We start from the raw sequence: 57,671 nt of genomic DNA on the forward strand, positions 1-57,671 counted from the left end.
TGCAAGTATGCAGCGTAAGTAGGAGACTTCGATGCCATGTCGTCAGGTGTGGTTGAGTCGTTCATGAGACACTACTTTCTTGTGACTGTGTCTCTAACACAGCTATTGTTTGGGTTGTGGACATTGGTAGATGGGCAGTTCGGCTGGGGCGGTACGCGTTTGAAAAGGTATCAAACGCGCCCAAAGGTTGGTTCAAGTGGGACAGAGATCCACTGTAGAGTGTAAGGGCATAAGCCAGCCTGACTGTATTTCGAATAGTAAGAAATTCAGAGGCGAAAGCCGGGCCTAACGAACCTCAATGTCCTCGTCGATGGGGGCTTGAGATGACAGAAAAACTACCTCGGGGATAACTGGGTGGTCGCAGGCAAGAGCCCATATCGACCCTGCGGCTTGCTACTTCGATGTCGGTTCTTTCCATCCTGGGTGTGCAGCAGCACCCAAGGGTGGGGCTGTTCGCCCATTAAAGGGGAACGTGAGCTGGGTTTAGACCGTCGTGAGACAGGTTGGTTGCTATCTAATAGAAGTGTTTTGTTGCTTGAGCGGAAGGTGGTTCCAGTACGAGAGGAACGAGCCGTCGGTGTCTCTGGTCTACCAGTTGTCTGATAAGGCATTGCTGGGCAGCTACGCACTATGATAATAAAGGCTGAAAGCATCTAAGCCTGAGGTATTCCGTGAAAATAAGCAGCTTTTTTAGGGTATGAGTAGAAGACTTGTTTGATGGGGCTGGGATGTAAGCTTCGAGATTTTTTCGAGTTGTTAAGTCCGCGGTTTCCAACACCCGATTTTTTCACAAATTTCATATTGAATATAATTTCAAGCATTGGCAATTATTTTGTTATGGGATGACTGTATTGTGTTGTTCTGTTGTGCATGGATTGATAGTTTGGCGTGAGATTATTGTGTTATTGGCTTTTTCTTTATTCTAGTTAGGTGTATTCAGTATTTGGATAATACTAGTTTTTACTGGATGTATATACGATGATAACATTTATATACTATGATGAATATACATTATAGTATACACTGGTACGGCGACCAAAGCGATAGGGTCACATCTGATCTCGTCTCGATCTCAGTAATAAAGTCTATCTACGTTCTGTTTTGTACTATAGGTGGTAAGCTTATGGGAATTTCGGAAAGTTGCCGGCCTTTAATATTTACTTTACTTGTTTTATTTTGTGTTTTTATTTGGAATTTATTATGTAGTTTTTCTGATTTTTGTAATGAGTTCATGCTTCTAATTTTTAATTTTCACTATTTTAAAATACTAGTTTTAATATAAATATTTATATTAACATTTTATGTTAATTGCCTGGTACGAGGGTTGCTCGGGGAGGAATGTTGGTAATCTACCTGTGATCTGGAGAGTTAGTAAACAGGCAAAATTTATATTAACTATGTTACTAGTATAATATTCTTTATCTATTAAAAATCTCATTTTATTTCTTTTAATCATCTTTTATAATAATACATTTGCAGAGCATGGAGGATACTGGATTACATTAGACCCTGAAATATCACTATTGTATGTTTTGATAGTGAAAGCATTCTATGGAGACCGAACTAGGGAGATTATGTGGAAGGCTAAATATAGAGTGGAAGACAAATCTGATGTAAGTGCAGTAGAAAATACTATAACTGTCAGTCTCCGAGGGGGACGTTCAGGAAAATATGAGCAATGCAATCAATTATATTACATCTAAAGGATTTAAACTCGAAAGAATACCCTATGCAGATCATGTACCTGAGTTAAGAACTTTAAAGAATACAGATCCTAAGATTGTAGCTCATATTAATGAAGGATTAAAGAAAGTATGCATATGGAAGATTTCAGTAGATGAATCAGTTAAGGCTGATACTTTCAATGACAAAACACAATCTTTTAATGTGAATGCATCTATTGATGATGAATCTCTCAATATAATATTGTCAGGAAATTTGGATACATTAAGTGCACCAGAGCTTCTTGCATATTTTGAGAACATTAAGAAGGAAAATATTATTAACAGTGTAATCATTGATTGTTCAAAACTGGAATATGTGTCATCAGCAGGTATTCGTGTCCTTCTTATCATGCATAATAACTGCAAGGATGGGCTTGTAATGAAGTCATGTAATGAAACTGTTATCCGAGACTTATCAAATACGAATATTAAAATACAGTAAGCACTAAAAAAATTTTTCTAATAAAAAAAAGGTGGGGCATATGTCCAAATTTAAAGAAAGGAGTTGAATAGGATTTATACTAGAACTTTTCTAGAATGTCCTTGTATACACTTTTTAATGGTTCTTCTGATTTTTCATATATTTTTTGCAGAATTAATTCAGGAGTACTGTTTGCCAGATAATTAATTTTTGGTGTCCTATCCACGATTAGGTTGTAATTTTCATCTAATCCTTTTGCTTCTATTCCATCCGTTCTAATTTTCACATTATCTGTTCTTTTCAGTATTTCAGGAGCCATATGTGTTACTATTACTGCATAGGAGTTATCATCCTGTATGTGTTCTATGAATCCTATTATTATTTTTATTGCGGCTTCCAGTTCTGTTATTGATTCTAGTTCATCTATTAATACCAGTTTTTTTTCTTTTCCTATTGTTACTGGTATGAATGATGTTAGGAATGTTTCAAATGCTCCTGCGTTAAGGGAATGTTTTTTTGTGAAGTAGTGTACTTCGTTTATTTCAGGTATTGTTGCCTCTGATGAGCATACGCCTAGTCCCATATGTGTCATTATAGTGTGTTGTCCCAGAGTTTCAAGTAGTGTTGTTTTTCCTCCACTGTTTGCTCCTGTTAAGAGTATGATATTGTTTTCCTGGTCTAGGTTATAGTTTATTTTCTGCATTGGCGTGTTTGTTGTTTTTTCTTCTTGTTTAAGGTTTAAGTGCAGGCTTTCTTTTAATTGGTATGTGTCTTCTATTTCTGGTATGGTCAGGTCATAGTATTTGCTGAAGCTTGCTAGTGTAAATTGGTAATCATATTCTATTAGTTCCTGTGTTTCTTTTTTTATTTCTTCTGCATATTTTTCTAGTATGCTGCATGCATTAAGTTCTTGTTCATATTTTTTCAGGTTTATGTTTGCTTTAATGTTTTCCTGTACTCTTTTTACTTCGTTTTCATCAATTTCTATAGGATATTTTATTATGAATGGATCAAATAGTAGTCCTGTTTTTTCGGATAATTCTTCTCTTGCTTCTTCTAGTACTTCATCGAATATTGTCATTAGTTTTGGTGGCAGGTCTTCATTGTTTAGTATGAGTAGTATTTCATCTCCTTCCAGTTCTACTTGTTGAATTTTTGTCTTTAGTTTTTCGTTTATGTCATCTTTTATTTCGTCTATGATTTCATTTATTGCTATTTCGTTATGTTTTTCTATTTGTATTGAGTCTAGTGCTTCTAGTGCTTCGGTTATGTTACTTCCCAGTCCTATGTATTCTCTTAGGTGGTGTACATTTTCTAGTGTTGTTCTGTTTTGTTTATAGTATTCTAGTATTATGTTTGGTTGTATTTCATAGTCTGGGCTTTGGTTGCTTATTGCCACTATATTGTTTGCTTCTCCAGGGTCTATGTTGTATTGGTTGTATAGGTATATTATGAATTCAAATTCTTCTAGGTTCACATGATCTTCTATTGCAAATACGTTACAGTATCTGTCGAATCCTTTTTTTATCAGGGTCAGGTAATCCTCATAGTCTTCGCATACTATTGCGTATTCGTCATTAAATTTTGGTCTTATATTGTCTGTGAGGGGGATTATTTTTTTGTATAGGTTTCTTATGTATGCATAGTCTAGTTCTCGTGTTTGGTCTAGTGTTTCCTGTATCATTTCCTGTGTTTCTCTGATTTTTGAATAGTCTGTTGTTGGGTTCAGGAGCAGTATTCTTGTTCTTGCATAGTCGGTGTTTGCAAATTCAAGTATTTTTGTTATTATGTCATCATAGATTTTTTGTGATTGTTCTGTTTTCAGGTATTCGGTATTCTTTTTTCCAAGTATTTTTCTTATTATTTCTAGTGCTAATTTTTGACTTAATCCGGGTATGTTCATTAGTTTTTCTAGTTCATAGTTTTCTATGGATTTTTTAAAGTTATCATAGCTTCCATATTGTTTAATTATTTTTTTCACTAGTTTTTCGCCTACTCCTTTTATTTCTTCTATCTCATAAATGGTTCACACCTCCCATATTCCAATTTTTTTTCTTTATTATATTTTTATTTGTTTTTAGTTTGTATTCAATTTTTATAGGATTAATTATAAACTTATTAATAATTAATATATTTGCGGGATTTTTTTGGTTATGGATTTTCTAGTTTATGTTTTGTTATTATTATTTGGTGGTTGTTTGGGCGGTCTGATGGCTGGATTGCTCGGTGTTGGTGGGGGTGTTATTTTAACTCCTATTCAGTATTTTTTATTGTTGTCTTATGGTGTTGAGTCTAATGTGGCTATGACTGTTTCTTTTGCCACTAGTCTTGCCGTTATTTTTGTCACTATGATTAGAAGTACTCGTAAACATCATCTTAATGGTATGGTTGTCACTGATTTTCTTCCTTATATCATGTTTCTGGGCTTCCTGGGTGCTGTTTTGGGTGCTTTTGTTTCCGTTAATGTGGATGTTTCTGTTCTTAAGGTTTTGTTCGGTTTTTTATGTATCTTCACAGTTTTTAACATGATTTTCGTAAAGTATCCGGATAATGATGATCATATCAGTAAAAGTGTTTTTATGCATTCATTGCTTGGTTTGGTTGGTGGTTTGCTCTGTGGATTGCTTGGTGTTGGTGGGGGTATTATTATGATTCCTATTCTTACTCTTGTATTGAAGTATCCTACGCATAAGGCTATTGGAACTTCTTCTGCATCTATTATTGCCACTAGTCTTGGTGGTATGATTGCTTATATTGTTTTAGGTTGGAATGTTGGTGGTTTGCCGGAGTTTTCATTGGGTTATGTTAATTTGTTGCAGTTTTTCTTCTTAACTGTTACTAGTACTGTTGTTGCAGGCTTTGCTGCTAATATTTCAAAAAAAGTTGATGCTAAGAAATTAAAATATATGCATATTTTAATTGTCTTGTATATTGGTTTGAAGATGATTGGATTAGTTTAGTTTTTTATCTTTGTTTATATAATCCTTTTTCTATGTTTGCTTGGAAGAATTTCGTGTTTTCTTCTAAGTTTAGTTTTTTGCTTGTTTTGTTTGTTTTTATTATTTCCTGGAAGTGTTTTATTATTTTTTCAGTGTCTGTTATGTTGAAGAATCTTAAGTCTAGTGTGTAATTGTTGATGCTTGTTTTTCGTAGTTGTTCTATTTTATCGTCTAAATTTAGTATTCTGTAATCGTATATGTGGCTGTTGTTGTTGCAGTCTTTTTTTATTTTGAATTTATTGTTTCGTTTGTCTGTCAGGTAGTATGTGTTTGTCAGTTCTTCGTCTATTAGGTCTTCATAGTTGTCCTTGGTTATCATTAGTTGTACGTGTCCGAATATTATGTATTCTAGGTCACAGTATTTGTTGTTTAGTTTTCTTATATCGTTTAATGATATTTCGTTTGATATTACTAGTTTTTTGAATCCTGGTGTTTTTGATAGTTTTCTGATTGAGTAGTTGTTGTAGATGTTAAGGTTATTTCCGTATTTTGTCGTGTTTATGTTTTCTGCTATGCCTATGTTGTCTGTTTGTATTTTTATGTCTATGTTGTTGTATTTTAGTTTGACTATTGTTTCGCTTATGTGTGGTAGGTCTTTGTCTTGTAGTAGTTGTGGTAGGATCCATACTAGTTCTTTTTCTGGTAGTATTTGGTGTATTTTTATTAGTTCGTCTCCTATTTGTTCTGTGTATTCTTTCATGTTTTTGTGGTTGTAGTTTCCATCATAGTATATTGTGTTTATATGGTTGTATTTTTTGAGGAGTTCTGCTTGTCTGTAGTTGTTTATGTAGATGTTCCAGTTTTCTTCTTTTTGTTGTGTTTTTTGTGTTGTGTAGTGTTGTGTTTTGAATTTTTGTATTTGTTTTTTTGTTTCTTCTTTGTCTTTCTTTTCTGGTATGTATGTGTTCATTATTTCATGGTCTATTTTTTTTATTATTTCTCTTCTTATGTTGTTTAGGGTTGATATTGGCATGAATATGTTTTCTGGTAGGTTGTTGTATTTTATTTTGTTTATTTTGTATGTTGTGTTTCCTGTTTTTCTTAGTTGTGTGTTGATTTTTTCTTGTGTTAGTGGTTTGTTTTTTGCTTTTTGTATTTTTTCTTTGCTCGTGTATTTTACATTTTTTTCTAGCATATCACAACGGGCATTTACTTCCATTTGTGACTCATTATTCATACTTATTTCCAGATCAACACTTGTTTTATGAATGTTTCTTTCATTTATTATTGATTTGGTTTTATCTCTAAGATATTTTGAATATGTGATATAGACCATTGAATCTTTTTCTATATGAATACCCTTTTTAACGGCAATAACAATCTTATTCTTGTTCTGAGAAAAAATCCTACTAACATACATCCCACAACTTTCACCATCTAATTCAAACTTTAAACCATCACCATTAACAATCCTAGTCGGAAAACTCTTATTAGTAAACTTAATAGTCACCTCCCTACCAGTACTCTTAATAACCCGGCCAATAGGATAACCAGTATTACCCGAACGAGACCTGCCAATAACCTCACGAGGACTTTTACCAGAAACATACCCCTCAGTCAAACCCCTATTAAAAGCCAAATTCAACAACAAATAATCTTCACTATCACAACAACCATTAACAGCATTATGATAAGCAAAAGTAGTGCAGGAAACATACTCCCTAGACTTCATCCTACCCTCAATCTTAAGACAATTCGCACCAGCATCCACCAAATCACCCACATTATTATACGTACACAAATCCTTCGTACTTAACAGATAATCATCACTAGCAAGCAAAGTATTATAATAATCCCTAAAGGAATACCTCATCCTACAAGGCTGAGCACAAAGACCCCTATTACCACTCCTACCACCATAAAAAGAAGACATCAAACACTGACCAGAATAACAATAACATAAAGCACCATGAGCAAAAACCTCCAAGTTAATATCATGACCAAACCTCTTCAATCTATCAGAAATACTTCTAATATTATCTAGAGAAACCTCCCTGGACAAATTAACACTATCAAAACCATTCTCACACAACCATTTAACAAACGAATAATCATAAACAGTCATCTGAGTAGAAGCATGAACACTCATACTCGGAATCAAATCCATGATAACACTAGCCAAACCAATATCCTCAACAATAACTCCATCAACACCAATCAAATACAAATAATAAACATAATCCACAACATCAGGAATCTCATCCTCTAAAATAGAAACATTAACAGTCACAAAAACCTTAACATTATACTTATGACAAAAATTCGTAGCATCCCTCAATTCATCATAACTAAAATTATCAGCATAATCCCTAGCACCATAATTCTTACCGGACAAATAAACAAAATCAGCACCACTAAAAACAGCAGCATCCAAAACATCCATAGAACCAACCGGTGAAAGAATCTTACAAGTATCATAAGTCAAAAAAATACACGCCCCAAAAAAACTTTATTATATAAACTTATGAATAACATAATTATTAATTAATTACTTTTCAATGGATGATAAAAAATGTACATAGTATTAGAAGGAATAGACGGAGCAGGAAAATCAACACAAACAAACCTACTAGAACAATGGTTAACACAAGAAGGATACAAAATCAAAAAAATAGTAGAACCAACAACCTCACCGATAGGAAAACTAATCAGAAACGAATTACAAAACCCCGAATCAACAAACGACATAAACCAACAAAGACTAACATTACTATTCGCAGCAGACAGACTAACACTAAAAAAAGAGATACTAGAATCAAAAGAGGACAAAAACAAAATACTAATAAGTGACAGATCATTCTATTCAAGCATATGCTACCAAAACAATTCATCAATAAACAAGCAATGGATATACCAGGTAAACCTACATACACCACGACCAGACCTGACAATACTACTCGACTTAAAAGAAGAAGAAGCAATAAAACGATGTGACAAAGAAGAAGTATTTGAAAACATAGACTTCCTGGAAAAAACCAGACAAAACTATCTTGACCTATTAAACACTGAAGAAAACATAAAAATAGTAGACGCCAGCCTACCATTAGAAAAAGTACAGGAAAACATACAAAAAATAGTAAAAGAAAAAATTATGAGTACAAAAAAAATATAAGAAATTAAATATCTAATCTTTCACTCATAATATCCACAAGGTAATTAACAGCATTATTAATTTCCTCATAAGTACCATGCAACTGTGGACCATCATCAGACTGTTGCAATTTAACATCAAACTTTTCAACAGTTTCCTTAAGCTCACTAACAGTAGGTCCAGGAGGCAAAGTAACATCAACAACATGCTTAATGGCACGTCTCAAATCCTCAAGTTCACCCTCAAATAAGATAATTCCCCTATCACTCTGAAGCATATTCAAATGGTACTCATCAATCATAGCATCCACTTGTCTAGGCTGTAAACCTGATAACACACGCATAGTATGCTTAGCCATATAATCACCTAATTATTCTCCATATACTCCCGTGCAGGAGCAAATCTATCAATTAAATATTTGCTAACAGTATTCTTTAAGTCCATAGGATGTAATTCTTCTTTAGAGAAAACATCTATCAATTCCTCTTCTGTTAATTCAAGGTTTCCACCAAATTTCTCAGGCCTTTCAATCAACATTTTTTCATGTTCATCAAAGATATAATAATGAGCCATCTCAATTACAGGATTATCCTCCACCACACCAGTAGGACAGAAACTCTTATTAACCTTATCCTTAATATCCTTAGGACTATCATCAATAGCAATAAAATTACCTTTACTGCTACTCATTTTATCAGAACCATCAGTACCATGAATTAAAGGAATATGGATACAAACAGGCGTATTAAGATCCATTTTTGGAAGAATTTCCCTTGCAAGCATATGAATTTTTCTCTGCTCCATTCCACCAACAGCAACATCCGCATTTAAATCATGAATATCCAGTGCCTGCATAATCGGATATAATGCTTCGGCAACATTATGAGTTTCATCCCTAGAAACCTGCGCCATACTCCTCTGAGCTCTCTTAATACTTATAAGAGTAGCTGCATGAAATACTCTTTCCATAAAGTCCATGTTCATACGTTCAGAACCAAGAACAAATTCAGTATCATCTTCACTTAATCCTAATGCCTTGAAACATTTAATATTATACTCTGCAACCTTATTCAATTCATCTAACGTTCCCTTACCATTAAGATAAGCATGCAAGTTTGCTATAAATATTTTAATTTTAAAACCAGCATTCTGTAAGTCTTTCATTTTCTTAATAGTTAATGCATGACCTAAATGAACTTTTCCTGATGGTTCAAAACCAACATATGCAACTTTCTCATCCTTTTTCAATAATTCTTTTAATTCATCAATTTCAATTATTTCAGCAGTATCCCTGGAAATATTTTCTATTGCCTTATCTATATCCATTATTATTATTCCTCCATTTTTCTATTTTTAATATTATAATATGATGTATATCTTATTTTCTATCTTAATAACGTTAATCTCTTGACCAATAACCAGATTATCAAAACTGGATTTTTTTTCTAAATCAACAGGCATATAATTATCAGGATCTAAAACTTGAACTTCTGTGGGAGTTATATTAGTAACCGTTGTAGGCATTATATCCTCCGTACTTCCCAATTTCTTAATTTTATCATATTCCTTCCAACTAATAGGCTCTGATTCATAAGTCTCAAGATTTAAACCAACAAACTTGTGACTGCCAATCTTCTCAATCTTAAGAATCTTATCATTATACTTGATAAAATCGTTTTTATGAAATGATGGTAATCTCACAGAAATCCATGACCTATACAAATCCCTGCTTTTAGACTTGTCATGGCCCACAATCTTTCTGCTCTCTGTAATAATGCCACCAAATTGTTTCTGCATATTCTCCGCAATTTTATGTGCAGCATTATGAGAACCAACCTGGTAATCCACGCCTTCCTTCAGAACAATACGTTCAGTAACATAAGCTAACTTATTGGTTTTACATAGGCGTTGAATTTCATTTGATATAAACTCATCTGCCTGCACTATCTCATCATCTTCCAGCTTTCTATCATCAGCCCTTAATTGTATGACTGCCTCATAGTAACCAGAATAAAATTTGCTGCAATCTGGACAAACACCTTTTTCTACTTTAACTTCAATAGGATAATCCTTCTCTAAAAAGTCATCAAGTACACGTGCACATGCATGAATCATGCAGTCATAAACAGTACCCCTGTTTGTAAGTATTTCAGTGTTTACTTCTACATTATCTAGTTTTTCATTAATTGTAATATCTTTTTGAATAGCATCATTAATTATTTCATCATCATAATAACCGGTCTGTATCCATTTGTCATGTTTTAATGTTGCACCACAATGAGAACATGCTGTAAAAGTAGCATATTCTGGCACATCTATTAATTCAAATTCTTTAAGATAACAACTTCTACATAAACCATCATATAATTTTTCTTCACTATTGCATAATAAACAAAACATTCTATCATCCTAATATTATTTGGTTCTGTAATAATTAATGTTCTAAAAAAAGTTATTCTTGGGAGCTTAAAAAAGAAAAATATAATAGTTTGATACTATAATGATTTGAGAGGTGATCTTGCCCCACAAGCACTACATTTTAGCATATCAATACGATCTTCACGTATGATAACAGTATCTGGTCTATTACATTCATGACAAATAACAAAGTTATCAACATATTCTTTTATACGATCATTAATTACGTAATGTGTAAACTTACCCTGAAGTATTGCACGATTTCCTTCAACATTTCCAGAAGTACCTAATTCTCTTAATAAGTATTTGAGTACGTGTTGAGGGTCCCTGTTCAATGTACTTGACACATCACCAAAGTTTTTAATAATTGTACGATTTCCTTGAATAACTGAATATCCTTTAGGTAATTTAAACCTTTTTGATTCAAAGAGTTTATCAGGTAACTGTTCATATGCTTTATCAAGTAAAGCTTCATATTCTTCAAATTCTGCATCAGCTTTTACCAATATTATACCTCCGTTTCATCTTTTTTTTATCAATTTGATTAAAATAATATCTAAATAATATATTTTGAAATTTTTTCATTATAATATACTATTTATTTATCTTATTATTTACTATTTTCTAAGCAACTTTATAATGATCAGTTGTAGGTGAATATATAACACCCTTACTATTTAACATATTAATCATTTCATCAGCTTTATTCTCAGAAATATTATACTTATCAGCTAAATTACCATAAATAACGTTCTTAGGAGCACTACCACCATATTCCTCGGAAATTTCCTTAATTTCATCAATTAAAATATTAATTTTATCTCTTTCAGATTTGGAAGTTCTTCCCTCAACCTTATCAATATCAACTTTACCAGTATCTGGGTCATAACCCACCTGTTTCATACAATCTTCCTGTAATTTAATAGCTCTTTCAGCATCTTCCTTGCTAACTTCATTACTAAGCCTTATTTTTGCACTTGCCTCTGATAAACGAACAAGAGCTTCAAGTTGACGGGCAGTAATAGGAACAGGAGATTCTTCATCAATAGCACCACTACGCATTGTAACATAAAAATCCTGTAAAACCTTAGCAGCTTCTTGTGATAAGACTGGCTGAACATTCTTACGAGCATAAGCAATATATTTACGCATCAATTCAGGCTCAATTTCATAATTAATATTCCGGTCCTGATGAATCTTTAAAATATGCCCTGCAAGACTATGATCCCTTTCAGCATTAGGTTTATCTTCAATAATAAATATCAAATCAAAACGTGAAAGAATTGGTGAAGGCAAATCAATCTGTTCTGCAATAGATTTATACCGGTCAAACCTACCAAACTTAGGGTTAGCAGCAGCAAGCACACTACAACGACTATTAAGAGTAGCCATAATACCTGCCTTAGCAATAGAAATTGTCTGCTGTTCTAAAGCTTCGTGAATAGCAGAACGGTCTTCCTCACGCATCTTATCCAATTCGTCTACACACACATTACCCTTATCACCAAGTACCAGAGCACCAGCCTCTAAACTCCATCCGCCCAAATCATCACGAACAGCTGCAGCAGTAAGCCCTACACCACTAGTACCTTTACCACTGGTATAAATACCACGGGGAGCTAACTTAGAAACATATTTAAGAATCTGTGATTTTCCAATCCCCGGATCTCCAACAATCAAAATATGCATATCACCCCTCATATGAGTTTTATCCTCCAAAATCTTAGCACTACCACCAAAGAGTTGGAAAGCAATAGCTTCCTTAACCTCATAATATCCCTGAATAGATGGAGCGGTAGAATCAATAATCTTCTGATAAATATCCGGTGAATTAGCAAGTTTCAATATTTCGGCTTCATCCTCTTCACTAATCTCAAGTTCCTCAAATTCCTGTTCTAAGGGTTCAAAGTAATTACCATAAATGTAATTATTAAACCGTTTAGTTCTTTCATCACGAACCGTTTTAAGTATTCCAGTTACCCTAATTTTATCACCAGGAGTTAATGTATCAACAAGATCATCTTCTAAAACAATGTTAATTTGTCTTGGCTGATCTCCCCCAGATAAGTTTTCTAAAGGTTCCTGTAATTTAACAGTTTGCGTATCCATATAACGTGATTCATCCTGTATCAATTTAAATGATCTTCCACCACATTCATTACAAACTGCAGGCTCATGTATGATATTAGATTTTTGTTCAACTTCATGTATTCTCATACAACTTCTACATTCAAAAACAGCAGTCATTATACGTGGATGAATTTCATCAGTTTTTCTTACAATACCATCCACAGCAATAAATTTGCCTATGTACTCACTACGCAAATTTCTTAATGGCACATGATTACGAATATTAGAAAATCTAACATTCAATTGCGCATTTTTTCTCTGTGGGTCAATATTTGAAATAGATTTAGTTGCAGCTTCTAGTGTTTCATCAGGTTTTTCTAAAAGTAAATCAGCTAAATCCGGATCAAATACTTCCAAACTATTATAATCTATAATCACTGATTTTTCTTCTGGATAAACATCTAAAACTGCAAAAATTTCATCTTTACAAAGTTCACTGAAGAATTCTTCCAATTTTACTGTTGTTGATGCAGAAGACCTATTATTATTTTCATCTGCTGTTATCGTAGTCATATGATATAACTATAATTTTTATAATTTTTAAATTTAGTTGTTTTCCAAAAAATGCTAATTTTTATAAATATGAAAAATTAAAGATTTACTTATAATAAATTATTGTATTTCTTATAATAAACAATAATATCTATCAGAGGGTTTAAATGAAAAAATCAAGGTTAAAATTATTTAAAACTACTTCATTAACTATATCCTTACTAGGAATAATACTTATTCTTTTAACAGTAGGAGTAATAGGATATGTTGCTGTTGCAGGCTTAACAGATAGTGTTTCATCAACAGTTAACAGTGGTTCAGCATATGATCAACTAGACCAAGTTAAAGCACAATATAATGATATCAACAAAAAATACACAGATTTAGACAAAAAATTAGGTACAAGTCCTGATCCAAGTGTTAAAACAACATTCAACACAGGAAAAGTAATATTAAATGAGGTAGGAGAATCATTATCATCAATTCAAAACGATATAAGTAATGGTAAATCCGAATCCGACATACAAACAAAATTAAATCAAACAAAAAGTAAAATAGGAGAAGCTAATGATATTTATAATCAAATAGCTAAATAAACACTATTTTTCAACTATTTCTTTTTCATCTTTTAGAAGCCTTAAAACCCCTTGCAATAACATACATCTCAGAACTTCTCTTTCTAGAAGAATTTGGCTTAGTAGTTTTAACAGTTCTGAACTTCTTTTTCAACTCTTTCATCAAATCCTGATAAGCTTCCCCCTGAAAAGCTTTCATAATAAGATTACCATCACGTTTAAGAATATTACCCGAAATATTAAGAACAGCTAAAGCTAAATCATAAGACTTAAAATTATCAATATCCTTTATACCAGTTAATTTAGGAGAAGCATCAGACAATATAACATCAGCCTTACCATCAATCAATTCAACGATAGTATTCTGAATTTCCTCAGTCGTAAAATCACCTTTAACACCAGTATAAGCTTCATGATCAATAGGCTTAATATATTCCAAGTCAACACTAATAATCTGACCCGTACCTTCTTCACCAATAACTTCAGCAACAACCTGACTCCAACCTCCAGGAGCAGCTCCTAAATCAACAACATTATAATCAGGTTTTAACAAGCCATACTTCTTATCCAACTGTTTTAATTTATAAGATGCTCTTGAACGATAATTCTGTTTCTTTGCAAGTTTATAATAATGCTCCTTATCATGTTTTGCTTTCCATCTGCTCATAATACTCCCCCCCACATTAATGACTAAATTGTGAAAAATCCAACGCTTTACATGTTGGTCTTCCAATTTTAACAACCTCTGCATTAACTTCACTACCATTTACCTCAAGTAACATTACACTAGGCTCACTAAGCCTTGGCTGAGTAGCACTGCCCGGATTTAATAACAGCACATCAGCCTCCTGTTTTATCAAAGGCCTATGAGTATGACCACTAACAAGAATATCAACACCTAACTCTTTAGCAAGATAATATAATTGCTGACAATCCCCTTTAGGATAAACAACACCATGTGTTAAACCAATCTTAACATCATCAACCTCAATTACCTCATGAGTATTAAAACCTATATACGGGTCACAGTTACCATGAACAGCCCTAACAGGGGCAATCTTTTCTAACTCTTCAATAACACTCATAACTTCAATGTCACCACAATGAAAAATCATGTCAACATTCTTAAAAACTTCAAAAACCTTCTCAGGTAATGACTGAGTTCTAACAGGTATATGAGTATCAGAAATAATACCAATTAACATCATCAATTCTCCCATAAAATATTATATTCAAAAATTTTTCAAACCTAATAAATTTTATATATTTTCAAATCTATAATTTTTTTCATTAAATCTAATTTAGATTAATATTAAATACTTAATATGAAAATATCTTTTTAATAGAAAATTCATTTTAATTAAATAATGAAGAAATAATCATAAAAATATGATCACATTACTAACTTATTTTATCAAAAAAAATCAGGGGGAGAGTGAATTATGAGTGAATTAATAATATGTGAAAAGCCTAAAGTAGCAGAAAAAGTAGCACAAGCACTATCTGATTCACCAGTCAAAAACTCATATAAAAGAGTACCATACTATGAAATAGAGAAAGAAAACGGAGAAAAAACAACAGTACTCTCAGCAGTAGGTCATCTATTTTCATTACAAGCAAAAAACAAGAAAAACAAAAGATTATACGATGTAGAATGGGTACCACTATACGAAACAGACAAATCAAAAAAATATGTAAAAAATTATATAGACACAATAAAAAAGTTCTCAAAAGATGCAGATAGATTCATACACGCATGCGATTACGATACAGAAGGAACACTAATAGGATACAATGCATTAAAATACATATGTGGATCAAACTCAATAGAAAAATGCTTCAGAATGAAATTCTCAGCATTAACAAAAAAAGACTTAATAAAATCATACTCCGAAGCATACCCCTTAACTGAAGACCAAAGTTGGGTAGATAGTGGAGAAGCAAGACACATCCTAGACTACCTATTCGGGGTAAATATCTCAAAATCCATGACAGATTCAGTATTAAACGTAACAAACAGGTACGTGCAATTATCAGCAGGAAGAGTACAAACACCAACACTAGCAATATTAGCAGAACGAGAAAAAGAAATTAAAAAATTCGTACCAGAACCATACTGGCTAATAAAAGCAAAAATAGAAAAAGGAATCATAGCCGACCATAAAAAAGGAAAAATCTTTGACAAAAAAGAAGTCGATAAAATACTTGAAAACTGCAAAGGAAAAGATGCTTTAATAACCAAAATCACAAACAGAAAAACAAAAAAAGACTTACCATATCCATTTGAACTAGGAACACTACAATCAGAGGCATACGCACAATTTGGATTCACTCCACGAAAAACACAACAAATAGCTCAAAACTTATACGTAGAAGGATACACATCATACCCTAGAACATCATCACAAAAATTACCAGAATCACTTGGTTTATCCGACATCCTAAAAGATTTATCTAAAAATCCAAAATATAAAACATTAATCAACAAACTAAAAGCACCACTAAAACCAAATGAAGGAAAAAAAACAGACGAAGCACACCCTGCAATACACCCAACAGGAACATTACCAAAAGACATATCAGAAGATTACCAGAAAATATACGACCTAATCACCTACAGATTCATCAGTTTATTCGGAGAACCAGCAGAATTAGAATCAATAAAAGTCGACCTGGAAATAGGAGAAGAACCATTCGCATTCTCAAGACAAAGAATTTCAAAAGAAGGATGGCTGGCATTAGACCCATACCAATATAAAAAAGTAAAAAATGAAGAATTTCCTGATGTAAAAGAAGGAGAAACAACAAAAGCAAAAGTAAAAAGTGAAGAAAAAGAAACCAAACCTCCTGCAAGATATAATCAAGCATCAATAATAAGAGAACTGGAAAAAAGAGGATTAGGCACAAAATCAACACGAGCAAACATCGTATCAATATTATACACAAGAAAATATGTGGAAGGAAACAAAATAACAGTCAATGAACTTGGAGAACACATGATAGACACTCTAACAAAATACTCTGAAAGAATCACCAGTGAACAAATGACAAGAGAATTTGAAGATGACCTCTCCAAAATTAAAGATAAAGAAATAACAGAAACAACAGTTATTGATGACGCAAAAAATGAACTGGATGGTATTCTTAATTCAATAGATGATAATCAGGAAAATATTGGAAAAGAATTATTTGAAGCATATGAACAAAGTAGAATAGTAGGTAAATGTGACTGTGGAGGAAACCTTATAATCATATCCTCTCCAAAAGGTGGAAAATTTGTGGGATGTACTAAATATCCTGATTGTAAAAAAACATACTCATTACCATCTGGAGCCAATGTATTAAAAACCACTTGCGAAAAATGTGGATTACCATTAATATCCTATGGAAAACCAAGACAGAGAGCATGTCTTGACTTCGAATGTGCTAATGGTGGACAAAAATCCAGTAACGAAATAGTTGGAAAATGTCCGGATTGTGGAGAAGACCTAATAAAACGTATGGGAAGATTTGGTGAATTCATAGGATGCACAGGTTTTCCTAAATGCAGATTTACTTCATCAATAGCAGATTACGAAAAATCACAAAAAGAAGAAAGCAAATAATTACTGTTTATTCTTCTTTAATTATACTATTTTTTAGACATTATTTTATTCAATTCCTTTAAAATGAGTAATGTGCCCTGTTTACTCAAATGCTTATCTTCACTCTGGTTTTGAGAACTATAAATACAAGCAGGACAACCATCTTCACAATCACAATCCCTAACTAATTCATAACTCATCTTAATAATTTCATCAAATAATTTAAATGCCTTATTAGTTAATCCAACACCACCTTCAAATCCATCATAAATGAAAATAGTTGCATTCATAGTATCCTCATGCAAATTTTTAGACACTCCACCTAAATCATAACTGTCACACATCACATGGAATGGAGCTACAGATATTAAAACATTCTCCACACCTTGTAAGCAGCCCCGGAAAACATCTTTAAATTTAGCATCACTAACTAATTTTTCTTCTAATAACTCTTTGATATAAAAGGGTATAGTGAACCATAAACCTTTTGTTTTAAAATTCAATGGTGGAAGATTTAATTTTTTAGATGCACTAATCTTACTAAACTTGATTAAATTATAACGATCATACTTTTCGGTAACAGTTAGTTTACCATAACATAATGTGAGATCACCAATTTTTTCTTCTTTTTCTTTCTTTAAATCTTTCACATCCACCTCTTTAAGTGCCTGAGTATAATAGTTTAAGTCCTGTTTTTTAACATAAACTCGTTTTTCCTGAATATCCATTTCTCTAACAATGTATGTTTCACCATTATGTATTAAAACAGCATTTTCATGAGCTTCTCTGAATGCTTGTTTTTCACTCATCTCCTCGAGGAAGTTATGTCCATTGAATACCTTGTATGGTTCACTCATCACATCACTAAGGTTTACCTCAAAATTCGGACTTTTATCCTGTTTAAGTAAATTAATGTCATTGTAATGCCATTTACCATCACGATATTTGATAATTTCATCATTTTCTAGTTCATCAATTTCATCTATAACAATTCCTTCATCATCAAATCCAAAACTTTCAATCTCTTCTAATTTTAATGGTAATTCATATGCTGCACATTTAAGATGTCCTCTGAGTATTTGTTGATTATTCAAGTCAATTATTGCATGTTCATGTGATTTTTTGAAGAAAATATCTGGATGTTTCATAAAGTACTGGTCTAGAGGATTTTGAAATGCAAGCATTGTAATTATGGATTGTTGGTTTTTTCTCCCTGCCCTACCTGCTTGTTGCCATGTTGAAATAAGAGTTCCAGGGTATCCGGATATTATCACACTATCTAATGAACCAATATTAATACCTAATTCTAATGCATTTGTAGTCACTATTCCTTTAAGACTTCCTTCTTTAAGATCATCTTCTATCTTCTTTCTTTCATCCACAGTATATCCTGCTCTGTATGCTGTAATTTTATTGGATAATTCCGGATGTTTTACAGATAGTTCCTTTTTGGATCTTAAAGCTATTACTTCGGCCATTTTTCTTGAAATTTCGAAGCATATTGTTTGAAAATCATTTTCTACAAATGTATTGAATAATTTTAATGTATCATTGTGGATTGATGGACTTTTTGATTCAATGGCATATGGATTGAAGAATATGAAATGTTTCTTTCCAGAAGGTGAACCATTATCATCTATAATTTTTGATTTTAATCCCGTTAGTTTTTCACCAAATTCTTTAGGATTTGCTAATGTAGCAGTAGAAATGATAAACTGGGGTTCACTACCATAATACTTACATATCCTTTTTAACCGTCTTATTAAAAAGGCCATGTTAGAACCAAACACGCCCCGGTATTGGTGTGCTTCATCTATAATAATATATTTTATGTTTTCAAAGAAGCGTTCCCACTGGTTATGCCATGGTAGAATGTAATGTAATTCATAAGGGTTTGTAATAACTAGTCTGGATCTACGTTTAATCTCCGGTCTTTTAGACTTGGGCGTATCACCATCATATTTCTCAGGATAAATTCCTAAATCACATTCCTTGTCAATACTAAGTAAACTTTTTAATTGATCGTTAGCTAAAGCTTTGGTAGGATAAATATATAATGCAGTATCATCTTTATTAATAGTTAAATCTTCGATAACAGGTAAAGTAAAAGATAATGTTTTTCCGCTAGCAGTTGGTGTTGTGATAATAACATTATTTCCTGCTCTAACTTCCTTTAATGTTTTATATTGATGTGTATATAATCTTATTTCATGTTTTTTAAGGTAGTCCTCTAAAGGTTTGGGTAGTTCTACTTTTTCTTGGGTATATCTAGCTCTTCTTGCAGGTATCTCTTCTATATGTTCAATACGATCTCTGAACCATTTCTTGTTCTGAAAATAATTTAATATCTCTTCTGCCATTTTTATACTACCTTAAATTTTATGATTTATTTTGTATTATTATTTTAGTATTTTCTCTGTTAAGTAGATTTTATCTACAAGTTTAATCTTAATTATATAATGAAATTCATCATTTTTTTTATCATTTTTAATAGAATTTTTTTAATAATAATTTTAAATATATCTTTAAACTTAAATCTAAATAAGGATATTTAATAAAAAAAATTTTATAATCAAATAATATTTTATTTATATTTCATTATATATTCTCGATTGAAAGTTTATAATTTGATAAATACAATCATATATACTATTAGAGGATATTATCCTATTCATATCTAATAATTGGAGGTCAAAGGAGATTCACACATGGACAATAAAAATTTAATCACTAAACTAGCACCAATAATCATAGCATTATTATTAGTGTGTACTGTTTTTGTTATACGTGCAGAAACAATAGAACTGGGCGCTATAAAAGATCCAGAACTTAAAGAATTATATAAAGATGAAAATGGAATGCCATATTTCACAGAGTTAGATTCATATTATAATTATCGTTTAACCGAGAATTATTTAAAAACAGGACATTTGGGTGACACTCAAGTAAATGGAACGGATTGGGATTCGCTTTCTACGTCACCACATGGTAGGCAAGCAAATTATCAACCAGTAATAATCATGTTAGCTGCATGGGTTTATAATTTTGTAAACATCTTCACAAAAATATCATTAACTCAAGTAGCATTCTGGTTAGGACCACTGGTAGGTTCATTAGCAGTATTACCAGCATTTTACATGGTAAGACGAGCAACTGGCAGTATCTGGGGAGCAATCATAGCAGGTGTAATAGCTGGTGCAGCACCAGCATACTTCTCACACACATATGGTGGTTTCTTCGATACAGATATGTTCAACGTACTGCTGCCATTAATGATAACACTATTCTTAACAGAAAGTATATATGCTAAAAAACCATTAATCAAATCAGTATTTGCTGTTTTATCAGCATTATCATTAGCATTGTTCTCATTAACATGGAGTGGGTACGCATATATGATATTATTAACCTTTGGTTCATTAATATTATATTTCCCAGCATCATATATCATGGACAAACTTGATGGAAAAGATTTATCCAATAAAAAAGAATGGATAATGAATAATCCTGCTTTCATAACTTTAATAGTATTCGCAATAGTTGCTATAATAACATTAGCTATAACAGTAGGTTCAACAATATTTGATACAATATTAGGTGTTGTTGGAATGTCTACAAGTTTACAAAGTGCAACAGCAGGTTCAGCATATCCAAACGTATATGTATCTGTAGGTGAGATGCAAATACCTCAAGTAATTGATGTAATAAACAATACTGGTGGATTATTCCCAATAATCTATGCAATAATTGGTTTTGTACTAATGTTCATGGCATTAAGGAAAAAACCAAAAACAGAAAAGCCTGATGAAAAACAAGAAACACCAGAAGATAACAAAAAACTCAGAACAAGACGTTACATACCAAAAACAAAAAAAGCAGAAGAAATTGCACACAGTCATGAACACAGATTCATCCCAGGTAAATTTGAATGGACACAAACAGAAAAATACAACAATCTATTCCTATTTGTCATGCTAATATTATGGACATTAGGTATAGCAGTAATGTTAACACAAGGTACAAGGTTTATCGAACAGTTCGAAGTACCAATAGCATTAATGTCTGGATTATCAGTTGGATTGCTCTTAAAATACATAGATCTAAAAATTGAACAAAAAACATATGTTAAAGCAATAGCAATAGTGCTTGTACTATTAGCAGTTATCAGCCCATTATATGCTGATCATTTAACTTCATCACAATCAGCAGGAAGTACAAATGATGATATGTACAATACACTAACATGGATTAAATCAAACACACCTGAAAATTCAGTATTAGCATCCTGGTGGGACTTCGGGCACTTGTTTACAGCAGTAGCTCATAGACAAGTGGTATTCGATGGAGGTTCACAGAACAACATGAGAGCCTACTGGATAGGTCGTTCATTATCAACATCTAATGAAGATTTATCAGCAGGTATCCTAAGAATGTTAGCAAACAGTGGTGAAGACGCATCTAACACACTAGATGTATACACTGGTAACACAAGTAAAACAGTAAAAATATTAAATGAAATATTACCAATGGACAGAAACCAGGCAAGCACTACATTAACAGGTACATATGGATTAAATCAGCAACAAGCAAACTCAGTACTTGACCAAACACACCCAGCTAACACAAAACCAGTATATCTAATATTAAGTTCAGATATGCTTTCAAAAGCAGCTTGGTGGGCATACTTCGGTAACTGGAACTTTGAAAACCAAACATCCACACACTACTCATATTATGCTGCTCAAAGCACAGTGGAGAAAGTTGATGGAAAAGACTTTACATTAGGTACAGAAAACGGTGTTGTTGGAGTTTCAGGAACAAGTAACGAAACAAACGGTTCAACAATGAACTTCGCATATCTTGATCAAACAAAACTAAATAAAACAATAGATATGTTCACAACAGAAGATAAGAAACGTTTAGCAAATGAACTTAGTGAAGGAACAGGTAATGAATTACTAAAACCACACAAATTAATAATGGTCGAAAATAATCAATTAACAGAAAAAATTGTTAACAACAATAGTGACATGTCAATCATGGTATTCCATCAGTCTGATGGTTCCTATTTCACAGTGTTATTTGATTCATTCCTAGAAAATTCAGTATTTACTAAGTTATACTTAGAAAGTGGATATAATTCAACTAGATTTAACTTCTCACACTCAGAACCAGGAATTAGTGTATGGGGAGTTTATGAATATCCAAATTCTACAGCAACTAATGCTAATAATGTAGCAACTAACACATCATCTTAACCTCCAAACTTTTTTTATTATTTTTTAATTATTTTTTAATCAGAGTATCTTAACTATTTTATATTATAAAAAATAAATAAACTACTAGAATAATGTCAAAAACATAATGGAGATACTTAATTGAAAACACTTTCAGATTTAAAGCAATCAACATTAATCTCTACAAATTCCTCATTAGATGAATTATTAGGTGGAGGTATTGAAAAAGGAGCGATAACTCAATTTTATGGTCCTCCAGGTTGTGGTAAGACAAACATTGCTTTAAAAATATTATACGAATCTACAAAGAAGGGTTCTAAAGCTATTTTTATGGATACTGAAGGTGGATTATCATTAGAAAGAATTCGTCAAATAGCAGCGTCAGACTTTGATTTAATAGCGCCCAATATCTACTTATTAGAACCTAAAACCTTTAATGAGCAACAACTAGACATTCAAAATATTGAAGATTTACTTAAAGAAGATAAAAATATTGATATTCTAATAATAGATTCTATAGTTGCATTATACCGGGTTGAAGATGGAGATCCATCAGAAATTAATAAAAGATTGGGAAGAATAATGGCTAAATTATTAACTCTTAGCAGAGAATTTGACATAGCTATAGTAATAACTAATCAAATATACTCACCATTTGATTCTGATGATCTTATAGTAGAACCTATAGGTGGAACAGTACTAAAATATTGGAGTAAAATAATTATAGAAATCGAAAGAAACATGGGTTCTCTAACAAGAACTGCTACATTACAAAGACATAAAAACAAATCTCCAGGTCAAACAATAACATTTGAGATTACAGACAGGGGCATTTCATAAACAATATAAGGAGTAAGTATTATGGTATTTAAAAAGAAAGAAAAAAAGGTACCTTCAGGATTTAATTCAATAAATGAATTCTTTGATTACTTATATAAAAAAGAAGATTTAATATGGATGGGACAAAACACCAACCATTTACAAAAAGACAAACATATCGAAAACGCATTAATAGAAGCAGCAAGAAAAAGAAATTACTGTAAATATCCTCCACCAGAAGGATTTCCAGAACTTAAAAAATTAATTCTTAAAGATTTGGACTTAAACCCAGAACAATATGACATACAAATAACTGCAAGTGCAACCGAAGCATTATATTTAGCAATAAGCACAACATTACATCATACAACAAATACAATAGCATCAGATCCAGGATATCTTATCATAAATAATTTCTGTAATAGGTTTGGACATCATGTAAAAGAAATTCCAATTTATAACCCGGAAAATGGATATAAACTAACACCAAAATTAATCCGCGAAAATATAGATATGCAAACAAAAATGATTGTATTAATAGATCCTATGAATCCTATGGGATTTACTTATACAGAAGAAGAAATTAAAGAGATAGCAGAAATCGCTAAGGAAAATGATATCTACGTATTACACGACATAACATACAAAGATTTTGCCCGAGAACACCATTTAGTAGCACATTATGCACCTGAACACACAATCACAATTTACAGCTTTTCAAAAATATTTGGAATGGCAGGTCTAAGAATAGGTTCAGTAATCAGTTCACCCGAATTAATTAGAAAAATGAGGGCCAGTGTAATAAATGACTTAGGAACAAATTCATTAGCACAAGAAGCAGGAATAGCAGGATTACAAAGTAAAAATTCATGGATCAAAGAAGTTAAAGGAATTTCATTTAAAAATCAAGATTTAATTAAAGAAGCTGTTGATGAAACACCGGGCGTATTCCTACCAATATATCCTGTAGATGCAAACATGATGACAATTGATATTTCAGGAACAGGCCTAACACCAGAAGAAGTATCAGACTATCTGTTAAGAGAAAAAAACATATTTGTTCGTGAAGGAAACTATACAAGTAAATTGTTTGGAGATAAATATATAAGAGTAAGTTTCTCAATACCAACAGAAGAAATCATGAAATTTAGGGAAGAATTTCCTAAAGCAATAAAAGTATTAAAAGATAGAAAAGAAAACTAAAATTATCTTTTATTATTTTTCTTCTAAATCTTCTGGATTAACAATTTCAACATCAAGAACTTCTTTTTTCTTTTCATCTTTATTATCTGTTGAAAGTTCTGATTTAGAAATGTTTAATAGCATGTAATCTCCAATTTGTGCAATATTTTCTGGTGAAATCTCATACATAACTTTTCTTAAACTAAGTTCACCGGAATTAATAAAAATATTGTTAATATTATTGGATTTTAAATCTAAGTCAATATCATGGATTTTTCCTATTTCATTAGCCTTACTGTCTAAAACTTTTTTACCTATAATCTTGGTAATTTTCATTTATAATCACCTTCAAGTATAATTATAATAATATTATATAATTATAACAATACATTATTTATCATTATCATTTTACTAATAGGAGTGTTTGAATAACATGGAAGAAGCATGTAGATTAATTATTAAAAAAGCAATTGATAACAACATATCTACAAAAAAAGAATTAGAAAAGTTAAAAATTCAAACATGTAGAGAATTAAATTTACCAGGTTTCATGAGTAATTCTAAAATATTACAACATGCTAAACCTAACGAGATTGAACTATTAAGACCAATCCTTATGAAAAAACCATCACGTACAATATCAGGGGTTGCAATTGTAGCGGTTATGTGCAGTCCACACAAATGTCCTCATGGAAGATGCAAATACTGTCCTGAAAGTAGTATTGCACCACCTAGTTACACGGGTGAAGAACCAGCAGCCCTTCGTGCACGAATGTTTGAATTTCATCCATATATTCAAACTTTTAACAGATTATACCAGTTAAACAATATAGGACATCCTATTGATAAGGTAGAATTAATTATTATGGGAGGAACCTTTGCTTCCAGAACATTAGATTATCAGGAATGGTTTGTAACACAATGTTTAAAAGCAATGAATGACTTTGAAAAGGTTAGTTCACAAATACCTAAAAATCAGAAAGAAATAAATATTATTCCCCCAACAGATTTCACATATCTATCTGATGCTCAAAAAATAAATGAACATAGTAAAGTAAGATGTGTAGGATTAACATTTGAAACAAGACCAGATTATTCTAAACGAGAAGAAATTAATAGAATGTTGAATTATGGAGTAACACGAGTAGAATTAGGAGTTCAAACATTATACAATTACAGGTATAAATGTGTAGACAGGGGACATACTATTCAAGATGTTGTTGAAGCTAACCAATTACTCAGAGATTCTGGAATAAAAGTAGCAATGCATATGATGCCAGGCTTATTATCAACATTTGACAGTGACTTGAACATGTTCAAAAGATTATTTACCGAACCATCTTTTTCACCAGACATGTTAAAAATATATCCTTGCCTAGTGACAGAAGGATCTGAATTTTATGAAATGTGGAAAAGAGGAGAATATGAACCTTATACTTCAGAACAAGCTGTTGATTTAATAGTTGAAATTAAAAAAATATTACCAAAATGGGTAAGAACTATGCGTATTCAGCGGGATATACCAGCAACTTTAATCGATGCAGGAGTAAAAAAATCTAATTTAGGGGAACTTGTTTATAATCGATTAGAAGAGGAAGGTGTTCAATGTCAATGTATAAGATGTAGGGAAGTAGGTCATAAAAAGGCACATGGTGTGGAACCTGATTATTCTAATATTGAATTATTAAGAACAGATTATGATGTTACAAATGGTAAAGAAATATTCTTATCATTTGAAGACCCGGAGAATGATGTGTTAATTGGTTTTATAAGATTACGAATTCCTTCTAAGAACATATTCCGTTCAGAAATTACAAATAGCAGTGCATTAATTAGGGAATTACATGTGTATGGACAAATGCAGGAAATTGGTAAAAAGGATGATATGTTATGGCAACATAAAGGTTATGGTTCAGAATTATTGAAAGAGGCTGAAAAAATAGCTAAAGAAGAATTTAATAAGGATAAAATATTAGTTATTAGCGGAATAGGAGTAAGAGATTATTATAGGAAATTTGGTTATCATAAGGATGGTCCTTATATGTCTAAATTTATTTAAGTCTTATTTTTCTCCCTTTTTTTCCAATACCAAAAAATTATTAATGATATATGATATACATAAATATAGTATATAAATTTTTTAAATTGTTTAAGGTTGTATTATTTTGGAAATAGAGACTTCAGCAAGATTACATTTATCTTTAATAGATCTTAATGGTTTAGAAGGTCGACTAGATGGTGGTATAGGTGTTACTCTTCAAGAACCTACATTAAATATTGAATGTAAGGAATCTACTGAAGATACAACAATAATTTTTGATAAAAAATTATCTGATTATCACTTTGACACATATGAAACAAAAATAATTGACGCAACTAATAAAATGAATAAATATCTGAATATAGATAACAACTATGAATTTAACATTAAAAAACTTTATCCTATTCATCAAGGATTAGGTTTAGGAACACAAATATCCCTATCTGTTGCTAAATTAATCTCTGAATTAAATGAACATACTTTAAGCACCATAGAATTAGCAAAGATCATTCAAAGAGGAGGAACTAGTGGTATCGGAGTATACTCTTTTGATATGGGTGGGCTAATAATCGATGGGGGACATAAAAAATCCTTAAAAAAAGATTATTTACCTTCCTCAGCATCTAAAGTTTCACCACCACCATTAATAGCACATTATGATTTTCCTGAAGAATGGAATATAATTCTTGTAACTCCACAATCAACTAAAGGTGCTTCTGGAAAAAAAGAGATAGATATATTTCAAACATATTCACCTATTGATATTCAAAATGTACAGCAAATAAGTTATTTAACCTTAATGAAGTTAATGCCAGCAATAGTTGAAAAAGATTTACAAAATTTTGGGGATGCAATAAATAAAATTCAAAGATTAGGTTTTAAAAAAATAGAGCGAGACCTTCAAGATTCTACTATACATGAGATTATGGAACACATGGAATTATTAAACATACCCTCAGTTGGAATGAGTTCATTTGGTCCAACTTGTTTTGGAATTACTGATGAAAATCCAAAATTACTTCAAAAAGAGTTGAAAGAATTAACAGATAATACTGCTGAAATAAGAGTAACAAAAGGAAAAAATCATGGTTCAATACTAAAGAAATAGGGGGATAAAACATGGAAATAATGAAAGGAAAAGCATGGAAATTTAGGGATAGTATAGATACTGATGTTATCATAGCAGGAAGATATCTGAGGACATTTAATCCAGAAGATTTGGCAGCACATGTTATGGAAGCAGAAGACCCAGAATTTTCACAAAAAGTTAATAAAGGGGATATCATAGTTGCAGGATGGAATTTTGGATGCGGTTCATCAAGAGAACAGGCACCAGTAGCAATAAAAACTGCAGGAGTTTCTGTAATAATAGCCAAATCATTCGCAAGGATATTCTATAGAAATGCTATTAACATTGGGTTACCAGTAATCACAGCAGATATTGAAGCTGATGAAGGAGATATTCTTGAAGTTAATGTAGAAAAAGGTATTATAACTAACATTTCTAAGGATATTACTGTTAATATCAAACCTTTTGATCCAGCAATGCTTAATATTTTAGAAAATGGTGGATTGGTTGAACAATACTTAAAAAATAAGAAGGAGGAATAAATTTATGGTATGTCCAAGTTGTGGATTTGATGAATATGAAATATTAAAATCCAAAGGAAAAAAAAATAAAGAATTATTAGTAAAGTGTGATGAATGTGGTCATGTATATCATGAAACTCTTCCCGAAGAAGCTCAAGAAATTCAAGTTAGAGTTGTTATAAGCGAATTTGAAACATCATGGAAAACTAGTATACCCTTATATTCTGATGAATATCTTGAAACTGGAACTTTATTATATATTGATGATAAGGATGTTGAAGTTACTTCTATTGAAAATAATGAAGGAAACAGAGTATATGAATGTCCTGTTGTGGAAATTAAAACAATATGGGCTAAATCATTAGATACTTTGTCAAGGATTGGATTATCTATAGATAATTCCGGTAATGTAATTTCATACAAAATTGAAGTTGAAAGAGAATTTGCTATTGCCATAGGTGATGTTGGTGAAGTAAACGGTTTAAAATTCAGGGTTTACGGAATCAAAACTTTAGAACGTAACATGAAGAAAGGATTTGCTTATGCAAGAGTTATTAAAAGAGTCTATGGTAAATTATTATCTCCTAAAGATAAATCCAAAGTTAAACTAGACTTATCTCAGTATGTTGTAAAAGTCACTTCTAAAGAAAAAAATTATAATTAATTTGTGGTATCATGAAAATATATTTAGAAACACATGGATGCACATTTAATCAAGCTGACGGGGAAATTATGGCAAGTATCCTGGAAGAACGTCACGAAATTGTGGACTCTATAGAAGAAGCGGATATAATTATTTTAAATACTTGTTATGTAAAATTACCTACAGAGCAGAAGATGATTACTAAGATTGATAAGATTAAAACCCAATATCCTGATAAAAAATTGATAGTGGGAGGATGTATGGTAGAGGTTGATCCCATACGTTTAAATAAGTTTGCAGGTGATGCTTGTTGGATAGGTCCTCATAAATTAGATAAAATCAATGAAGTTGTTGACAAAGCTATTAATGGGGAAGTAGTTCATGAATATGGTAAAACTTCCATTATCAAGGCAGGAACAAAAAATAAAAGTTTTGATTCACTGACTCATATACTTCAAATATGTGAGGGATGTAATGGTGCTTGTACTTTTTGTTGTACTAAAATAGCTCGTGGATTTTTAATAAGTTACCCTATAGACATTATTGTAGATGAAGCAAGGGAAGCAATAAAACGTGGTTGTAAGGAGTTACAAGTTACTGCTCAAGATTCTGCATGTTATGGTCAGGATTCTGGAGAATCTTTTGCTGATTTATTAAATGCCATAGCATCAATAGATGGTGATTTTCGTATTAGGGTTGGAATGATGCATCCAAAAAGTCTAAAAGGACAATTGGATGAAGTAATATCTGCATTTAAAAACAATGAAAAAATATATAATTTTGTTCACATACCTGTTCAGACAGGCAGTCCTAAAGTTTTACAAGAAATGAATCGTTTACATAGTTTGGATGAATATAAGCATATGATTAATAAGTTCAGAGAAGAAATTCCAGATTTGTCCTTAGCTACTGATATTATTATAGGTTATCCTACTGAAACTGATGAAGATTTTCAGCAAACTTTGGATTTATTGTATGAAATAAAGCCGGATATTATTCATATTTCTAAGTATATGCATAGGCCTGGTGCAAAATCAAGTTCATTGAAAGAAATAGATCATAAAATTATGAAGGAACGTTCTCATAAAATTAATCAAGTTAAAACAGATGTTATGTTAGAAAATAACAAGAGGTATGAAGGTACTGAACAAATAGTTTTAATTACTGGAGAAGGTTCTTCTGGTGGATTTGTTGGTTATACTAATTCATATAAGAATGTTATTGTTGAAAATGTTGATATAGGTTCTTTTGTTAATGTTAAGATAATTGAAGGTAAAAGAACTTATTTGCAAGCAGAAAAGATTTAAAATTTAATTAGAATAAAGTATTTATTTTAGAAAAATTAATAAAGAATTGATAATTATGAGTTATATAGTATGTCGAAATTGTAAGAATTTTGTTGAAGTTGATGAAAATATACCTTTGAACTTTGATAAATGTGAAAAATGTGGACATATATTGGAATTTGTACCGAATAATACTGAATTAAATATGGTCTTAAATAATATTCATATTCCAAAAGTTTCATATAATAAGATATGTTTGTCTTGTAATTCTATGAATCCTAGAGAAACTGGTGCTTGTTTACATTGTGGTTCTACTAATTTACATTTTCAGTATGATCTTAATAGTTTTCAGGATTTTCAAAAATCAACGGGTTTAGTCAGTGATATTGATTTTTCTGATTCAAATAAAACTATTATTATTCAGGCTAATCCTAATTTTTCTCCAAAGAACAGTATACTTTTTAGGATTTTTTCATTAATTATTGGGTTAATTGATTTCTTTTTCTTTTCATTAGTGGGATTTCAGTTTATATTAGGTTCTTCTGAGTTACCTACGGATATTATGGCTTTTGCTACTCAAAATATCAGCTCTTTAATGTTGATAATTAGTGTTTCATTAATACTTTCAGGTATAATGTCTGTACTGATTATTCCAAAAATGAGCTATAAGGATTCGTTAACTACTGCTTCAACTGTAGGTGTTGTTGTTGGTTTAATAACCTTGTTTGCTTCAAAGGATTTGTTGACTTTAATTGTTTCAATTGTTATATGTACTATTTTAACAGGTATTGGAGGGTTAATTGGTGAATATATTATTCATAGATTGACTCGTCATTAATTTTTTTCAAAACCATTAAGTTTATATATGATAAAGTGTAAACATATTATTAGTCTTTAGAGAGATATTTCTGGGCCGATGGTCTAGAGGTATGATACCTCCTTGACGTGGAGGGGATCGCGAGTTCGAATCTCGTTCGGCCCATAAATTATTTTTAATCGCCGTGATAGTTCAGTTGGGAGAACGCCAGACTGAAGATCTGGATGTCGCTGGTTCAAGTCCGGCTCACGGCATATACTTTTATATATAGTTCTATTTTTATTATAATTTCAAAATTTATATTATACACTTACTAGATATATTTCTATATACGTTTATTATTGAGGAATAAATATGGATTTTAATAATTCTATTGAAAAAACTTTAGATGAAATACAAAAACTTATGAATACTAATAGTATTGTTGGTGAACCAATAGTCACCCAAGACAAAACAATAATTCCTATTTCTAAAACAGCATTAGGTTTTGGTATAGGTGTTGCAAATAAATCAGATGAGAGTAAAACTGATCTTGGTGGTGTTGGTGGAGGAGGATCTATAGATCCAATTGCTTTACTAATTGTTTATAATAATGTTCCGGGCCCTGAAGGAGTAGAATTAGTTCGTTTAGATAATCAAGATACACCATTAGAAGATTTATTGTCTGGTGTAGGTAAAACAATATTTGGTTTATTAGAAAATTCTAATATAAAACCTGCTTCTGAAGCTCCAGCTGATACTAATATCGATAAAATAAAAACAAAAATTAAACCTAAACAAGACAAAAAATAATCTCATAAATTCAATACAATAATATTAAAAACATGATTAAAAAAAATTGGACTGATTAGTAATGATTACTGAAATTTTAATTATACTTTTAATTATTATTGTTATACTTGTTTTTTTATTATTTTTTAAGACATGGCATCTACATATACTTTTTAAAAATCATGATTTAGATTACATTTTATCAGTAACCATCATATTTCTATTCATACAAATAGAAATATCTGAAATTAATTCAAACCCCACTATTGGAATAAGCATAAAACTTTTCTCAAAAGTTAAACAACTACACTCAACTAAAATAGAATCAAACACAGAAACTGACGAATTACCAGAAGAAAAAACAGAACAAAATACAAATACAAATACAAAAGACTATACCAAAATCAAAAAAATAAGTCAATTATTATTAGACAGTAAATATGAATTATATCATATAATTCAACTAATAACTGGTATGATCAAATTTAATTATTCAAAAATAAATATGGATCTAGGACTAGGAGATAATAACTTAACAATAAAAATCTGTAATTTAATCTGGACCATATCCGCACCATTATATCCCTTAAATTTTCACTTACTACTAACACCACACATAAATGAAACAATAATCAAAACAGATTGTGATATTAATTTTAATATAAAATTAGTAAATGTATTAAAAATCGGAATAATAATCATCAAAAATAAAAAACTCATAATGGTAATTAAAACAATATTAGGTAAAGAATAATGAATTATAAAAAATTTTTTGAATTAGATTCAATAACAGTGGCTAACAAAGAAATATATCCTATTGTCTTGTTAAAACTAATTAATGTAAAAGATACTTTCTTCAATATAGATTATGAAGTTGTGATGTTTAAAATAATAGAAAATAAGAAAATTTATTATAAAAATGTAATTTTATCTCAAAAAGATTTTGAGTATGTGAAAAACTTTTTTTAATAAATATAGATGAAAGTTACCTAAAATAATTTTTTATATGCAACTTCTATGTCTTGTGCTTTTAAAGTTTTTCTTCCTTGTTCTTCAGCATTTTCTAAAGCTAATTTAGTGAGATCTTGTGAAATATCCTCTAAAAATTCAGATAATGCTACTTTAGCATCCTCACTAACTCTTTCTGCTCCACCACTTTTAATAATTCTTCCAAGTGGAGTTAATGGTAAATTACTCATTTTTTCATCTCCATGCATTTTATTTATATTTTTTTTTTTTTTTTTTTTTAAAAAAAAACATGATATATTAATAAAAACCATTTTAGATAAAATTTTTTCTTTTTTTTATCATAAAATTCTAAAATTTTTACTAATTATTTTATTGATATTTAAATATCAATTCATTTTATTTATTGTCTGTGTTATATTAGTTATACATATTAAAGTATGTTATTATAGTTTATTTTTTATAGTATTAATATATTATCATTTTTTTTTATTTTTAGAGCTAATTATCTCAATATTAGTATAAAATAATCATAAATTACTATTTAATCAAAACTATTCTGAATATATGTTATTCTATTAAATTTTGCTTTTTTATCAGATTTATAATAAACTATTTGATTTAAATACTTTTTTTCTTAATAAAAAATGTAAATTATAGTCGTTATATGATAAAATTAACAAAATATTCTATTATAATTTTTTTCATTAAATTCTTTAATAATTTTACTTCTTAAGATAATTACATCATAACTTATTTTCAAAAAAAAAATTTCTTAATTACAAATAAAATAAAATATAATTAAAGGTGGGGATTGTAAAAGGTACTACCTGTTTTCTAGTTTAACTTTACGAATATTAGCCAAAATCTCTTTTGCTCTATCAGATTCTAAAGGGATATTAAATTTATCTTCAATACTTTCTCGATATAGATTATTCATAGAACAGAAAGGTATAACTCTACCATCCGGTGTTGCATAGTGAATAACACATCTGCGCACCCTTTTTTGATCAAAGTTAAATGGATCCATGAAATGCATACATGATATTAATAAAGCATTTAAATGGAAATCTCCTAAAGCATCATAATCCTGTTTAATAAATATGTTTTTTAACAGGTCAATAATATTAATGTATGATGGAGATTTTTTGGTATCAACTGTTTTTGGTAACTCTTTTAAAGCACGGGCAATAGTTTTAGTTTTGGAAATTTTTGAATTTTTCTGAATATCAGGTATGCTTTTTTCAATTAAATTAATGAAGTTATCTACATCAATGAAGTCAGTTATTGGAATAACAGTTCCATCTTCTTCTTTAAACACATATGTTCCTATACCACAGTGTTCATGACAGGTAAGTGTAACTTCTGCATCAGTACCACTCATTGCAGCAATTAAATCAGATACTGGAGCTACTGTGGATGCTGAATAAAATGCATCTTCTGTAATGTTGAAATTAGTTTGTTTTTCCACATTTTTCATAAAGTCATCTATGGTAATACGTTGTTCTTCAACTTTGTCTGAAGGTGTTCTTCCTGCAAAGGATACTGGTTGGAAATTAACTCCTCTAATAATGTCAACATTGTCCAAAGCAAATTCGATGATTTTTCCAATTTGGTCATTGTTTATTCCTTTAACTAATGTTGGAACTAGAACAATTCCAAGCTTTGCTTTTCTACAATTTTCTATAGCTTCTAATTTTTTGTGGAATATATTAGCATTTCTTGTTTTAATGTATGGTTCTTCAGTTATTCCATCAAACTGTAAGTAAACAGTGTTCAAACCAGCTTCTTTTAATTCTTTTGCTAAATTTTCATTATTTGCTAATGCTAATCCATTTGTTGCAATTTGAGTATGTGTGAATCCTTCTTCTTTAGCAATTTTTACTAATTCTACAATATCATCTCTTACAGTTGGTTCTCCACCAGAGTACTGTATTGCAGGTGTTGCAACTGGTTGGTTTTTTCTTAAATTTCTTAGCATATGTCTAATTTCATCTTGTGATGGTTCATATAATGTTCCTGATGTCGCAGCATTTGCAAAACATATTGGGCATCTTAAATTACACCTATTTGTAACATCTATCAAACCTAAAATTGTTTGACTTTCATGTTCTTTACATAAACCACAATTTGATGGACAGTCACCATCTATATCTTGATTTAAGTTTGTTAATTGGTGTGGTTTTGCTTCATATTTTAAAGCTTTGTTATAAGCAGTTTCATCTCTCCAGTATGTATTATTAAATGAGCCATGTTCTGGGCATGTTTTTTTAATATATATACTGTTATTTTCTGTATAAACTTCAGCGTCTAGAATCTTTAAACATTCTGGACATAAACTTTTTGTTTTAGAGATTGTTGTAATATTAATCCCTCCCCTAAATATAAATAATAATTATTATTTTTGAATTTTTTTATTTATTAATAATTTTAACTAATATTAGGTTTGTCTTTTATTAAATATATTTTTTATTTATATTTAATTGATGTATGTTAGATTATTTTTTAATTTTTTTTTATTTTAGTAATATTTTATTTTTAAGTTTTTCAACTAGTATTAACATTACATTTTCTATTTTTCATATTTTTCAAAATGTAAAATTATTTATAAATTAATTAGATAATATTATATATAAAGAAAAGACGAGATACTATGGATTTTATTTTAACAGTTTTATATTCAATTTATTTAATGATTCCAGCTTACTTTGCTAATGGTTCAGCATTAGTATTTGGGGGAGGAACACCCATTGATTTTGGTAAAAATGCTTGGGATGGCAGAAGATTTACTGGTGATGGTTGTACTTGGAGAGGCTTAATTGGTGGTGGCCTACTTGGTATGATTGTTGGTGGATTGCTGGGATTATTAGCAGATTATGGAATTTTATCAACATTATTTAACATTTCATCTTCACAGATAACTTTTCTATCTGGAAATGTTTTACGGGGATTATTGATTGGTTTTCTTTTAGGATTTGGTGCATTAATTGGTGATATCATAGGTAGTTTCATTAAAAGAAGATTAAATTTTGAACGAGGAAAACCTGTACCATTACTTGATCAACTAGATTTTGTAATTGTTTCATTATTGTTTGTTTCCATCGTCATTAAATTGTCCTGGGAAGTAATTCTTATTATATTAATTCTAAGTATATTTTTCCATTTGGGTGCAAACATATTTGCATATGCTATAAAATTAAAAGATGTTTGGTATTAATCATACTAAATTTCTTCTAATAATACTATATTTTTATCCTTTTTATCCAAATACATTTGAATAGCACCTAATGAAGTTATGACATTAATTACTTTTTTAGATATGTATTTTTCTAACGGTATAACGTTCATATTTAATTTTTCAACTGCTTTTTGACATAAGTTTCCACTACCATATGAAACTATGATGGCAGTATCTATTTTTGTTCTGGTTACTACCTTATTTAGTCCTGTTACGATCTGTTCTAATTGCTTTTTTTCTATATATTCTGCTAATTTAATTATTTCTTCATCATCTAGTGTATCTAAATCAGCACATACTAATCTTGCTAATCGTCTTTTACAGGATTTTATACTTTTATCATTTCCATCCGGTGTATCACAAGTATAATCCTCTTCTTGTATGTTATTTAGTATTCTGTGTATGTCTCCTGTTATTGTAAAAAGTTCACTGCTTACACATGTGCTTTTTCTATAAATTGGGACTGTATGGACTATTGAGGTAAGGTTAGTTCTTAACATTCCAGTATATATTAATTCACCAGTACTTAAACGTTCTAAATCTGTATGTCCTGAAGCTGATTCTTTTAAGTTTTTAATAGGAATAATATCGGTTGTTGTAGAACCCATATCTATAAAAATGCAATCTTTTCCTATGTGTTTTATTAATTCTGCAGTTCCTATCCAATTTGCAGCAGCTGCATTTAGGGGATTTTCTTTTAATTGGGTATATGTTTTTAATCCTTCAAATGTAACAAAGTAAACTTCTTTGTCGTTGAATATTTCCATTACTTTTTGTGAAATGTCTTCAACACCTTCTTTTTTGCTATTGTATCCATCAGCTAATTCTGCAGTCATCGAAACACAAACTACATCAATGTCTTCTTCATTTCTACAAAATTTTTTTAAACAATCCTGTAATTGGTCTTTATTTTTCCACATTGGAAAATATTCTCGGTAATTTTTTAGATTAACAATTTTTTTATCTTTAATTTCTATTATGCTGCAGTCTGTATTTGCTCCGCCAATATCTAAACCCATTATTTTCATATTTTTCACCTTTTTTTCATGTTCTTTTTATATGTATTATATTATTTGTTATGGAGTATGATTTGTCTGATTCAGATGTTTTTATTATCTGGAAAATAATTGTAATAGTTCTATTTGCTTATATTATTGGTTTTTATAAATTTTCCTTTTCCGTTGAATGTTATTTTTTCTGTTTTTTTATTATGTATTGTTTTAATAATGTTCTCTGTTAAATTTTCATTACATTTCTCTTGTAATATAATGAAGGGGGTTGTGATTCTGGAATTAATTTCCACAAAATAGATTTTCTTATCATGTATTATATAATCAATACCAACAAAACCTTTTAAACCGGGGACTTCTTTAATTATTCTCTTACTGATATCATATAATTCAGTTTTATAATCATGTTCTATAGGTGAAGTACATCCAATATATTCCAAGCAATTATTTTCACTTTTTATCATTTGGGAATTAACACTAATACAATTTACATCATCTTCATAACAAACTACACTAACACTAACTGATTCTCCAGAAAGATACTCTTGTATTAAAATAGTATTAATATTATTATCTGAATAAACATTCAAAACACTTTCAAATTCATCTTTGTTAGTAATGTGATAAATTAAATCAGAAGAAGTTCTATCATCAGGTTTAATAATAAAATTATACTTAAAATCTTCTTCAATTTTATTTAAATCAACAGAATCTCTCTTCATTTTCAAAGTATTAATTTTTAAAATATCATCAGGTATATTATTATATGTTAAATACTTACTGGAACAAACAAAAGATGCCCTAGAATCAGGACATAAAATTTTAATATTTTTCTCTTCCAATAAACTGGTGAGCCTATATTGAATCAAATTATCTTCAGGAGCAACAAATAAACAATAATCAAATTGATTAATATACGTATCTAACCATTCAAACAATTCACAATCCAAACAAATACTTTTACAATTTTCATAACTGAAAACATCTAATTTTTCATCGATTAAAAAATAAGTATCAAAAAAAGAAACATGTTCTAAATCATTTAAAAGTCCCCTTAACATATGAAAACCTTCAAAGACTAGATTATCATCTAAACACACACTAGAATATTCAAAAACAAGTAATTTCATGAGGAAAACCTTAATAGTCTATGTCACCTATTGCTTCAAATTTAATTCCAGCATTTCTAAATATATCAGAATCTAAAATTGGTCTGGTTGAAATGAATAATTTATTTTTTATCATATCAGGAGTAATCTCCTTATACATATCATGATCAGTCATCAATACCACACAATCACATGAAAGAACTTCTTCACAATCTACTGATTTAACATTAAACGATTCAATAATCTCATCTTTAACAAAAGGATCATTAACAAAAACATCAAAACCTTCATCTAATAATAAACCTATAAGATCTACGGATGGCGTTTCACGAATATCCTCAACATTTCCTTTATAAGCAATACCTAAAATACCAATAGTACTCTGACTGTTAATATTCTCATTATTCAAAATTAATTCAAGAACATGTTTCGGCATACCATTATTAATCATACGTGAATCCGAAATTAACTGTGCACTACCACCATATTTTTCAGCAACTTCTATTAAAAAATATGGATCAACAGGAATACAATGACCACCAACACCAGGGCCAGGTGTATGAATATTTACTCTAGGATGATAATTGGCAGCTTCTATCACTTCATTAATGTTCACGTCAATTTTTTCACAAATCAAAGCCAATTCATTACTTAAAGCAATGTTAACATCACGATAAGTGTTTTCCATTAATTTAACCATTTCTGCACTTGTAATGTTTTTTACTTTAATTATGTCTCCCTGAGTAATATTTGAATAAAGCTTGGCGGTTAAGTCAGCACTTTTATCATTGAAACCACCAACTATCCTAACATTATGAGTCATTTCATAAATAGTATTATTCGGCAAAGCCCTTTCAGGACTGTAAGCAAGATAAAAATCTTCACCACATTTTAATCCAGATTCTTCAAGTAACGGTTTAACAACATTAATTCCCGTTTCAGGAGGAACGGTACTTTCAATAATAACTAATTTTCCTTTTTTCAAACCTTTTTTGATACTTTCACAAGCAGAAACAACATAAGACAAATCTGCCTTTTTATCTTCATAAACAGGTGTGGGAACTATCACAATCAATATGTCAGATGCCCTCGCAGCATATTCTAAATCATCAGTAGCAGATAAAAAACCATTTTTAACAACCTTTTTAACCAAATCTTCAAGTCCTGGTTCGTCAAAAGTACATTTTCCTAAATTAAGGTTATCAACAATATTCTTGTTCACATCAGCACCTAATACCTTAATATTATTATCTGCAAGAATTGCTGCAGTAGGTAAGCCAATATGTCCTAGACCAAATATGCCTACTTTAATAGTATCAAAATTCACATTAATCATCCCGTTTATTTCAGTTGTTCAAATTTTTTAACAATAATAATTTTATCTTTTAAATCACTTGTATCTTCAATAAGTTCTGGAGTATTTTCATAAAATATTTGTTCTATAATATGGTTTTCATATTTTTCCTCAAATTCTTTAACAGTCATTTCTTCATCAATCACTTTAAGATAATAACCTTTAAAATCCATTATTTCCTCAGATTGTCTAATTTTCAATGAATTATTATTAAAACTGTCTTCAATAATATCAAGTATGATCTTGGAAGTATTTCCACTACCGTAAGGATTCACGGCTTTAACCATAGTTTCATAAACATTTTCATTGTTCAATATCTTTTCAATGTTGGTTTTTATTTCTTTTTCATCAGTTCCAGCTAGTATGTTTCCGCCAGCACTTATAGTTTCTGGACGTTCAGTATTGTATCTGAGAGTTACACATGGTATGTTTAATGTGATGGCTTCTTCCTGAACTCCACCGGAATCTGTTAATATCATTCTACTATTGGATAATAAGTATAGAAAATCAAGGTAACCTAAAGGTTTTGTAATCTGAATATGTTTACTGTTTGCTATTTGATCATATAATCCATTAGTTTCTAAAGATTTCCGGGTATGTGGATGAAGAGGGAAAACAATGTCATGTTCTAATTTTATTAAACAGTTTATAATATTTCTTAAACGTTCCGGATTATCAACATTTTCCGCTCGGTGTAATGTTAATGCAATATAGTTTTCAAATTTAATATAATTTGCAACATCACTTTTTTCTAAGGCAATGTCTAAGTTTCTTTGACATGCATCAACAATACTATTTCCAGTAACGTGTATACTGTTATGATTAATTCCCTCGTTCTGTAAATTTATTGCTGTTTCTACAGTAGGAACAAAGAATAAGGTAGAACAATTATCTGCCAGTATCCTATTAGTTTCCTCTGGCATATCCTTATCAAATGATCTAAGTCCTGCTTCAACATGACCTACAGGTATTTTAAGCTTATTTGCTGCTAATGCACCAGCTAAAACAGCATTAGTATCTCCCTGCACTAACACAATATCTATCTTCTCATTAACCAGTATCTCTTCTAACTTTACAATAATCTTACTAACTTGCTGAATTGCAGTATTGGAACCGATTCCTATATTATATTTTGGCAATGGAAGATTTAAATCTGAAAAAAATTGCTTTGACATTTCTATATCATAATGTTGTCCTGTATGTATTATTACACATTCATGATTTCTATTACTGATTTCATCAATAATCGAGGACATTTTAATAATTTCGGGTCTTGTACCCAATACAACACCAATCTTCATATAACATCACTTATATTTTGCTTAATAATTTCATCATTTTTAAATTTGTTAATTTCTCTTGGTTATGGTAAATATATTGCTTCTGTAATTCCGTTATTAATTTATTTTTAGAATATTCACAATCCTTAAATTTAATATTTTTATAATCCATATCACTAAGAATTAAACCATTAGCAGGAGAAGGCTGTAACCTAATTCTTTCCCTTAAGTCAATTGGTTCAAACAATCTTTTAAAATCATTTAAATCAAGCTTTCCTTGACCAATCCACATTAAAGAAGTCACCATCTTTCTTACCATATTCCATAGAAAACTTTCCCCTATAACTTTAAAAATTAACAAATTATCTTCAACAAATAGTTGCATGTCAAAAATTTTTCTATTAGGATTTTTTTCATTACGTTTAGAAAAGTTTCTAAAGTTGTGTTCTCCAATAAAGTATTGCATAGCCTCTTTCATCTGATCTATATCTAATTTATTTTCTTCAAAAGGTGTTAATGGTTGAACATAAGTATAAGTTCTGGATAAGGGGAATCTTACTTTAAACCCATAAGGCACTTTAGCTTCTCCAATAATCTTAACATCTTTAGGCAATAAACCATTCAAATAATTTAATCTTATTTCCTCATCAGTAATAAATGAAATAACATTACCCGTAGAATGCACTCCTTTATCAGTTCTACCAGCAACAGAATAATGTGCTTTCCAAGTATCTGTTATCACTCCCGCTTCAAAAAAAGCTTTTAAAAGTTCTCCCTCAACTGTACGATAATCCGGTTGACGTTGATAACCATGAAAGTTAGTACCGATATAAGCAATTTTTAATGCAACTCTTCTCATAGATTACAATTCTCAAAAATTTATTAATACTTATTATGTATCTTATGTTTTAAATTAATTAGGGATAGATTAGAAAATTAAATGTAATTAATATAACATACTAATATTTATAAGAATAATTAAAAAGAGTTGATTTCATGATAATAATTCCTGCAGTAGACCTTAAAAATGGTAAATGTGTTCAATTAGTTCAAGGAGAACCAGGAACTGAACAAGTAATAATAGATAATCCTGATGAAGTAGCAATGCACTGGATTAATAAAGGCGCAAAAAGGTTACATATAGTAGATTTGGATGGTGCATTAGGCAGTGGAGAAAACCTTGAAATAGTTAAAAAAATTATCCAAAAATCCGAAGTACCTATACAAATGGGTGGAGGAATAAGGACAATAGAAGATGCAAAAAAATTACTTGAGTCTGGAATTAATACCGTAATAATAGGGACAATGGCTATAAAAAATCCGGAGTATATAACACAACTATCTGAGGAATATGGTTCAGAGAGAATCTGTGTTTCATTAGATAGTAAAGATAATAAAGTTGTAACTCATGGATGGACAGAATATACAGATAAATCACCAGTAGACTATGCTAAAATTTTTGAAGAAAAAGGTGCTGGTTCAATATTATTTACGAATGTTGATGTTGAAGGATTACTTGGTGGTGTTGATTTAAAACCAGTTAAGGAATTATTGTCTAATATAAATATTCCAATCATCTATTCTGGTGGAATAACATCATTAAATGACTTGAAAATTTTATCAGAATTGGGCACTGATTATGTTGTCATTGGATCAGCATTATATAAAGGTTTAATTAATTTCGAAGACACACTTAAATTTCAAAAATGATATGGGGGAAATGATAATATTAAAGTAATGGCTTCCGGAACATTTGATATTTTACATCCTGGGCATGTTTTTTATTTAGAAGAAGCAAAAAAGTTGGGTGGAACCAAAGCGGAATTATTTGTTATAATTGCAACAGATAAAACAGTTGAAAAACATAAACGAATACCTATCATGCCACAAGACCAAAGAGCAGAATTAATATCAAAATTAGAAATAGTTGATAAAGTTTTCATAGGTAATGAAGGAAATCCTTTTAAAATAGTTCAAGAAATTCAACCAGATATTATAGCAATAGGTCCTGATCAAAAATTTTCTCCAATAAAACTACAAAAACAACTAGAAGATATAGGTTTAAGAATTAAAGTAGTTAAAATTGAAGATTATAAGAAATTTGAATTGGATAGTACTTGTAAAATCATTAAAAAAATTAAACAAACCCATTTTGATGAAAAAGTTTTCGAAGACTGTGATTAATTTTTTGTACTAAAAATTAATATACTGTATTAAATATAAATAGTAATATTATATTTTACGTTAATTTTAAGGAGATATCTTCATGGTAGCAAAGAAATATTATGACATATTATTAAAAATAACCGATATTATGAACGAAAAAGGTGCTGGTGATGACGATAAGCCAGGAATAATTTATATTCGTAACGAAGCAGAATGTTACACCATAGGTACTCGTTATTATGATGAAGAAATAGCAAACTACTTAGATGAAGTAGTTGACGATTGGACTGGTGAAGAATCTACTCTTAAAAAGAAATCTAAAAAACGATCTAAAAAACAGGATAAAGTTGAAGAATTATATTATCTATGGAAATTAAACTTACCTGAATAATTTTTCAATTTCCCAACCTATTTTTTCAAGATATGTTTATCAAATACTATTTTTTTCAATACTTATTTTAACTAAGAACATTAAATCTAATTCTAGAATTACATTATTAGGGGCATGTGATTCAATGCTAGAAAAAATTTATTATAAAACATTAGATAATGAAATAACTCCACAAATTGCTTTAGATTTGGTTCACTCAGAAAATCAATTTGAATTATTTGATACTGCAGATAGATTAAGAAAAACAATTGTAGGAGAAAAAGTAACCTATGTGGTTAATAAGGCGATAGACATAACAGACCATTGTATCATTGGATGTAAATTTTGTTCTTTTAGGAATCATGAAAATTATATGATGACCAATGAAGAAATATCTGATAGTATATTACAAGCAAAATCCGTTGGAGCCACAGAAATATGTTTGTTTGGTGGCATAACCAAGGACATGGATATAAACTATTACTGTGATTTAATAAAGAATATTAAAGATAATTATGATATATGTTTGCATGCTTTAAGTCCTGCAGAAGTTTTTCAAACAGCTAAAAATTCTGATATAACAACATATGAAGCATTAAAATTATTAAAAGATGCAGGTATGGATACGATGACGGGAGCATCTGCAGAAATTTTAGTTGATTCAATTCGTCAACAAATATGTCCAAATAAGTTAACTACCAATGAATGGGCTCAAGTAGTAAAAGAAGCACATCAATTAGGAATTCCAACCACATCCACAATAATGTATGGTAGTATAGAATCATGGGAAGATAGAATTAATCACATGTTTTTACTTAAAGAAATCCAGGAAGAAACTAAGGGATTTACAGAATTTGTACCTATGACATTTCTTGGAGAAAATAATGAACTGGGAAAAATATCAAATGGTGCAACAGGCATTGAAGACTTGAAAGTTCATGCAATATCCAGGATTATTTTTGGAAATGTTATTCCTAATATTCAAGTTTCATGGGTTAAATTAGGTCTTAGGATGACACAAGTTGCTTTAAATTGTGGAGCAAATGATATTGGTGGGACAATGATTGAAGATAAAATATCCACAGCTGCAGGTGGTGGTTATGGTGGCTATTTATCTGTTGAAAAGATTCATCAATTAATCAATGATATTGGCCGAATTCCACAAGAACGTACAACTAAGTATGAATTCTTATAATATCTATTTTTTTTTCAAAAAAAAAGTTTCCTTAAAGAGGGATGGGTGGAGAAATTTTATAATTGTTTGTTAAGCATTTTTGTTTTTTCTTGTGAAGTTAATTTATCCACAATGTCTTCTGGTTTTCCATGATCTAATAATTTTCCATCTCTCATTAGTGCTGCAGTATCACAACATTCTAGAACAAAGTCCATATCGTGTGAAATGATAATGAAAGTTTGATCTAATTCTTCACGTGCATTTAATATTGATTCAGTAACATGTCTTCTTGTAATTGGGTCCATTGTTCCTGTTGGTTCATCTAAAATTACGATGTTAGGTTCTTTGATTAATACTTGTGCAATTGCAACTCTGTGACGTTCTCCTCCACTCATCTGGTCAGGATATTTTTCTAATAGTGAAGCTGCTTCTTCTTCTTTAAATCCAACAGCGGTTAAAACGTGTAATGATTTCATTTTTGCAAATTCGGATGGTAAATCTAAACTAATTGCATCAGTTAAGTTTCCAAGAATTGTTTTATATGGATATAAACTGAAATCTTGATGTAATAAGCCTATGTGTGGTGTTACACGACCTCTATGTTGTGGTCCTTTTTGTGAGATATCTATCCATTCCTCACCTAGTCTAACTTCTATTTCTCTATCACTAGGTTCAACTAATCCTGCAATTACTTTGGAAAGTGTTGTTTTTCCAGCACCACTTAAACCTACTATACTTGCTATTTCACCTTCATTAATGGTTAATGTTACTCCATCCACTGATTTAACTACTCCTCTTGATACAGAGAAATAATATTTTTTTAAGTCAGTCATTTTAATTAATGGATCACCTATAGCTACTGCTTCATGTTTTGGTGGCAATGGTATTTCTTCAACAAATTCTGCTACTATCTCTGATGGATTTCCTTCTTCTTTTATTTCTCCATTTTCTAGCCATATAACCCGATCAGATAAGTCTTCTATTACTTCTGGCCAGTGTGAGTTGATAATCATTGTAATATTTTTATCTTTAACTCCACTTAATAAAGCATTATGTAACAATGTAGCAGTTTTTGGATCCAATGTTCCTGTTGGTTCATCTGCTAGGAATAGCATTGGATTTTTTGCTAATTGTCTTGCAAGTACAATTCTTTGTTTTTCTCCACCACTTAAATCACGAGCAATATGTGTTGTTCGATGTTCCATCCTAGTCATTTTTAGTAATTCTATTGCCTTATTGATATTGTCTGGATCTCGTTGATCTTCGAATGATTTCATTATATTTTCTATAACGGTTTCTTCTTCGTATAATGCAAAAGTTCTCTGTAACATGATAGAAATTCGTCTTTTTATTGCAGCAAATTCAGAACGAGTACTTTTCCATAAGTTAATTTTTTGTTCTTTTAATCTTCCCCCACAAGAACATGGAGTATTTGCTTTTGAAGGAACATCTACATGTTCACATTCAGGACATATTGATATATTGTAAAAAATTTCTCCTTCATCTGGCTGGTATTCTGGTATCCCTCTTAACATATTAAGTAACACAGACTTACCTGAACCACTTCTTCCAAGAACTCCTAACACTTCTCCTTCATTTATTTCTAAATTAATATTTTTTAATACGGGAGTGTTATCAAAATTCTTTGTAACATTTTTAACTTCTATAAAACTCATTATTGCACCTAAAATTGAATTGTTATAATCATTTGTTAATTTACCATATCAAATTATTTTTTTGATTACTATTTATATGGAAGTATTTTTCTAGTTAATTAATATTATATTTTTTGAAATAAATGAATTTATCATTATTTATCATAACCTTTTTATTATATCTCAAATATAAACATAATATACAGAGTTTTTTTTAAGAGAACATATGTTAATTTTTCACATAATCTCAAAAGATTTATAAAGGTGGTAGCTATGCTTACTTCAGTACAAAAAGAGATATTACAAAGTTTAATTAATTTATATAGAAAATCTAAATGTACCTCTGTAAAATGTGAAAGTATAGCCGATTTGATGGGAAGAAATGCGGGTACTATCAGGAATCAAATGCAATCATTACGGAGTTTAGGTTTAGTTCAAGGAGTTCCTGGTCCAAGGGGTGGTTATAAGCCTACACTTGATGCTTATCATACATTAAACATAGAAAATGATCCTTGTGAAATACATGTTCCTATATTTGTAAATGATCAGGCTGTATCTGACATATCAGTTAACAAAATTGAATTTACTAATATCTTACGTCCAGGTGCATGTGAAGCAACAATCACAGTACTGGGGGATATTAAACAATTAGATTTAGATAATAAGATTAAAATAGGTCCAACTCCTGTAAACAACTTAACAGTTTTTGGAACAATTATTGGAAGAGATGATGTTGATAATGCATTATTACTCAAAACAGAGGGTATATTAAGTATACCTAATGTTCAAGTTAAAGATTTGGCTACTCCAATAACCTGTTCTATAGGTTATGATGAATCATTAACAGAAGTAACTAAACTGATGATTGAACACAATATTAAGGGAATACCAGTAATTGTGGATGATGAAATTAAAGGAATAGTTAAATATTCTGATGTTATTAAAATGGTTGCTGAAAACAAGTTTGAAGCTAAAGTAAAAGATTTCATTGATGAAGATGTTGCTATTGCTAAAGAAACAAATACTTTGATGCATAGTATGGGTACTTTATATCAAAATGATGTTTCTATGTTAATTTTATTAGATGAAAATGAAAAAATAACTGGTATGGTTACTTTTACTGATGTTTTACGTAGATTAGTAAGTTTTACTAATTAATTTTAATTTTTTTTTATAAGTTATTTTTTTGGAGATTTTTTTTTATGAAAGTTAAACATATAGAAATTACAAATAACATGACAATTTCAGATTTTATGGAACAATTAGATGAATCAGGAGTTTTGGGTGCTGGAAGAATTTCTCATGCAACAAAACTGTTAGCGGATTCTATAAAAGATGAAGATACAAAAATATTTTTAAGCTTAGCTGGGCCAATGATTCCAGGAGGTTTAAGAAAAGTAGTACGTGATCTGGTAGATATGGGTTATGTTGATTTGATAATTTCTAGTGGAGCAAATTTAACCCATGATTTAGTAGAATCATTTGGTGGAAGACATTATATTAGTACTGGGGAAGATGATGAAGTACTTCAAGATAATGGGATGGGCCGTATAGCTGATATTTATACTAAGTCTGAGGATTTTGAAGTTTTTGAAGAGGAAATACATAAAATTTTTGCTAAGATTAATGAAAAGTATGATACTATTTCTATTCAAAAGTTTATCTATGAAATTGGGCTATTGGTTGATGATGATAATTCTTTCATTGCAACTGCTGCAAAAAATAATGTGCCTATTTTTGCTCCGGGTTTAATTGATTGTATGATTGGATTACAATTATGGATTTATTGTCAAGATAATGATTTTACTATAAGTGCAGTTGGGGATATGGCTTATTTGTCTGATTTTGTATATGGCTGTAAAAAAGTAACAGCATGCATGCTTGGTGGAGGATTACCTAAACATTACGCTCTGGCTTCTAACATACTTACGGGTGGAATAGATGCCGGTATTCAAATTACATTGGATAGAAGTGAGGGTGGTAGTTTAAGTGGAGCACCATTAGAAGAAGCTAAATCTTGGGCTAAAGCTAAAAAAGGTTCTAATCTTGTTACAGTGGTGGGTGATGCAACAGTATTGTTCCCCTTAATTGTTGCAAGCGCGTTAGATAAAATAAATGGGTGATAGCTATTGATAATTAATGCTATTCTTTTTGCTTTATCAGGATATTTTATGAAAACATCTGATGATTTGATGGATGAAAAGGATAATTTAATATTGGCAGTAATTTCTGGTATTCTGTGTGTTATATGTACTGTTTATTTATCTGTTAATTGTGTGGATGCTGCTTGTATATTCTTAAGTATTCTTATAGGTACTGCTTTGGCTAATAAGGTTGATAGTTTAAATCATATTATTTCAGCAGTTCTTTTCATATTAATTCTGATTTTAATTGGATTTCCTCATTTAAGTTGGCCTTGTTTGTTTGTTTGTATTCTTGCAATGTATTTCGATGAAAAAGCTAATGATTTTGTTGATGAAAAAGAAGAAAAAGGTTTTAATTTAACTTTTGTTCATAAATTACTTAAATATAGGTATGTTGCTAAAATAACCGTACTTATATTATCAGTATTGGGTTTAATTCATGTTTTTTATCCTAATTTATTCTTTGGAATTGAATTATACTTTGAACCTGTGACAATAATATATTTCTATTTATTTGATTTGGGTTATGAATTTTCAAATAAGTTAAATAATTGTTTGAATAATGTTTTTTAGAGTTTCTTGTGGAGAATCTGAATTATAAATGCTTCGGCCAATAATGGCTGCATCAGCATATTGTAAAGTTTCTTTTGCTTCTCCTCCTTGAACACCTACTCCTGGTGAAATAATGAATGAATCTTTTCCAACTATTTTTCTTATTTTTTCTAATCGGTCTAATTTTGTTGCAGGAGCAACATAATTTCTGATTCCTAGTTCTACTCCCATTTGGGCTATTTCTAATGAGACTGGTTTTAAGAATCTTTCAGCTCCTGGATGTGACATTTCTGTTAATAAGAATATTTCTTTACCTAATTTTTCTGCAGCATTTTTACATGCAATCACACTATCTTCTCCTGTGAAACCATGTACTATGATAGAATCGGCCCCATAATTTATAGTATTTCTTACTATCTTTTCGTTTGTTGCGTCAATATCTGCTACTTTAAAATCTGCTATTATTTTCACATCAAAGTTTTCTTTTATTGTTGTTATTATTTGTGGTCCTAAAGCTAGTGTAATTGGATATCCTATTTTTATGGTATCTAAATATTTTGTAGTGTTTTCTAGTATTGAAAATGCTTTTTTTTCTTCTTCTACATCAAGTGCTAGGATAATTTTATTTTTTACTATCATATTTACACCTTTATTTTTACAATCTAATATTATTTTATTTCTTTATGGGCTAGTATTTTTTTATAATTTTATTTTAATTTATTATTACTAGTTTAATCATTTTTCGCTGTATGGTAATACATAATTATTTTGTTTTTTTTATTGATTTTTTTCTATCGTTATTATTGTTTTTAAGATAGTGTATTACCTACTTTTTTTTATGCAATATTTTCTATTAATATTTTTTTTGATTTTTTATTTTTTAAAAGTGATTTTCAGAATCGTTTGTTAATTCTTTTTTTTATTAATTTTTTCAATTTTAATTACATAATTATATTTAAGTTAACCTAAATATGTATAATTTTATAAATGATTAAAGTTTAATTAAATCATTATCAACATATTTAAATAATATAGTCTATATAATAATAATCATTATTTTGTTAAAGAATGAAAAGACATTTGATAATGAAATATATTTTTTAATTTAATAAGTTTTTATGATATGGAGGAAAATAAAACATGCACATAATGGAAGGTTACTTACCACCAATGTGGTGTGCCATATGGTTCATTATCTCTGCAATAGTTGTAATTTATGGTATAATGCAAATAAAAAAAGCAACTGCTGAGAATGATGATGCATTACCATTACTTGCACTTTCAGGGGCATTTATGTTTATCTTATCATCATTAAAAATGCCATCCGTAAGTGGAAGTTGTTCCCACCCATGTGGAAATGGTTTAGGTACAGTATTCTTTGGTCCGGCAGTAACCGCAGTATTATCAGTAATAGTATTATTATTCCAAGCTATATTATTAGCACATGGTGGATTAACAACACTCGGAGCAAACATTTTCTCAATGGGTATTGTAGGTCCAGTATGTGGTTACGTAGTTTGGGTAGCACTTAGAAAAATGAATTTATCTGCACCAATTTCAATATTCTTTACAGCATTTGTAGCAGATTTAATGACCTACGTAGCAACTTCTGTAGAATTAGCATTAGCTTTCCCAGGAGCAAATATGGGATCAACATTTGTAGCATTCTTAGGTATATTTGCATTAACTCAAATACCTTTAGCTATAGCAGAAGGTCTATTAACAATGGTTATTTACAACTACATCCAAGATGCAAGACCAGATATTCTTGTAAAATTAGGTGTAATTAGTGAACAAGAAGCAGGAGCTAATTAAAATGGATTGGAAAAATATTGGTATATTAATAATAGTAGCAATCTTAATAGTTGCTCCATTAATTATCTTCAACGGTCACGGTGAAGATGATGGTTACTTTGGTGGATCCGACGATCAAGGTGGACAATATATTGAACAAAATAACCCTAACTATAAAGTATGGGCAGCACCTTTATGGGAACCACCTAGTGGTGAAATAGAAAGTCTTTTATTCTGTCTACAAGCAGCTATTGGTGCTATTATTATTGGATTTATATTTGGCTATTGGTATGGCGGAAAAAAAGCAAAAAAACAACAATAGTTATGTTATTAATTTAACATAATATTCTTTTTTAAATTTTTTTTTGAGTGGTGAAAAATGTCGATTTTTGAAGATACGTTAGATCATCATACTATGCATAATGAACTAACGAATACAAATATTTATTCTAAAGTAATCTTTGCAATTGCAGCAATACTTTTAAATTTAGTTTCTGGGTCTCCAATAGTGCCTTTCTTAATATTTTTACTATGTTCATTTTTAATCATATTTAAAGCCAAGATTCCAGTTACATTTTATGCAACATTCATGGCAATACCTATAGGTTTTGCAGTTTTATCTGGAATATTTTTAGCATTTTTAGGTACTGGCCCTCATATATGGGATTTAGGATTATTTGGCATAGGATTAACTAAGGGTGGGATTAATCAGGCATTATTAGTATTCTTTAGAGTTCTTGGTGGTGTAGCAGCATTAGGATTTTTAATTTTAACTACTCCTATGAATCGTATATTTGCTGTTTTCCATGACTTACATGTACCAACAATATTAACAGATTTGGCTATATTAATGTACAGATACATTTTCTTGTTCTTGGATGTAACAAGTACAATGTATAACTCTCAAAAAACTAGGTTAGGATATCATAGTTATATGAGCTGGATGAATTGTCTAGCTTCATTGGCAGGAATGGTATTTATTAGAACTTGGGAACAGGGGGAAATTTCTTATAAAGCTCTTGCTTCCAGGGGATACAATGGACAGTTAAATATGATTCGTGATGGGGATTCTATTAAAGATATACCTATATTACATTGGATATTAATAATTATATTTATAGTAATAGTTATACTAGGAATCCTTTACTTTGGTTCAATGAATTTATATACAATTTAATATAATAGGAGATTAAGTTATGGTAGCAATATTAGAAGTTAAAGATTTACATTACAATTATCCTGATGGTACACAAGCTATTAAAGGTATAGATTTTAAAGTAGAAGAAGGGCAAATGATTTCAATTTTAGGTCCGAATGGTGCTGGAAAGAGTACTTTTTTCTTACATTTTAATGGTATTATCGAACCTACTTCTGGTGAAATAATTATTGAAGGTAAAACATTAAAATATGATAAAAAAAGTTTACTTGAAGCAAGGGCAAAAGTTGGTGTGGTATTCCAAAATCCTGATGATCAATTATTTGCACCAACAGTGTTTGAAGATGTTGCTTTTGGTCCAATGAATATGGGTCTTGATGAAGCAGAAGTAAAACAACGAGTTGAAGAAGCATTAGAAGTTGTTGGGATGTCAGAATATGCACAAAAAGCACCTCATCATTTAAGTGGGGGTCAGAAAAAACGTGTAGCTATTGCAGGGATACTGTCAATGAGACCTAAAGTAATGGTTTTAGATGAACCAACAAGTGGATTAGATCCAAATGGAGCTTCAGCTATTATGCAATTATTATATGACTTAAATGCTGAAGGTATGACTATTATAGTTTCTACTCATGATGTTGATTTAGTACCTATGTACTCTGATAATATAAATGTTTTAAGAAAAGGAAAAATATTAAAACAGGGAAATTGTAGAGAGGTATTTAGTGATAAGGAAGTTATTGAACAAGCAGATTTAAGATTACCTTGGGTAGGACAGATTTTTGAAATGCTTGAAAAAGAGGATAATATTACTTTTAAAGAGTCTGGTTATCCTTTAACAGTTGCTGATGCACGAAAAACATTACTGGAGAAATTATAAAATTCTCAATTTACTTTTTTTTATGATATTGTTTAATATCATACTTTTCTTCACCACTTTTAATACGTTATTACTTCAATGTAATATTATTATTACTTCTATTTTTTTAAACTATAATTACTATGTTAAACATAACATATTACAGATAAAAATAAAAAAACTATTTTTTTTAAAATTAATTTAATAATTATCATTCTAAAAAAAAATACAAGGAGGATACAATATGACTACAGGCATTGATGTCGACTACTTCCAAAAAATAATAAGAAAACTTGAATCAAAAGTAGAATATGCAGATATCAGAGTAAAAAATTCAGTAAATAACTCAATAGTACTCAAAGATGGAAAAATAGATAATGTAGATACAGGCATAAATTATGCAATAGGAATCAGAGTACTGCAAAATGGAGCATGGGGATCAGCATTCACTAGTGATATAGAAAAAGTAGAACAAGTCGCAGAAAATGCTACCACCATAGCAAATCAACTTAAAAGTGATGTAAAATTAACTTCAACAAACCCAGAAGAAGACATAGTTAAATCAAAAGCAAAAATAAAAATAGAAGACGTAACTATAGAAGATAAAATAAGTACTATGAAAGAACTTCATAAAATTGCTCAAAGAGACCAAATTCAAAGTACCAATGTATCATTATCTGAATCACAATCATCTGATTTAATAATTAGTTCAGAAGGAACAAATATTCTAAGTGATAATAATAGAACAGTCTTGTCTATGAATTCAGTAGCATCTAATGGTGAAGTAATGCAAATAGGACATAAAAGTTTAGGAGGAGTACAGGGGTTTGAAATAATTAAAAATGCGGATTTAGAATCATTTGCTACAGGCATATCTGATAAAGCGATAAGTCTCCTTGATGCAAAAACTCCACCCTCTGGAGATTTTCCAGTAATTCTTGATCCAGAACTCGCAGGCGTATTTATTCATGAAGCATTAGGACATGCATCAGAAGCAGATATAATACTTCAAAATGATTCCATTCTTAAAGGAAGGTTAGGACAAAAAATTGGATCAGACTTGGTTACAGTTATAGATGATGCATCAATAGAAACAGGTTTTGGTTATTATCCATATGATGTGGAAGGAACAAAATCAGAAAAAACAACACTTGTTGAAAATGGTGTATTTAAATCAGTATTAAGTTCACGTGAAACAGCATCAAAAGTAGGTGATGGTGTATCAAGTGGAAATGCAAGATCTTCTGTTAGTAACAAACCATTAGTGAGGATGAGTAATACATATATTAAACCTGGTGAATCCTCTTTTGAAGAATTAATAGAAGATTTACCAAATGGAATTTATCTAAAAGGCTCTCGTGGAGGACAAGTAGATACTGGTAAAGGCATATTCCAATTTAATGCTGTTGAAGCTTACAATATAGAAAAAGGAGAATTGGGAGATCATTTACGTGATGTTTCATTATCAGGAACTACATTAGATATATTAAATAACATCACAGGTGTAGGTTCAGACTTTAATCTAAGTGTTGGATTCTGTGGAAAAGACGGTCAAACAGTCCCTGTAGGTGATGGAGGACCACACATAAGAGTAAGCAGAGCAACAGTTGGTGGAGTACAATAATGTCAAATAATATACTTACTCCAGAAGAAGGACAATTACTTCTAAAAATAGCTAGGGAAAATATTGTAAGTTATTTAAAAGGCGAAGAGTATGCTCTACCAAATGATTTACCAAAAATTTTTCAAGAAAAATTAGGAGTTTTTGTCACATTATCCTTAAACTCAAACTTAAGAGGATGCATAGGTTATCCAGAACCTTATTATTCATTAATAGAAGGATTGTTGGATGTTTCTATCTCAGCAGCATTTGATGATCCCAGATTTAACCCAGTATCCTTACAAGAATTTGATAAGATTAAACTAGAACTAAGCGTACTTACTAAACCACAATTAATTGAAATACAAAATTATACAGATTATATTTCCCTAATAGAAATCGGTCGTGATGGATTAATTATAGAAAACTCATATCATAGAGGATTACTATTACCTCAAGTACCAATCGAACAAAAATGGGATACAGTAACTTATCTTGAAAATTTATGTTACAAAGCAGGATTATCCTCAGAATCATGGAAAGATGAAAATACAAAATTGTATGCATTTCAAGCACAAATATTTGAAGAATAAGGGGGTATTAAATGAAATTACCAAACATACCAACACCTGATGAAATAATAGATAAAGCATTTAACAGGGCAAGTAAAGCAGCTTCAAAGGTCAGAAGTTCAAAATTACATCCACGTGTCAAAGGTATGAGAATTGAAGAAGTAAGAGTTCAAACAGCATGTGAAGTAATCAACAGTACATTTAATCGTATTGTTACTGAAACTCCAATTATTGAAGAATTACCTGAATTTTATCAAGATTATATTGACATAGTAGTCGGTGTAGATCAATATAAACATTCATTAGGTGCAGTATTCTGGGCATTAGGCATACTTAAACAAATAGAATCCCAATATACTAATAAAATTCGAAAATCTGATTCACTAAGTGCAATACCTATACGAAAAGAAGCATATGGTAGAATTGTTTCAGTAGTAAAAAGAATAGGGGATGAACTGGATTTCCTAGATTTTGCCAAACGAGAACTTAAACATATGCCAAATATTAACTTCAATGCAGTTCGAGTAGTTATTGCAGGTTTCCCAAACGTCGGAAAATCAACATTGTTAAATAATATAACTGATGCTAGTCCAAAAGTTGCTAATTATCCATTCACAACACAAGGATTACAAATAGGTAATTATGAAATGTTATATAGACAATATCAGATAATTGATACACCAGGGTTACTTGATCGTTCAATCAATGACATGAATGAAATTGAATTAAATGCTATAGCTGCATTGGAACATTTGGGAAATATCATCATATATATTTTTGATCCATCAGAAACTTCAGGATTTTTAATGGAAAATCAGTATTTATTATATTGTGAAATTAAAAAAGTGTTTGAAACTCCAATGATTTGTTTATTTAATAAAACCGATTTGTTAACAGATAAATCAGTAATTAATGAATATGCTGAAAAAATAGAAGATCCTATATTTGAAACAAGTATCAATGATTTAAGTAAAATGGATGAAATTAAAGAGTTAATACAATCAATGGGTAAGGAATTTGCTCAAGAAGATCAATTTACTGAATATAATTTAAGAAGAAGACATAGAAAACAGGAATAATCTCTTCTTAAAAATTTTTTTTTATTACTCCAAACTTTTATTTAGAAACTTTTAAATAATTTATTAATATATCATTAATTATATAAACTTAAAATATATTTAGTTCACTAAAAAAACAGGGATGATATTTATGAATAAAGTAAACATCAAATCAAAAGAAGATAAAAAAGACGAAAATATCGATATAACAACAGAAACTGAAGAAAAAACAACAACTACTCAAGAAACCGTTGAAGATACAGTAAATGAATCAACTGAAACTTCTGAAGAAGAAACTGAAGAAAAAACAAACTGTGAATACAAAGAATATGGAAATGAAAACGCTGAAGAAGCTAACAGTATTGAAAAAATGTTTAATGATGTCGTAACTACATTAAAATCCAGACAATCAGAATGGAATAAAACATTAGAAGAATACAAAGCAAATAAACCAGCAGTTGACTTGTTAGAATATGAACAAGATTTAGTAATTAAATTAGATGTTCCTAAAGTTTCTAAAGATGATATATCTATCAAAATGTCAACCGATTCAATCGAAATCGAAATAGACTTCCCAGACTACTTAGAAGACGAAGAAGATGTAAAAGTATTAAGAAGAGAAAGATGTTTCGGAAAAACTAAAAACATCATACCATTACCTGTTGAAGTAGATATGAAAGAAGTCAAAGCTTCATTTGAAGACAATGAGTTAACAATAACACTCCCTAAAATCAAAGGTAAAAAAGTAGATGTAGAAATATTATAACTACACTAATTTTTATACTTCTATTTTCTTTTTTTGTTAAACAACTATTTTTTTGGTGAATCATGATGAAACCATATGTAATTTTAATCGGATCTGCTTCAGGTATAGGAAAATCCACAATAGCCTCAGAAATATCAAAAAAATTGAATATAAAATATCTGATTGAAACAGATTTTATACGTGAAATTGTTCGTGGAATTATCGGCTCAGATTATGCACCTGCATTACACAAATCATCATACGATGCATACACTACTTTAAGAGATAAAATAAACTATGAAAATGAAGAAAAACTTATAGAAGCAGGATTTGAAGAACATGCATCTTTTGTAATCCCTGCCGTAGAAAAAGTAATTAAACGTTCAATTAAAGATAAAGATTCAATTGTTATTGAAGGTGTTCACCTAGTTCCTGGTCTCATAAATTTAGATCAATTTAAAAATGATGCTAATGTATACTTTTTTATTCTCACTGCAGACAAAGAAGCACATCAAGAACGATTCATTTCAAGAGCAATAGCTATTAAACGTGGTGGAGCTCAATTGGATTATTTCAGAGAAAATCGTATAATTAATGATGATTTAATTCGAAAAGCTAACTCTCTATCCATACCGGTTATTAATAATAATTCTATGGAAAATACATTAAAAAAGATATTACAAATTATTAATGAAGTATCTACTGAAGTTTTTTTACAACATGGAATAGATAAAATTGAGCTTGAACGTCAGATTATCACGAAACATGGTGGAAAAATTACTGATATATCTTATTATATACCTGATTTTAAAGAACCATTAGTTCGTAAAATAGATGAATATGATGAAGAATATAATTCTAATGATTTTATTGAACATATAAATTCTGATTCAAAACAAAAAGATTCATTAACTAAATTATATGAATTATCAAATAATCAACATAGTCATCATATATCTGCACCAGATAAAGAAAGTTTAGATAAAATCATACAAGAATTAACAGAACATAATCTTGTAATTGATAAACCAAAAATTTAATCTTTGATA

The 57,671-nt window shown here is 30.1% G+C and carries 55 protein-coding genes, 2 tRNA genes and 2 rRNA genes (1 of these 59 only partly in view); 39 read left to right on the forward strand and 20 right to left on the reverse strand.

Going from position 1 to position 57,671, the window contains the following annotated elements:
* The 4 genes from PXD04_RS13585 to PXD04_RS13600 all read left to right on the forward strand — a co-directional run.
* A 23S ribosomal RNA gene (locus PXD04_RS13585) occupies nucleotides 1-794 on the forward strand (it extends 2,233 nt beyond the left edge of the window).
* Between the two features lie 233 nt (nucleotides 795-1,027).
* Nucleotides 1,028-1,149, forward strand: a 5S ribosomal RNA gene (rrf, locus tag PXD04_RS13590).
* A gap of 425 nt (nucleotides 1,150-1,574) precedes the next feature.
* Entirely contained in the window at nucleotides 1,575-1,703 is a 129-nt protein-coding gene (locus PXD04_RS13595) for a hypothetical protein (RefSeq protein ID WP_323737400.1), read from the forward strand.
* Nucleotides 1,672-2,166 carry an STAS domain-containing protein gene (locus PXD04_RS13600; protein WP_323737401.1) on the forward strand — a complete coding sequence of 165 codons (495 nt, stop codon included), beginning with the start codon at nucleotides 1,672-1,674 and terminating at the stop codon, nucleotides 2,164-2,166. The genes PXD04_RS13595 and PXD04_RS13600 overlap by 32 nt, the downstream gene beginning before the upstream one ends.
* Before the next feature lie 79 nt (nucleotides 2,167-2,245).
* Here PXD04_RS13600 and PXD04_RS13605 read toward each other — a convergent pair whose 3' ends face one another.
* The gene (locus PXD04_RS13605) at nucleotides 2,246-4,168 is read right to left on the reverse strand and encodes a MutS-related protein (RefSeq protein WP_323737433.1); all 1,923 of its coding nucleotides are present in this window, start codon (nucleotides 4,166-4,168) and stop codon (nucleotides 2,246-2,248) included.
* A gap of 130 nt (nucleotides 4,169-4,298) precedes the next feature.
* Between PXD04_RS13605 and PXD04_RS13610 the strand changes: the two genes are divergently transcribed.
* The gene (locus PXD04_RS13610; RefSeq protein ID WP_323735383.1) at nucleotides 4,299-5,105 is read left to right on the forward strand and encodes a sulfite exporter TauE/SafE family protein; all 807 of its coding nucleotides are present in this window, start codon (nucleotides 4,299-4,301) and stop codon (nucleotides 5,103-5,105) included.
* Between the two features lie 4 nt (nucleotides 5,106-5,109).
* On the opposite strand, the gene PXD04_RS13615 is transcribed toward PXD04_RS13610, so the two are convergent.
* Nucleotides 5,110-7,569 (reverse strand): U32 family peptidase, encoded by a 2,460-nt coding sequence (locus PXD04_RS13615; protein WP_323735384.1) that lies wholly within the window; start codon nucleotides 7,567-7,569, stop codon nucleotides 5,110-5,112.
* Between the two features lie 87 nt (nucleotides 7,570-7,656).
* Between PXD04_RS13615 and tmk the strand changes: the two genes are divergently transcribed.
* Nucleotides 7,657-8,256: a dTMP kinase gene (tmk, locus tag PXD04_RS13620; RefSeq protein ID WP_323735385.1), complete on the forward strand. Its 600-nt coding sequence runs from the start codon at nucleotides 7,657-7,659 to the stop codon at nucleotides 8,254-8,256.
* Nucleotides 8,257-8,260: 4 nt separating this feature from the next.
* On the opposite strand, the gene PXD04_RS13625 is transcribed toward tmk, so the two are convergent.
* From PXD04_RS13625 to PXD04_RS13645, 5 genes are all read right to left on the reverse strand, one after another.
* Entirely contained in the window at nucleotides 8,261-8,593 is a 333-nt protein-coding gene (locus tag PXD04_RS13625; protein ID WP_323735386.1) for a hypothetical protein, read from the reverse strand.
* An 8-nt stretch (nucleotides 8,594-8,601) separates the two neighbouring features.
* Entirely contained in the window at nucleotides 8,602-9,561 is a 960-nt protein-coding gene (locus PXD04_RS13630; protein ID WP_323735387.1) for a tyrosine--tRNA ligase, read from the reverse strand.
* Between the two features lie 33 nt (nucleotides 9,562-9,594).
* A complete protein-coding gene (locus PXD04_RS13635) occupies nucleotides 9,595-10,635 on the reverse strand; it encodes a 60S ribosomal export protein NMD3 (RefSeq protein ID WP_323735388.1) in 1,041 nt (346 codons plus the stop codon).
* A 95-nt stretch (nucleotides 10,636-10,730) separates the two neighbouring features.
* Entirely contained in the window at nucleotides 10,731-11,159 is a 429-nt protein-coding gene (locus tag PXD04_RS13640) for a translation initiation factor IF-2 subunit beta (protein ID WP_323735389.1), read from the reverse strand.
* A 118-nt stretch (nucleotides 11,160-11,277) separates the two neighbouring features.
* A complete protein-coding gene (locus PXD04_RS13645) occupies nucleotides 11,278-13,296 on the reverse strand; it encodes a minichromosome maintenance protein MCM (RefSeq protein ID WP_323735390.1) in 2,019 nt (672 codons plus the stop codon).
* A 146-nt stretch (nucleotides 13,297-13,442) separates the two neighbouring features.
* On the opposite strand from PXD04_RS13645, the gene PXD04_RS13650 reads away from it, so the two are divergent.
* Nucleotides 13,443-13,871, forward strand: a complete 429-nt coding sequence (locus tag PXD04_RS13650) for a hypothetical protein (protein ID WP_323735391.1) — start codon at nucleotides 13,443-13,445, stop codon at nucleotides 13,869-13,871.
* Between the two features lie 25 nt (nucleotides 13,872-13,896).
* Here the strand turns inward: PXD04_RS13650 and PXD04_RS13655 are convergent, their stop codons facing one another.
* Together PXD04_RS13655 and PXD04_RS13660 are read right to left on the reverse strand one after the other, a co-directional pair.
* The gene (locus PXD04_RS13655) at nucleotides 13,897-14,520 is read right to left on the reverse strand and encodes an RlmE family RNA methyltransferase (protein ID WP_323737434.1); all 624 of its coding nucleotides are present in this window, start codon (nucleotides 14,518-14,520) and stop codon (nucleotides 13,897-13,899) included.
* A gap of 13 nt (nucleotides 14,521-14,533) precedes the next feature.
* Complete coding sequence (locus tag PXD04_RS13660; protein WP_323737435.1) at nucleotides 14,534-15,055, reverse strand: YfcE family phosphodiesterase; 522 nt, start codon at nucleotides 15,053-15,055, stop codon at nucleotides 14,534-14,536.
* 237 nt (nucleotides 15,056-15,292) lie between these two features.
* Here PXD04_RS13660 and topA point away from each other — a divergent pair, with 237 nt between their 5' ends.
* Complete coding sequence (gene topA / locus PXD04_RS13665) at nucleotides 15,293-17,455, forward strand: DNA topoisomerase I (protein WP_323735392.1); 2,163 nt, start codon at nucleotides 15,293-15,295, stop codon at nucleotides 17,453-17,455.
* 26 nt (nucleotides 17,456-17,481) lie between these two features.
* Here topA and PXD04_RS13670 read toward each other — a convergent pair whose 3' ends face one another.
* Nucleotides 17,482-19,794 (reverse strand): DEAD/DEAH box helicase, encoded by a 2,313-nt coding sequence (locus tag PXD04_RS13670; RefSeq protein ID WP_323735393.1) that lies wholly within the window; start codon nucleotides 19,792-19,794, stop codon nucleotides 17,482-17,484.
* A gap of 348 nt (nucleotides 19,795-20,142) precedes the next feature.
* Between PXD04_RS13670 and PXD04_RS13675 the strand changes: the two genes are divergently transcribed.
* The 3 genes from PXD04_RS13675 to PXD04_RS13685 all read left to right on the forward strand — a co-directional run bounded on the left by PXD04_RS13675 (nucleotide 20,143) and on the right by PXD04_RS13685 (nucleotide 24,693).
* The gene (locus PXD04_RS13675) at nucleotides 20,143-22,692 is read left to right on the forward strand and encodes an STT3 domain-containing protein (protein ID WP_323735394.1); all 2,550 of its coding nucleotides are present in this window, start codon (nucleotides 20,143-20,145) and stop codon (nucleotides 22,690-22,692) included.
* 120 nt (nucleotides 22,693-22,812) lie between these two features.
* Nucleotides 22,813-23,511 carry a DNA repair and recombination protein RadB gene (radB, locus tag PXD04_RS13680; protein WP_323735395.1) on the forward strand — a complete coding sequence of 233 codons (699 nt, stop codon included), beginning with the start codon at nucleotides 22,813-22,815 and terminating at the stop codon, nucleotides 23,509-23,511.
* Nucleotides 23,512-23,532: 21 nt separating this feature from the next.
* Nucleotides 23,533-24,693, forward strand: coding sequence for a pyridoxal phosphate-dependent aminotransferase (locus tag PXD04_RS13685; protein WP_323735396.1), 1,161 nt, complete (start codon nucleotides 23,533-23,535; stop codon nucleotides 24,691-24,693).
* 12 nt (nucleotides 24,694-24,705) lie between these two features.
* Here the strand turns inward: PXD04_RS13685 and PXD04_RS13690 are convergent, their stop codons facing one another.
* Complete coding sequence (locus PXD04_RS13690; protein ID WP_323735397.1) at nucleotides 24,706-25,008, reverse strand: PRC-barrel domain-containing protein; 303 nt, start codon at nucleotides 25,006-25,008, stop codon at nucleotides 24,706-24,708.
* A gap of 97 nt (nucleotides 25,009-25,105) precedes the next feature.
* Here PXD04_RS13690 and PXD04_RS13695 point away from each other — a divergent pair, with 97 nt between their 5' ends.
* The 11 genes from PXD04_RS13695 (at nucleotide 25,106) to PXD04_RS13745 (ending at nucleotide 32,789) form a co-directional block, all read left to right on the forward strand.
* Nucleotides 25,106-26,731, forward strand: a complete 1,626-nt coding sequence (locus tag PXD04_RS13695) for a tRNA uridine(34) 5-carboxymethylaminomethyl modification radical SAM/GNAT enzyme Elp3 (RefSeq protein ID WP_323735398.1) — start codon at nucleotides 25,106-25,108, stop codon at nucleotides 26,729-26,731.
* A 106-nt stretch (nucleotides 26,732-26,837) separates the two neighbouring features.
* A complete protein-coding gene (locus PXD04_RS13700) occupies nucleotides 26,838-27,821 on the forward strand; it encodes a beta-ribofuranosylaminobenzene 5'-phosphate synthase (protein ID WP_323735399.1) in 984 nt (327 codons plus the stop codon).
* An 11-nt stretch (nucleotides 27,822-27,832) separates the two neighbouring features.
* Nucleotides 27,833-28,324, forward strand: coding sequence for a homoaconitase small subunit (gene hacB / locus PXD04_RS13705; RefSeq protein WP_323735400.1), 492 nt, complete (start codon nucleotides 27,833-27,835; stop codon nucleotides 28,322-28,324).
* A gap of 4 nt (nucleotides 28,325-28,328) precedes the next feature.
* A complete protein-coding gene (locus PXD04_RS13710; protein ID WP_323735401.1) occupies nucleotides 28,329-28,967 on the forward strand; it encodes an HVO_0476 family zinc finger protein in 639 nt (212 codons plus the stop codon).
* Nucleotides 28,968-28,978: 11 nt separating this feature from the next.
* A complete protein-coding gene (locus tag PXD04_RS13715; protein ID WP_323735402.1) occupies nucleotides 28,979-30,253 on the forward strand; it encodes a tRNA (N(6)-L-threonylcarbamoyladenosine(37)-C(2))-methylthiotransferase in 1,275 nt (424 codons plus the stop codon).
* 151 nt (nucleotides 30,254-30,404) lie between these two features.
* Entirely contained in the window at nucleotides 30,405-31,070 is a 666-nt protein-coding gene (locus tag PXD04_RS13720; protein WP_323735403.1) for a hypothetical protein, read from the forward strand.
* 72 nt (nucleotides 31,071-31,142) lie between these two features.
* Nucleotides 31,143-31,214 (forward strand) — tRNA-Val (locus PXD04_RS13725).
* A gap of 16 nt (nucleotides 31,215-31,230) precedes the next feature.
* Nucleotides 31,231-31,303: transfer RNA gene (locus PXD04_RS13730), tRNA-Phe, on the forward strand.
* A 100-nt stretch (nucleotides 31,304-31,403) separates the two neighbouring features.
* Nucleotides 31,404-31,841, forward strand: coding sequence for a GerW family sporulation protein (locus PXD04_RS13735; RefSeq protein ID WP_323735404.1), 438 nt, complete (start codon nucleotides 31,404-31,406; stop codon nucleotides 31,839-31,841).
* Between the two features lie 61 nt (nucleotides 31,842-31,902).
* A complete protein-coding gene (locus tag PXD04_RS13740) occupies nucleotides 31,903-32,574 on the forward strand; it encodes a DUF2953 domain-containing protein (RefSeq protein WP_323735405.1) in 672 nt (223 codons plus the stop codon).
* Nucleotides 32,574-32,789, forward strand: coding sequence for a hypothetical protein (locus PXD04_RS13745; protein ID WP_323735406.1), 216 nt, complete (start codon nucleotides 32,574-32,576; stop codon nucleotides 32,787-32,789). The genes PXD04_RS13740 and PXD04_RS13745 overlap by 1 nt, the downstream gene beginning before the upstream one ends.
* Before the next feature lie 20 nt (nucleotides 32,790-32,809).
* Here PXD04_RS13745 and PXD04_RS13750 read toward each other — a convergent pair whose 3' ends face one another.
* Nucleotides 32,810-33,100, reverse strand: coding sequence for a histone family protein (locus tag PXD04_RS13750; RefSeq protein ID WP_323735407.1), 291 nt, complete (start codon nucleotides 33,098-33,100; stop codon nucleotides 32,810-32,812).
* Between the two features lie 512 nt (nucleotides 33,101-33,612).
* A complete protein-coding gene (gene tes, locus PXD04_RS13755) occupies nucleotides 33,613-35,157 on the reverse strand; it encodes a tetraether lipid synthase Tes (protein ID WP_323737436.1) in 1,545 nt (514 codons plus the stop codon).
* 282 nt (nucleotides 35,158-35,439) lie between these two features.
* Between tes and PXD04_RS13760 the strand changes: the two genes are divergently transcribed.
* Entirely contained in the window at nucleotides 35,440-36,003 is a 564-nt protein-coding gene (locus tag PXD04_RS13760; RefSeq protein ID WP_323735408.1) for a CDP-2,3-bis-(O-geranylgeranyl)-sn-glycerol synthase, read from the forward strand.
* Between the two features lie 5 nt (nucleotides 36,004-36,008).
* Here PXD04_RS13760 and PXD04_RS13765 read toward each other — a convergent pair whose 3' ends face one another.
* The 5 genes from PXD04_RS13765 to truA all read right to left on the reverse strand — a co-directional run bounded on the left by PXD04_RS13765 (nucleotide 36,009) and on the right by truA (nucleotide 41,636).
* Entirely contained in the window at nucleotides 36,009-37,052 is a 1,044-nt protein-coding gene (locus PXD04_RS13765) for a hydantoinase/oxoprolinase family protein (RefSeq protein ID WP_323735409.1), read from the reverse strand.
* Between the two features lie 110 nt (nucleotides 37,053-37,162).
* Entirely contained in the window at nucleotides 37,163-38,164 is a 1,002-nt protein-coding gene (locus tag PXD04_RS13770; protein WP_323735410.1) for an ATP-grasp domain-containing protein, read from the reverse strand.
* A 10-nt stretch (nucleotides 38,165-38,174) separates the two neighbouring features.
* The gene (locus PXD04_RS13775; protein WP_323735411.1) at nucleotides 38,175-39,470 is read right to left on the reverse strand and encodes a nucleotide sugar dehydrogenase; all 1,296 of its coding nucleotides are present in this window, start codon (nucleotides 39,468-39,470) and stop codon (nucleotides 38,175-38,177) included.
* A gap of 14 nt (nucleotides 39,471-39,484) precedes the next feature.
* Nucleotides 39,485-40,798 (reverse strand): non-hydrolyzing UDP-N-acetylglucosamine 2-epimerase, encoded by a 1,314-nt coding sequence (gene wecB, locus PXD04_RS13780; protein WP_323735412.1) that lies wholly within the window; start codon nucleotides 40,796-40,798, stop codon nucleotides 39,485-39,487.
* A 10-nt stretch (nucleotides 40,799-40,808) separates the two neighbouring features.
* Nucleotides 40,809-41,636: a tRNA pseudouridine(38-40) synthase TruA gene (truA, locus tag PXD04_RS13785; RefSeq protein WP_323735413.1), complete on the reverse strand. Its 828-nt coding sequence runs from the start codon at nucleotides 41,634-41,636 to the stop codon at nucleotides 40,809-40,811.
* Nucleotides 41,637-41,773: 137 nt separating this feature from the next.
* Between truA and hisA the strand changes: the two genes are divergently transcribed.
* The 4 genes from hisA to cofH all read left to right on the forward strand — a co-directional run bounded on the left by hisA (nucleotide 41,774) and on the right by cofH (nucleotide 44,508).
* Nucleotides 41,774-42,487, forward strand: a complete 714-nt coding sequence (gene hisA / locus PXD04_RS13790; protein ID WP_323735414.1) for a 1-(5-phosphoribosyl)-5-[(5-phosphoribosylamino)methylideneamino]imidazole-4-carboxamide isomerase — start codon at nucleotides 41,774-41,776, stop codon at nucleotides 42,485-42,487.
* Nucleotides 42,488-42,514: 27 nt separating this feature from the next.
* A complete protein-coding gene (locus PXD04_RS13795; RefSeq protein ID WP_323735415.1) occupies nucleotides 42,515-42,961 on the forward strand; it encodes an adenylyltransferase/cytidyltransferase family protein in 447 nt (148 codons plus the stop codon).
* A gap of 82 nt (nucleotides 42,962-43,043) precedes the next feature.
* Nucleotides 43,044-43,334: a hypothetical protein gene (locus tag PXD04_RS13800; protein ID WP_323735416.1), complete on the forward strand. Its 291-nt coding sequence runs from the start codon at nucleotides 43,044-43,046 to the stop codon at nucleotides 43,332-43,334.
* 124 nt (nucleotides 43,335-43,458) lie between these two features.
* The gene (gene cofH, locus PXD04_RS13805) at nucleotides 43,459-44,508 is read left to right on the forward strand and encodes a 5-amino-6-(D-ribitylamino)uracil--L-tyrosine 4-hydroxyphenyl transferase CofH (protein WP_323735417.1); all 1,050 of its coding nucleotides are present in this window, start codon (nucleotides 43,459-43,461) and stop codon (nucleotides 44,506-44,508) included.
* A gap of 56 nt (nucleotides 44,509-44,564) precedes the next feature.
* Here the strand turns inward: cofH and atwA are convergent, their stop codons facing one another.
* Nucleotides 44,565-46,163, reverse strand: coding sequence for a methyl coenzyme M reductase system, component A2 (gene atwA, locus PXD04_RS13810; RefSeq protein WP_323735418.1), 1,599 nt, complete (start codon nucleotides 46,161-46,163; stop codon nucleotides 44,565-44,567).
* A 252-nt stretch (nucleotides 46,164-46,415) separates the two neighbouring features.
* Between atwA and PXD04_RS13815 the strand changes: the two genes are divergently transcribed.
* From PXD04_RS13815 to PXD04_RS13825, 3 genes are read left to right on the forward strand one after another with little or no spacing between them, the layout of a single operon-like run.
* Nucleotides 46,416-47,300, forward strand: coding sequence for a CBS domain-containing protein (locus PXD04_RS13815; protein WP_323735419.1), 885 nt, complete (start codon nucleotides 46,416-46,418; stop codon nucleotides 47,298-47,300).
* Between the two features lie 44 nt (nucleotides 47,301-47,344).
* Nucleotides 47,345-48,265: a deoxyhypusine synthase gene (locus tag PXD04_RS13820; RefSeq protein WP_323735420.1), complete on the forward strand. Its 921-nt coding sequence runs from the start codon at nucleotides 47,345-47,347 to the stop codon at nucleotides 48,263-48,265.
* Between the two features lie 6 nt (nucleotides 48,266-48,271).
* Entirely contained in the window at nucleotides 48,272-48,859 is a 588-nt protein-coding gene (locus PXD04_RS13825; protein WP_323735421.1) for a hypothetical protein, read from the forward strand.
* On the opposite strand, the gene pyrF is transcribed toward PXD04_RS13825, so the two are convergent.
* Nucleotides 48,830-49,477: an orotidine-5'-phosphate decarboxylase gene (gene pyrF / locus PXD04_RS13830; RefSeq protein WP_323735422.1), complete on the reverse strand. Its 648-nt coding sequence runs from the start codon at nucleotides 49,475-49,477 to the stop codon at nucleotides 48,830-48,832. The genes PXD04_RS13825 and pyrF overlap by 30 nt on opposite strands.
* Nucleotides 49,478-49,978: 501 nt before the next feature.
* Here pyrF and PXD04_RS13835 point away from each other — a divergent pair.
* The 9 genes from PXD04_RS13835 (at nucleotide 49,979) to PXD04_RS13875 (ending at nucleotide 57,662) form a co-directional block, all read left to right on the forward strand.
* Nucleotides 49,979-50,653 carry an energy-coupling factor ABC transporter permease gene (locus tag PXD04_RS13835; RefSeq protein ID WP_323735423.1) on the forward strand — a complete coding sequence of 225 codons (675 nt, stop codon included), beginning with the start codon at nucleotides 49,979-49,981 and terminating at the stop codon, nucleotides 50,651-50,653.
* Nucleotide 50,654: 1 nt separating this feature from the next.
* A complete protein-coding gene (locus tag PXD04_RS13840; protein WP_323735424.1) occupies nucleotides 50,655-50,954 on the forward strand; it encodes an energy-coupling factor ABC transporter substrate-binding protein in 300 nt (99 codons plus the stop codon).
* A gap of 57 nt (nucleotides 50,955-51,011) precedes the next feature.
* Nucleotides 51,012-51,809, forward strand: coding sequence for a cobalt ECF transporter T component CbiQ (gene cbiQ / locus PXD04_RS13845; RefSeq protein WP_323735425.1), 798 nt, complete (start codon nucleotides 51,012-51,014; stop codon nucleotides 51,807-51,809).
* 19 nt (nucleotides 51,810-51,828) lie between these two features.
* Nucleotides 51,829-52,668 carry an ATP-binding cassette domain-containing protein gene (locus tag PXD04_RS13850; RefSeq protein WP_323735426.1) on the forward strand — a complete coding sequence of 280 codons (840 nt, stop codon included), beginning with the start codon at nucleotides 51,829-51,831 and terminating at the stop codon, nucleotides 52,666-52,668.
* Nucleotides 52,669-52,891: 223 nt separating this feature from the next.
* The gene (locus PXD04_RS13855; protein ID WP_323735427.1) at nucleotides 52,892-54,271 is read left to right on the forward strand and encodes a TldD/PmbA family protein; all 1,380 of its coding nucleotides are present in this window, start codon (nucleotides 52,892-52,894) and stop codon (nucleotides 54,269-54,271) included.
* Nucleotides 54,271-54,840: a TIGR00296 family protein gene (locus PXD04_RS13860; RefSeq protein ID WP_323735428.1), complete on the forward strand. Its 570-nt coding sequence runs from the start codon at nucleotides 54,271-54,273 to the stop codon at nucleotides 54,838-54,840. Before PXD04_RS13855 ends, PXD04_RS13860 begins: the two co-directional genes overlap by 1 nt.
* An 11-nt stretch (nucleotides 54,841-54,851) precedes the next feature.
* Nucleotides 54,852-55,898 (forward strand): NOG1 family protein, encoded by a 1,047-nt coding sequence (locus tag PXD04_RS13865; RefSeq protein ID WP_323735429.1) that lies wholly within the window; start codon nucleotides 54,852-54,854, stop codon nucleotides 55,896-55,898.
* A 130-nt stretch (nucleotides 55,899-56,028) separates the two neighbouring features.
* Nucleotides 56,029-56,643, forward strand: a complete 615-nt coding sequence (locus tag PXD04_RS13870; protein ID WP_323735430.1) for an Hsp20/alpha crystallin family protein — start codon at nucleotides 56,029-56,031, stop codon at nucleotides 56,641-56,643.
* 62 nt (nucleotides 56,644-56,705) lie between these two features.
* Nucleotides 56,706-57,662: a 3H domain-containing protein gene (locus tag PXD04_RS13875; protein ID WP_323735431.1), complete on the forward strand. Its 957-nt coding sequence runs from the start codon at nucleotides 56,706-56,708 to the stop codon at nucleotides 57,660-57,662.
* The last annotated feature ends 9 nt before the right edge of the window (nucleotides 57,663-57,671 follow it).

The organism is Methanosphaera sp. ISO3-F5 (genome assembly GCF_034480035.2).
Lineage (GTDB): Archaea > Methanobacteriota > Methanobacteria > Methanobacteriales > Methanobacteriaceae > Methanosphaera.

Excerpts from the sequence above, each read along its gene's own strand:
- PXD04_RS13595 (WP_323737400.1), top strand. The coding sequence starts at position 1,575 with ATGTGGAAGGCTAAATATAGAGTGGAAGACAAATCTGATGTAAGTGCA.
- PXD04_RS13600 (WP_323737401.1), top strand. The coding sequence starts at position 1,672 with ATGAGCAATGCAATCAATTATATTACATCTAAAGGATTTAAACTCGAA.
- PXD04_RS13610 (WP_323735383.1), top strand. The coding sequence starts at position 4,299 with ATGGATTTTCTAGTTTATGTTTTGTTATTATTATTTGGTGGTTGTTTG.
- tmk (WP_323735385.1), top strand. The coding sequence starts at position 7,657 with ATGTACATAGTATTAGAAGGAATAGACGGAGCAGGAAAATCAACACAA.
- PXD04_RS13625 (WP_323735386.1), bottom strand. The coding sequence starts at position 8,593 with ATGGCTAAGCATACTATGCGTGTGTTATCAGGTTTACAGCCTAGACAA.
- PXD04_RS13630 (WP_323735387.1), bottom strand. The coding sequence starts at position 9,561 with ATGGATATAGATAAGGCAATAGAAAATATTTCCAGGGATACTGCTGAA.
- PXD04_RS13635 (WP_323735388.1), bottom strand. The coding sequence starts at position 10,635 with ATGTTTTGTTTATTATGCAATAGTGAAGAAAAATTATATGATGGTTTA.
- PXD04_RS13645 (WP_323735390.1), bottom strand. The coding sequence starts at position 13,296 with ATGACTACGATAACAGCAGATGAAAATAATAATAGGTCTTCTGCATCA.
- PXD04_RS13650 (WP_323735391.1), top strand. The coding sequence starts at position 13,443 with ATGAAAAAATCAAGGTTAAAATTATTTAAAACTACTTCATTAACTATA.
- PXD04_RS13660 (WP_323737435.1), bottom strand. The coding sequence starts at position 15,055 with ATGTTAATTGGTATTATTTCTGATACTCATATACCTGTTAGAACTCAG.
- topA (WP_323735392.1), top strand. The coding sequence starts at position 15,293 with ATGAGTGAATTAATAATATGTGAAAAGCCTAAAGTAGCAGAAAAAGTA.
- PXD04_RS13670 (WP_323735393.1), bottom strand. The coding sequence starts at position 19,794 with ATGGCAGAAGAGATATTAAATTATTTTCAGAACAAGAAATGGTTCAGA.
- PXD04_RS13675 (WP_323735394.1), top strand. The coding sequence starts at position 20,143 with ATGGACAATAAAAATTTAATCACTAAACTAGCACCAATAATCATAGCA.
- PXD04_RS13685 (WP_323735396.1), top strand. The coding sequence starts at position 23,533 with ATGGTATTTAAAAAGAAAGAAAAAAAGGTACCTTCAGGATTTAATTCA.
- PXD04_RS13690 (WP_323735397.1), bottom strand. The coding sequence starts at position 25,008 with ATGAAAATTACCAAGATTATAGGTAAAAAAGTTTTAGACAGTAAGGCT.
- PXD04_RS13695 (WP_323735398.1), top strand. The coding sequence starts at position 25,106 with ATGGAAGAAGCATGTAGATTAATTATTAAAAAAGCAATTGATAACAAC.
- hacB (WP_323735400.1), top strand. The coding sequence starts at position 27,833 with ATGGAAATAATGAAAGGAAAAGCATGGAAATTTAGGGATAGTATAGAT.
- PXD04_RS13710 (WP_323735401.1), top strand. The coding sequence starts at position 28,329 with ATGGTATGTCCAAGTTGTGGATTTGATGAATATGAAATATTAAAATCC.
- PXD04_RS13715 (WP_323735402.1), top strand. The coding sequence starts at position 28,979 with ATGAAAATATATTTAGAAACACATGGATGCACATTTAATCAAGCTGAC.
- PXD04_RS13735 (WP_323735404.1), top strand. The coding sequence starts at position 31,404 with ATGGATTTTAATAATTCTATTGAAAAAACTTTAGATGAAATACAAAAA.
- PXD04_RS13740 (WP_323735405.1), top strand. The coding sequence starts at position 31,903 with ATGATTACTGAAATTTTAATTATACTTTTAATTATTATTGTTATACTT.
- PXD04_RS13745 (WP_323735406.1), top strand. The coding sequence starts at position 32,574 with ATGAATTATAAAAAATTTTTTGAATTAGATTCAATAACAGTGGCTAAC.
- PXD04_RS13750 (WP_323735407.1), bottom strand. The coding sequence starts at position 33,100 with ATGGTTTTTATTAATATATCATGTTTTTTTTTAAAAAAAAAAAAAAAA.
- PXD04_RS13760 (WP_323735408.1), top strand. The coding sequence starts at position 35,440 with ATGGATTTTATTTTAACAGTTTTATATTCAATTTATTTAATGATTCCA.
- PXD04_RS13765 (WP_323735409.1), bottom strand. The coding sequence starts at position 37,052 with ATGAAAATAATGGGTTTAGATATTGGCGGAGCAAATACAGACTGCAGC.
- PXD04_RS13770 (WP_323735410.1), bottom strand. The coding sequence starts at position 38,164 with ATGAAATTACTTGTTTTTGAATATTCTAGTGTGTGTTTAGATGATAAT.
- wecB (WP_323735412.1), bottom strand. The coding sequence starts at position 40,798 with ATGAAGATTGGTGTTGTATTGGGTACAAGACCCGAAATTATTAAAATG.
- truA (WP_323735413.1), bottom strand. The coding sequence starts at position 41,636 with ATGAGAAGAGTTGCATTAAAAATTGCTTATATCGGTACTAACTTTCAT.
- hisA (WP_323735414.1), top strand. The coding sequence starts at position 41,774 with ATGATAATAATTCCTGCAGTAGACCTTAAAAATGGTAAATGTGTTCAA.
- PXD04_RS13795 (WP_323735415.1), top strand. The coding sequence starts at position 42,515 with ATGGCTTCCGGAACATTTGATATTTTACATCCTGGGCATGTTTTTTAT.
- PXD04_RS13800 (WP_323735416.1), top strand. The coding sequence starts at position 43,044 with ATGGTAGCAAAGAAATATTATGACATATTATTAAAAATAACCGATATT.
- cofH (WP_323735417.1), top strand. The coding sequence starts at position 43,459 with ATGCTAGAAAAAATTTATTATAAAACATTAGATAATGAAATAACTCCA.
- atwA (WP_323735418.1), bottom strand. The coding sequence starts at position 46,163 with ATGAGTTTTATAGAAGTTAAAAATGTTACAAAGAATTTTGATAACACT.
- PXD04_RS13815 (WP_323735419.1), top strand. The coding sequence starts at position 46,416 with ATGCTTACTTCAGTACAAAAAGAGATATTACAAAGTTTAATTAATTTA.
- PXD04_RS13820 (WP_323735420.1), top strand. The coding sequence starts at position 47,345 with ATGAAAGTTAAACATATAGAAATTACAAATAACATGACAATTTCAGAT.
- pyrF (WP_323735422.1), bottom strand. The coding sequence starts at position 49,477 with ATGATAGTAAAAAATAAAATTATCCTAGCACTTGATGTAGAAGAAGAA.
- PXD04_RS13835 (WP_323735423.1), top strand. The coding sequence starts at position 49,979 with ATGCACATAATGGAAGGTTACTTACCACCAATGTGGTGTGCCATATGG.
- PXD04_RS13840 (WP_323735424.1), top strand. The coding sequence starts at position 50,655 with ATGGATTGGAAAAATATTGGTATATTAATAATAGTAGCAATCTTAATA.
- cbiQ (WP_323735425.1), top strand. The coding sequence starts at position 51,012 with ATGTCGATTTTTGAAGATACGTTAGATCATCATACTATGCATAATGAA.
- PXD04_RS13850 (WP_323735426.1), top strand. The coding sequence starts at position 51,829 with ATGGTAGCAATATTAGAAGTTAAAGATTTACATTACAATTATCCTGAT.
- PXD04_RS13855 (WP_323735427.1), top strand. The coding sequence starts at position 52,892 with ATGACTACAGGCATTGATGTCGACTACTTCCAAAAAATAATAAGAAAA.
- PXD04_RS13860 (WP_323735428.1), top strand. The coding sequence starts at position 54,271 with ATGTCAAATAATATACTTACTCCAGAAGAAGGACAATTACTTCTAAAA.
- PXD04_RS13865 (WP_323735429.1), top strand. The coding sequence starts at position 54,852 with ATGAAATTACCAAACATACCAACACCTGATGAAATAATAGATAAAGCA.
- PXD04_RS13870 (WP_323735430.1), top strand. The coding sequence starts at position 56,029 with ATGAATAAAGTAAACATCAAATCAAAAGAAGATAAAAAAGACGAAAAT.
- PXD04_RS13875 (WP_323735431.1), top strand. The coding sequence starts at position 56,706 with ATGATGAAACCATATGTAATTTTAATCGGATCTGCTTCAGGTATAGGA.